The organism is Pseudomonas sp. Q1 (assembly GCF_009935975.1).
Lineage (GTDB): Bacteria > Pseudomonadota > Gammaproteobacteria > Pseudomonadales > Pseudomonadaceae > Aquipseudomonas > Aquipseudomonas palleroniana.
In genome coordinates, this window is record NZ_QODI01000020.1 from 55,745 (window position 1) to 96,909 (window position 41,165).

Annotated in this window: 34 protein-coding genes (1 of these 34 cut by a window edge); 22 read left to right on the forward strand and 12 right to left on the reverse strand. The window is 62.2% G+C overall.

Annotated elements, in window-relative coordinates; all coding sequences use genetic code 11:
* Positions 1-930: the 3' portion of a GlxA family transcriptional regulator gene (locus DK870_RS26050; protein WP_161550119.1), read on the forward strand. 27 nt of this gene lie to the left of the window's left edge; only the last 930 of its 957 coding nucleotides appear in the window; its start codon lies beyond the left edge, outside the window; it ends in the stop codon at positions 928-930.
* A 31-nt stretch (positions 931-961) separates the two neighbouring features.
* On the opposite strand, the gene DK870_RS26055 is transcribed toward DK870_RS26050, so the two are convergent.
* The gene (locus DK870_RS26055; protein WP_060755402.1) at positions 962-1,468 is read right to left on the reverse strand and encodes a GNAT family N-acetyltransferase; all 507 of its coding nucleotides are present in this window, start codon (positions 1,466-1,468) and stop codon (positions 962-964) included.
* A gap of 374 nt (positions 1,469-1,842) precedes the next feature.
* Between DK870_RS26055 and DK870_RS26060 the strand changes: the two genes are divergently transcribed.
* Positions 1,843-2,715, forward strand: coding sequence for an undecaprenyl-diphosphate phosphatase (locus tag DK870_RS26060; protein ID WP_090371838.1), 873 nt, complete (start codon positions 1,843-1,845; stop codon positions 2,713-2,715).
* On the opposite strand, the gene DK870_RS26065 is transcribed toward DK870_RS26060, so the two are convergent.
* From DK870_RS26065 to DK870_RS26090, 6 genes are all read right to left on the reverse strand, one after another.
* Entirely contained in the window at positions 2,693-3,673 is a 981-nt protein-coding gene (locus tag DK870_RS26065; protein WP_060755404.1) for a Dyp-type peroxidase, read from the reverse strand. The genes DK870_RS26060 and DK870_RS26065 overlap by 23 nt on opposite strands.
* A 64-nt stretch (positions 3,674-3,737) precedes the next feature.
* Positions 3,738-4,565: a glutathione-dependent disulfide-bond oxidoreductase gene (yghU, locus tag DK870_RS26070; RefSeq protein WP_060755405.1), complete on the reverse strand. Its 828-nt coding sequence runs from the start codon at positions 4,563-4,565 to the stop codon at positions 3,738-3,740.
* A gap of 44 nt (positions 4,566-4,609) precedes the next feature.
* The gene (locus DK870_RS26075) at positions 4,610-5,710 is read right to left on the reverse strand and encodes an agmatine/peptidylarginine deiminase (RefSeq protein ID WP_161550120.1); all 1,101 of its coding nucleotides are present in this window, start codon (positions 5,708-5,710) and stop codon (positions 4,610-4,612) included.
* Positions 5,711-5,879: 169 nt separating this feature from the next.
* A complete protein-coding gene (locus tag DK870_RS26080) occupies positions 5,880-6,959 on the reverse strand; it encodes an extracellular solute-binding protein (protein WP_060755407.1) in 1,080 nt (359 codons plus the stop codon).
* Positions 6,956-7,837 carry an N-carbamoylputrescine amidase gene (gene aguB / locus DK870_RS26085; RefSeq protein ID WP_161550121.1) on the reverse strand — a complete coding sequence of 294 codons (882 nt, stop codon included), beginning with the start codon at positions 7,835-7,837 and terminating at the stop codon, positions 6,956-6,958. The genes DK870_RS26080 and aguB overlap by 4 nt, the downstream gene beginning before the upstream one ends.
* Positions 7,834-8,883, reverse strand: a complete 1,050-nt coding sequence (locus tag DK870_RS26090; protein WP_161550122.1) for an agmatine/peptidylarginine deiminase — start codon at positions 8,881-8,883, stop codon at positions 7,834-7,836. Before DK870_RS26090 ends, aguB begins: the two co-directional genes overlap by 4 nt.
* Before the next feature lie 134 nt (positions 8,884-9,017).
* On the opposite strand from DK870_RS26090, the gene DK870_RS26095 reads away from it, so the two are divergent.
* From DK870_RS26095 to DK870_RS26105, 3 genes are read left to right on the forward strand one after another with little or no spacing between them, the layout of a single operon-like run.
* Entirely contained in the window at positions 9,018-9,884 is an 867-nt protein-coding gene (locus DK870_RS26095; RefSeq protein ID WP_060755410.1) for a LysR substrate-binding domain-containing protein, read from the forward strand.
* Positions 9,881-10,414, forward strand: a complete 534-nt coding sequence (mug, locus tag DK870_RS26100; RefSeq protein WP_161550123.1) for a G/U mismatch-specific DNA glycosylase — start codon at positions 9,881-9,883, stop codon at positions 10,412-10,414. The genes DK870_RS26095 and mug overlap by 4 nt, the downstream gene beginning before the upstream one ends.
* A gap of 29 nt (positions 10,415-10,443) precedes the next feature.
* Positions 10,444-11,046 (forward strand): glutathione S-transferase family protein, encoded by a 603-nt coding sequence (locus DK870_RS26105; protein ID WP_090371855.1) that lies wholly within the window; start codon positions 10,444-10,446, stop codon positions 11,044-11,046.
* A 2-nt stretch (positions 11,047-11,048) separates the two neighbouring features.
* Here DK870_RS26105 and DK870_RS26110 read toward each other — a convergent pair whose 3' ends face one another.
* Positions 11,049-12,089: a GGDEF domain-containing protein gene (locus DK870_RS26110; protein ID WP_161550124.1), complete on the reverse strand. Its 1,041-nt coding sequence runs from the start codon at positions 12,087-12,089 to the stop codon at positions 11,049-11,051.
* A gap of 3 nt (positions 12,090-12,092) precedes the next feature.
* A complete protein-coding gene (locus tag DK870_RS26115) occupies positions 12,093-12,884 on the reverse strand; it encodes a hypothetical protein (RefSeq protein ID WP_372241720.1) in 792 nt (263 codons plus the stop codon).
* Positions 12,885-13,280: 396 nt separating this feature from the next.
* On the opposite strand from DK870_RS26115, the gene DK870_RS26120 reads away from it, so the two are divergent.
* From DK870_RS26120 to DK870_RS26130, 3 genes are all read left to right on the forward strand, one after another.
* Entirely contained in the window at positions 13,281-14,156 is an 876-nt protein-coding gene (locus DK870_RS26120) for a bestrophin family protein (protein ID WP_090371861.1), read from the forward strand.
* Positions 14,157-14,270: 114 nt separating this feature from the next.
* The gene (locus DK870_RS26125) at positions 14,271-16,679 is read left to right on the forward strand and encodes a glucose/quinate/shikimate family membrane-bound PQQ-dependent dehydrogenase (RefSeq protein ID WP_161550125.1); all 2,409 of its coding nucleotides are present in this window, start codon (positions 14,271-14,273) and stop codon (positions 16,677-16,679) included.
* Between the two features lie 56 nt (positions 16,680-16,735).
* The gene (locus tag DK870_RS26130; RefSeq protein WP_161550126.1) at positions 16,736-18,001 is read left to right on the forward strand and encodes a carbohydrate porin; all 1,266 of its coding nucleotides are present in this window, start codon (positions 16,736-16,738) and stop codon (positions 17,999-18,001) included.
* Here the strand turns inward: DK870_RS26130 and DK870_RS26135 are convergent.
* The gene (locus tag DK870_RS26135; RefSeq protein WP_060755418.1) at positions 17,998-19,173 is read right to left on the reverse strand and encodes a XylR family transcriptional regulator; all 1,176 of its coding nucleotides are present in this window, start codon (positions 19,171-19,173) and stop codon (positions 17,998-18,000) included. The genes DK870_RS26130 and DK870_RS26135 overlap by 4 nt on opposite strands.
* Positions 19,174-19,312: 139 nt before the next feature.
* Here DK870_RS26135 and xylA point away from each other — a divergent pair, with 139 nt between their 5' ends.
* From xylA to DK870_RS26155, 4 genes are all read left to right on the forward strand, one after another.
* Complete coding sequence (xylA, locus tag DK870_RS26140) at positions 19,313-20,629, forward strand: xylose isomerase (protein WP_161550127.1); 1,317 nt, start codon at positions 19,313-19,315, stop codon at positions 20,627-20,629.
* 170 nt (positions 20,630-20,799) lie between these two features.
* Positions 20,800-21,801, forward strand: coding sequence for a D-xylose ABC transporter substrate-binding protein (gene xylF, locus DK870_RS26145; RefSeq protein ID WP_090371868.1), 1,002 nt, complete (start codon positions 20,800-20,802; stop codon positions 21,799-21,801).
* Complete coding sequence (xylG, locus tag DK870_RS26150) at positions 21,798-23,351, forward strand: D-xylose ABC transporter ATP-binding protein (protein WP_161550128.1); 1,554 nt, start codon at positions 21,798-21,800, stop codon at positions 23,349-23,351. The genes xylF and xylG overlap by 4 nt, the downstream gene beginning before the upstream one ends.
* Positions 23,352-24,488, forward strand: a complete 1,137-nt coding sequence (locus DK870_RS26155) for a sugar ABC transporter permease (RefSeq protein WP_161550129.1) — start codon at positions 23,352-23,354, stop codon at positions 24,486-24,488.
* 70 nt (positions 24,489-24,558) lie between these two features.
* Here DK870_RS26155 and DK870_RS26160 read toward each other — a convergent pair whose 3' ends face one another.
* Both DK870_RS26160 and DK870_RS26165 read right to left on the reverse strand, forming a co-directional pair.
* Complete coding sequence (locus DK870_RS26160; protein WP_161550130.1) at positions 24,559-27,108, reverse strand: hypothetical protein; 2,550 nt, start codon at positions 27,106-27,108, stop codon at positions 24,559-24,561.
* 249 nt (positions 27,109-27,357) lie between these two features.
* A complete protein-coding gene (locus DK870_RS26165) occupies positions 27,358-28,857 on the reverse strand; it encodes a CoA-acylating methylmalonate-semialdehyde dehydrogenase (RefSeq protein WP_161550131.1) in 1,500 nt (499 codons plus the stop codon).
* A gap of 109 nt (positions 28,858-28,966) precedes the next feature.
* Between DK870_RS26165 and DK870_RS26170 the strand changes: the two genes are divergently transcribed.
* From DK870_RS26170 to DK870_RS26215, 10 genes are all read left to right on the forward strand, one after another.
* Positions 28,967-29,896, forward strand: coding sequence for a LysR family transcriptional regulator (locus DK870_RS26170; RefSeq protein ID WP_161550132.1), 930 nt, complete (start codon positions 28,967-28,969; stop codon positions 29,894-29,896).
* Between the two features lie 192 nt (positions 29,897-30,088).
* Positions 30,089-30,541, forward strand: coding sequence for a (2Fe-2S)-binding protein (locus DK870_RS26175; RefSeq protein ID WP_060755441.1), 453 nt, complete (start codon positions 30,089-30,091; stop codon positions 30,539-30,541).
* Complete coding sequence (locus tag DK870_RS26180) at positions 30,541-32,778, forward strand: molybdopterin cofactor-binding domain-containing protein (protein ID WP_161550133.1); 2,238 nt, start codon at positions 30,541-30,543, stop codon at positions 32,776-32,778. The genes DK870_RS26175 and DK870_RS26180 overlap by 1 nt, the downstream gene beginning before the upstream one ends.
* Positions 32,779-32,794: 16 nt before the next feature.
* Positions 32,795-34,126, forward strand: coding sequence for a cytochrome c (locus DK870_RS26185; protein WP_161550134.1), 1,332 nt, complete (start codon positions 32,795-32,797; stop codon positions 34,124-34,126).
* 330 nt (positions 34,127-34,456) lie between these two features.
* Positions 34,457-35,473, forward strand: a complete 1,017-nt coding sequence (locus tag DK870_RS26190) for an iron ABC transporter substrate-binding protein (protein ID WP_161550135.1) — start codon at positions 34,457-34,459, stop codon at positions 35,471-35,473.
* Positions 35,474-37,066 (forward strand): ABC transporter permease, encoded by a 1,593-nt coding sequence (locus tag DK870_RS26195; RefSeq protein ID WP_372241721.1) that lies wholly within the window; start codon positions 35,474-35,476, stop codon positions 37,064-37,066.
* A complete protein-coding gene (locus DK870_RS26200) occupies positions 37,063-38,130 on the forward strand; it encodes an ABC transporter ATP-binding protein (RefSeq protein WP_161550136.1) in 1,068 nt (355 codons plus the stop codon). The genes DK870_RS26195 and DK870_RS26200 overlap by 4 nt, the downstream gene beginning before the upstream one ends.
* 169 nt (positions 38,131-38,299) lie before the next feature.
* Positions 38,300-39,247: an ornithine cyclodeaminase family protein gene (locus DK870_RS26205; protein WP_161550137.1), complete on the forward strand. Its 948-nt coding sequence runs from the start codon at positions 38,300-38,302 to the stop codon at positions 39,245-39,247.
* Positions 39,248-39,268: 21 nt separating this feature from the next.
* On the forward strand, positions 39,269-40,402 hold the full coding sequence (locus DK870_RS26210; RefSeq protein ID WP_161550138.1) for an FAD-binding oxidoreductase: 1,134 nt from the start codon (positions 39,269-39,271) through the stop codon (positions 40,400-40,402).
* Complete coding sequence (locus DK870_RS26215) at positions 40,402-41,028, forward strand: transcriptional regulator (RefSeq protein ID WP_060755458.1); 627 nt, start codon at positions 40,402-40,404, stop codon at positions 41,026-41,028. The genes DK870_RS26210 and DK870_RS26215 overlap by 1 nt, the downstream gene beginning before the upstream one ends.
* Positions 41,029-41,165: the final 137 nt, after the last annotated feature.

Genomic DNA, 41,165 nt, shown 5'->3' on the forward strand with positions numbered 1-41,165 from the left:
CCGAACTTCCAATCCCTGAGCCTCAGCCTGGCCTCGGTGTTCGAGTGTGCAAACCTGCTCCAGGGCGAGCCGGTCTATGAGTTCCACCTGGTGTCGGAGCATGGCGGTGCCGTGATGACGTCCCAGGGCTTTTCGGTCAATACAACGCCGATGCGGCCGCAGGGCTATGACACGTTGATCGTCAGCGGTTATCTGGAGTTCCAATTACCCGAGGCCAACTTGCCGGCCCTGGTCAAGACCGCCTCCGCGCAGTCGCGACGGATCGCTTCGCTGTGCATGGGCATCTTCGTGCTGGCCGAAGCCGGGCTGCTCGACGACAAGCGCGCCGCCACTCACTGGATTCACGCCCCGGCCTTCCGTAAGCGCTACCCCCACATCCACCTGGAAGAAGACAAGCTGTTTGTCGTCGATGGTCAAGTGTGGACCGGCGCCGGCATGAGTGCCGGTGTGGACCTGGCGCTGGCCATGGTCGAAAACGACTTGGGCAGCGACCTGGTCCGGCGTATCGCACGCAAATTGGTGATCGCCCAGCGCCGTGGCAGCGAGCAGTCGCAATTGTCGGCACTGCTGGAACTGGACCCCAAGTCCGACCGCGTGCAACTGGCCCTGGCCTATGCCCGCGAGAACCTGACCCATGACTTGTCCGTGGAGGCCCTGGCCGACGTGGCGCGGCTCAGCCCACGCCAGTTCAGCCGGGTGTTTCGTGAAGAAACCGGGCAAACCCCGGCCAAGGCCATCGAGTCCCTGCGGGTGGAGGCGGCCCGGGCCTTGATGGAAACCAGCCGTCACCCGGTCGAAGTGGTGGCCCGCGAAACCGGCTTCGGGGATCGCGAGCGCATGCGCCAGGCGTTCCTGCGCGCGTTCGGGCAACCGCCGCAGGCGATGCAGCAGCTGCTGTTCGCGACACACGCGGGCAGCACCCGCGCCTGATCGCCGGGCATCTCGACGCTCAACCCTGCTGTCAGTGCAGCGCTGCCCGTGTGATCAGGTAACTCACCAACTGCGGTTCATCGTCCAGCTCGAGGGTTTGCACCGGGCGCGGCAGGTTATCCAGCACATTGCGCCAGAACGCCTGCGCCACTTCGTCCTGGTCATAGAAACGCAACAGCCAATTGGCCTCGCCGCTGCACAGCACCTGGGTGGCGATGGCGCGGCCGATGCCTTTGCGGCGATAGCGCTTGAGGATGAACAGGTCGGCCAGTTCCAGGGCATCGATGCCCGGCAACTCGCTGCCTTCGATCAGCAGGAAGCCGGCGATATAGCCATCGACCAGCAACAGGTTGGCGCTCCACTGCGGGTCTTGCCAGTAACGGGCCAGATGTTCGTCGTGGATGTAGAAACGGCCGTCCGCTTCGACATCTTCCTGCTCCCAGTCCGAGGACTCGTAGGCGTAGTACTGGTAGAGATTGCGGATCAGCTCGGCTTCGTCGGGGCCGGTCTGGATCAGTTCGACGGTGGTTTCAGGCATGGGGCTCTCAGTGAAAAAACGCAGGGCGCCATTGTTCACAAAACCCGCAGGCAGGCCAATACATTGTCCAACCTTTCTGTTGGCTGAACCGATTGCGTATTTATCCTGCGCCGGCCAAAATCCTGAAACATTTAGAATAAACTTTGCCAATTACCCTAATGCCTGTCAGTTAAGCGATAGAGCAGACGATGGATAACCTGTGGGAGGGGGCTTGCTCCCGATGGCCTGCGTAGCAGGCCCATTTTTGAGGCCGCTGCGCGGCCTATCGGGAGCAAGTCGAATCGTCGCACCGCCCCTCCCACAATGACCGCGTTAAGCCTTAACTGACTGGCATTAGCCAATTACGCCGCCCTTTTTATTCAAGGACACCTATTTTGACGAACGTTTGTACCGCTGGCCTTGACGTAGGTTTTGCCTCCCTGGACTACCTGCAGATCTTCATCCTGGGCGTGATCCAGGGCATTACCGAACTCTTGCCGGTGTCGTCCACCGCCCACATGCGTGTGGTGCCTGCACTGCTCGGCTGGCAAGACCCCGGCTCGGCGTTTTCCGCTGCGATGCAGTTGGCGGCCCTGGCAGCGGTGGTCAGTTACTTCTGGCGCGATGTACGCCAGGTCACCACCGGCAGCATCAGCGCGGTGCGCCGCGGTGACTACAACGACCGCTGGTTCAAGTTGGCCGTGGCGATTGTGCTGGCAACCATTCCGATCGGCATCGCCGGCCTGGCGCTGTCTTCCACCCTGAACGCCTGCAACTCGCCGTTGCGTGGCTTGATGGTGATCGGCATTTCCTGCGTGGTCATGGCCGTGTTGCTGGCGGTGGCCGAGGTGCGGGCTCGCCATACCCGGGAAGTGAGCGAAATGCGCCTGCGTGACGCCTTGATCGTGGGTATCGCGCAGATCGGCGCATTGATCCCAGGCGTATCGCGTTCGGGCTCGACCCTGACCGCCGCGCTGTTTCTCAACTTCAAGCGTGAAGAAGCCGCACGCTTTTCCTTCCTGCTGGGCCTGCCGGCCATTGCGCTGGCCGGTTTGAAGGAACTGTGGGTGCTGCTGCACGCCGAGATGCCGGCCCATGCCTGGTCGCACTTGCTCTTCGGGCTGGTGGTTGCCAGCGTGTCGGCGTTCTTTGCGATCTGGGGCCTGATGAAGTTCCTGGAGCGGTTCTCCACCTGGCCGTTCGTGATCTACCGCGCGCTGTTGGGGGTTTTCCTGATTGTGGCGGTCAGCACGGGGTTGTTGGGCTAAGACCGGGTTCGCGGTCGGCCAGCTCCTCGAGCAGGTCGGCCGACGGCACAAAAAACAGGCTCCCGGTGACGGCCGTGCTGAAGTCCAGCAAGCGGTCATAGTTGCCGACCGGACGGCCGACGAACATGTTTTCCAGCATCTGCTCCAGCGGCTGCGGCGAACGCGCATAGCCGATGAAGTAGGTGCCGAACTCCCCGGCGCCGGGGCGTCCGAAAGGCATGTTGTCGCGCAGGATTTTCACTTCTTCGCCGTTTTCGTCGGTGATCACCGTCAGCGCGCTGTGGGAGTTGGTCGGCTTGGTCTCGTCATCCAGCTCAATGTCCGCCAACTTGGTGCGCCCGATCACCTTTTCCTGGGCTTCCACCGTCAGGCCGTTCCAGGCCGTCATGTTGTGCAGGTATTTCTGCACCAGCACGTAGCTGCCACCGCTGAAACCCGGGTCTTCGTCGCCGACGAGGGCGAACGCCTCGGCTTTACGCCCCACCGGGTTCTCGGTGCCGTCGACAAACCCGATGATGCTGCGCATATCGAAGTAACGGAAACCCTGGACCTCATCCACGACTTTCACGCTGTCGCCCAAGGCCGCCATCAACTGGGTGGCCAGCTCGAAGCACAGGTCCATCTGATCGGCGCGGATGTGCAGGAGAATATCCCCTGGCGTGGCCACCGCCTTGCGCCCTTCTACACCGAACTCGCGAAACGGATGCAATGCCGCCGGGCGCGGCGCGCCGAACAGTCGGTCCCACGCCTGGGAGCCAAACCCGCACACACAGGTAAGGTTGCCCGACGGTACGCGCTTGCCCACCGAACGCACCAGGCCGGCGATATCGGCGCACCAGGCGCGCACGCTGTCGACGTTACCGGGTGCGAGGGTGGCGACCATGAAAATCGCGCTGCTGGTGATCGGGTGGCAAACAGACTGCGGCTCCAGGGGCGGCCGTACCGGGCAGGTTTTCATGATGAGGTTCCACAGGCTAAAGGAGGTTTGAATTCGCGCAGATTAGCAGTTCATATCCGACAGATCAGTCAAGATCACTCGCCGCATGCCGTTCAAGCACACCCTCATCGGCCGAAGTCCGATTCACCCGCCGCCCGCGCTGCACCGCCGGCCGTGCCTCGATCGCCTCGGCCCAGCGCAGCACATGCTTGTACTCATGCACCGACAAAAACTGCGCCGCGCCATATAGACGCCCTTTCACCAACCCGCCATACCAGGGCCAGATCGCAATATCGGCAATGGTGTACTCATCCCCGGCAATGTATTGGCTCACCGCCAAACGCTGGTCCAATACATCGAGCTGGCGCTTGGTCTCCATGGCAAACCGGTTAATGGGGTATTCCATCTTGCTCGGCGCATACGCATAAAAATGTCCAAAACCACCGCCCAGATAGGGTGCGCTGCCCATCTGCCAGAACAACCACGACAAACACTCGGCATGCGCGGCCGGCTCGGTCGGCAAGAACGCGCCAAACTTCTGCGCCAGGTACTGCAGGATCGCCCCCGACTCAAACACCCGAATCGGCGTATCGCCGCTGTGGTCCATCAAGGCCGGGATCTTGGAGTTCGGGTTGACCGCCACAAAGCCGCTGCCGAACTGATCGCCGTCGCCGATCTTGATCAGCCAGGCGTCGTATTCCGCGCCCTTGTGCCCCAGGGCCAACAGCTCTTCGAGCAGGATGGTGACCTTCTGCCCGTTCGGCGTGGCCAGGGAATATAGCTGCAACGGGTGCTTGCCGACCGGCAGTGCTTTCTCGTGAGTCGCGCCGGCAATCGGTCGGTTGATACTGGCGAAGGTGCCACCACTTTCGCTGTCCCAGGTCCATACTTCAGGCGGTACGTAATCGGTCATGCTGAGTGCTCCAGAGGCGCTTTCGATCAACGAAGCGCTCCAGACTAAACCAAAGGTTGATGGTTGGTCACGCAGTGGATGCCACCCCCGCCCGCCGCGATCGCGTCGATATTGAGCTGCACCACTGTGCGCTTCGGATACAGACGCGACAACAGCTCCAAGGCCCTGCGATCCGCTACCGGGTCGCCAAATTCAGGCGCAATCACCGCGCCATTGATCACGAAATAATTGATGTAGCCGGCGGCGAAGTCGGCGTTGCGTCGGCTGAATTTGCTTCTGCGCGGGTTCAGCGGCGGCGACACGGTGTGTACCTGCAACGGACGGCCATCGGCGTCGGTGGCGCTGTTGAGAATTGCCAGGTGCGCCAGGGTGACCTTGTGATCGTAGGACTCAGGGTCGGTGTCGAGGTTGGCGAGCACCACGCCGGGCGACACGAAGCGTGCATAGAAGTCGACGTGAGCGTCGGTGATGTCTTTGCCCTTGATGCCCGGCAGCCAGATGATCTTGCGCAGACCCAGGCGCTCCTTGAGTTCGGCTTCGACGTCGGCCTTGCTCCAATCGGGGTTACGGTTACGGTTGATCCAGCTGCTCTCGGTCATGATTGCGGTGCCCAGGCCATCCACCTCGATCCCGCCGCCCTCACCCACCAGCTCGCTGCGGATATGGCGGGCAGCGGTGACTTCGGCAACCTGCCCGGCCAGCATGGCGTCTTCGGCATGCTGTTGCTTGTTGCCCCAGCCGTTGAAGTTGAAGTCCACCGCGCCCTGGCCACCCGCACCGTCGACGACGAAATTGGCACCGGTGTCGCGCATCCAGATATCGTCCAACTCGGTTTCTACAAAGGTGATGTTGCGCGTACCACAGTGCTGCTCGGCCAGCCCGCGCTCGTCTTCACGGCAAAACACCGTGACCGGCTCGTACACGGCAATCGCCCGGGCAATACGGCCCAACGCCGCTTGCACGTCGGCGGTGAAGTCTTCCCAGATCGCATCCTGGGCGCCAAAGGCGATAAACGCCTGGCGATGCGTTTCACCCTCGTCGGGCATATAGAACTGGCCCTTTACGGCGGCGCTTACATAAGGGGTGAGCAACGTCATGGCGCAGACCACACTGGCGTGTTTGAGGAAGGTTCGACGGGTTGGCATATCAGTCTCTGAGTACGGCATTGAATTAACGGGGCCTTGTAGTGAGCGGGCTTGCCCCGCGCTGGGGGGCGAAGCCGCCCTAAACCCAGGCACCTCGGTCTTCCTGAAACACCTCGGCGTCCTTGATATGGGGGCGGCTTCGCCACCCAGCGCGGGGCAAGCCCGCTCACTACAAGGGGGTTGTTTTGAATTTAGTCCATATGCGCATGCGGGCGCGCATGTCGGCCTGGGGGATGTCCTTGCCGGCAATCAGCCGTTCAAAGGTGGGCGCATCCGGGTAGAGGTCGGGGTTGTCGCGCATACGCGCCTCCACCGCCGGCCGCGCCTTGGCGTTGGCCGTGGGGTAGCCGGTGAAGTTGCTGATGGCGGCCATGTTCTCGGGGCGCATCACGAAATTGATGAACGCGTAGGCATATTCCGGGTGCTTCGCGTCGACGGGAATGGCCATCGTGTCCATCCACACCGTGGTGCCCTCGCGGGGGATGTGATAACCGAAAGTCACCGGTTTGCCGGCGGCATCGGCGGCACGCTGGGCCTGGGTCATGTCGCCGCTGTAGCCGAGGGACAGGCACAGGTCGCCGTTGACCAGGTCGGTCACCGGCTGCGACTGGAACTTGCGGATGTACGGCCGCAGTTTCAGCAGCAGCGCGCTGGCGGCGGCCAGGTCCTCGCGCTTGGCGCTGCGCGGGTCGCGGCCGAGGTAGTTGAGCACCACGGCCAGCACTTCGTCCGGCGAGTCGATCAGCGAAATGCCGCAGTCGGCGAATTTGGCCGCCAGCTCCGGCTTGAACAGCAGGTCAAGACTGTTGACCGGCGCATTCGCCAAGCGCTGTTCGATCTTCTGCGCGTTATAGGTCAGGCCGATAGTGCCCCAGGTATAGGGCACAGTGGCTTTGTTCGAGGTGACGTAGCGGCTGCGCAGCTGTTGCAGGCCCGGCTCGATATCGTTCAGCGCAGTGAGCCTGGCGGGGTCCAGCGGCTGCAGGCTGCCGGCGCGCATCAGGCGCTCGGCCACCGTGTCGCCCGGGAAGATCAGGTCGTAGCCGCTGCCGCCGGCCATCAACTTGGCTTCCAGGGTCTCGCTGCCGTCCATGACGTCGTAGATCACCTGGATACCGGTTTCAGCGGTGAATCGGGACAAGGTGTCGGCCGCGAAGTAATCGGCCCAGTTGTACAGCTTCAGGGTTTTGTCGTCCGCCGAGGCGCAGGCGGCGCTGAGCATCAGTGTACCTATCAGCAGTCGTTTCATGATGGGCGACCGTCCAGCGTCAGCAGTGCGCCGTACATGTCCGGACGGCGATCACGGAAGATGCCCCATGTCAGGCGCTCTTCGCGCATCGCCGCAAGGTCCAGGCTGTGGACCCAGACACCTGTCGAGTCGCGGTCAGCCTCGGCCAACAATGCGCCTTTATGGTCACAGATAAACGAGGAACCGTAGAAGTCCATTTGCAGCGCGCTATCGGTGGTTGCGACTTCGCGGCCGACACGGTTGGCCGCCACCACCGGCAGCAGGTTCGCCGCCGCGTGGCCGCGCATGGTCATCTGCCAATGGTCGCGGGAGTCGAGCGTCGCGCAGCCGGGTTCCGAGCCAATGGCAGTGGGAAACAGCAGCACTTCGGCGCCCTGCAAAGCCAGGCAGCGTGCAGTTTCAGGGAACCACTGATCCCAGCAGATGCCGATGCCCAGGCGCCCGAATGCGCTGTCCCAGACGCGAAAGCCTGTGTCGCCGGGGCTGAAGTACTCCTTCTCCTGATAGCCGATGGCGTTCGGGATATGGGTCTTGCGGTACACCCCCAGCAGTTGCCCATCAGCGTCGGCCACACTCAGGGAGTTGAAGAAGGCATTGCCGGCTTTTTCAAACCAGCTCAGCGGCAGCACCACCCCCAACTCCCTGGCCAAGGCGGCGAAGCGTTTGAGCACCTGGCTGTGCGCGTACTCCTCGGCCAGCGCCAAGTGCCGGGGGTGCTGCTCGATGCAGAAGTAAGGCGTGGCGAACAGTTCCTGCAACAAAATCACCTGGGCGCCCCGGGCTGCGGCAGCGCGCACCCACTGCTCGGCGCGATCAAGGTTACCGGGCAAATCCCAGGTGCACGGCATTTGCGTCGTCGCGATCGTCAGCAGGCTCATCGCATGGCTCCTGCAGGCTGTTGCTGGGTGATGCAATGCACGCCGCCGCCGCCATGGGCCAGCTGGTTGATCTGCACCGGGACGACTTCCCTACCAGGGAACGCCTGGGCCAGCACCTCGGCGGCAGCCTGGTCGGCGGCAATGCCATAGGCCGGCATGATGATCGCGCCATTGGCGATATAGAAGTTGGTGTAGGAGGCACAGAACACCTCGGCCTCGCTATCGACGGCCTCGCTCGCTTCGTACAACTCAAGCATTTCAAAGCGGCGCCCGTTGGCGTCCGAGGCCAACGCCAGGGCGCGACGATTTTCGCGCACCACCTCGGCGTAGACCGAACCTTGGTCGTGGGTCGCATCCACCAACAGCACACCGGGGCGCGCGAAGGCACACACGCCGTCGACGTGGCCATCGGTCATGTCGCCGGTGACGTAATCCGGGTCACCAGGCAGCCAGACGGTTTTGCGGATGCCCAACAGGCGCGCAAAGATGTCCTCGATATCGGCCTTGGTCATGCCGGGGTTGCGGTTGGGGTTGAGCAGCACCGACTCGGTGGTGATCAAGGTGCCCTCGCCGTCGACATGGATTGCCCCGCCCTCATTGCTCAAAGGCGTGCCGAAGCACTCCAGGCCCAGGTGATTGAGCACCCGTCGCGCCAGGCTTTCGTCCAAGTCATGCGCCGACTTGCCGCCCCAGGCATTGAAGCGCCAACTCACCCCGGCCAAGCCCTGTTGCGGGTGGCAGATGAAGGTCGGGCCGGAGTCGCGACACCAACTGTCGTTGACCGCCTGCGCAATCAGCTCGACCCCTGGCCCGCACAGCGCTCGCGCACGGGCCAGGGCCGACGGGTCCACGATCATCTTCACCGGTTCGAACCGCGCGATGGCATTGGCCACCCTGGCGAAGTCCTCCTGCACCCCGGGCAAGGTGACGCCCCAGGTGGTTTCCCAGAGCGATTGGTTATGGGGCCAGACCATCCAGGTCGCCGCATGTCGGGTCCACTCCGCGGGCATCCACCACCCCCTGCTTGAATGTTCATTGCGCTGCATGACAAATACCTTTGAGTTAAGTCATTGTGTTCAGTGAAAACTGCCCACGGAGTGCTGGCATGCATGCTACGTTGGCGCTATTGACCAAACAAACGATGGATTTTGTAGAAAACTGATTAGAGGAACTTATCAGCATGCTCAATCACTGGCCGCCCCTCGGCACCCTGCGCGGCTTTGAAGCCGCCGCCCGGCTGGGCAGCTTTCACAAGGCCGCCGAGGAACTGCACCTGACCCAATCGGCGATCAGCCAACAGATCCGCAGCCTGGAGGCGTACCTGGAACAGCCGCTGTTCTTTCGCAGCGGTCGCAGCGTGAGCCTGACCGACGCCGGCCACGACTTCCTCAGCACCACCCAGGCGTTGTTGCAGCAACTGGCGGTGGGCGTGCGTCGGCTCGGGCAGTACCGCAAACCGAATCAACTGGTGCTCAACACCACGCCGACCTTTGCCCGGCATTGGCTGCTACCGCGACTTGCGGATTTCCGCCTTCAGCACCCGCAGGTCGACCTGTGGATCTTCAGCACCGACGAAGTCCCCGACATGGCCACCCAGACCATCGACCTGGCGGTGCGCGACGACATCAGTTCCCAGGCCGAATGCAGCTTCAAGGTCCTGCATGCCGACCGACTGTTTCCGGCGTGCCACCCCAAGGTATTGCAACTGCCCATCGACCAGCGCACCACCTTGCATGGCGAACGGGAAATGGACTGGAGCCATTGGGCGGTGGAAGCCGGGATCGACGTGGGGCAGCAAGCTCAGGGGCTGAATTTTTCCGACCCTGGCCTGTTGCTGGACGCGGTGTGCACCGGATTGGGCATTGGCTTGGTCAGCCAGTTGCTCAGTCGCAAGGCGCGGGCGGACGGTTTGCTGTCGCCCCTGGTGGAAGCCACGATCCGCGGCCCCAGTTGGGCGCTGCTGACTCATCGTGACAGCGAGCACGACCCCATGGCGCGTCATTTCACCGCGTGGTTGCTGACCCATCTGCAGGTAGACCCGACATGAACGAGCGGCTTGAAGACATCCTCGCCGAACACCTGAGCGTGGTGTTCTGCGGTATCAACCCCGGCAAGGGCTCCGCCGCCATCGGCCAGCACTTTGCCAATCGCAGCAACCGCTTCTGGCGCACGCTGCACCTGGCGGGTTTTACGCCCCATGAGATTCGCCCCGAGGACGGCCACACGTTGTTGCAATACCACTGCGGCCTGACCACGCTGGTGGAGCGGCCCACCGCCAGCGCGGGGGAATTGGCCCGGCATGAATTCCTGCAGGCGGCGACAGCGTTCGAACAGAAAATCCGCCGCTGTCGGCCGCGCTACCTGGCGTTTCTCGGCAAGGCAGGTTATAGCGCACTGTCAGGCCAGCGCACGCTCGCCTGGGGGTTGCAGCCACAACCCTTCGCCGAGGCCTCGGTGTGGGTACTGCCCAACCCCAGTGGGCGCAACCTGGCATTCAGCCTGGAACAATTGGTGCAGGCCTACCAGCCGCTGCGTGAAGCGATTGCGCGCGCCGAGCCGATGCCCTTACTCTCTTGAGCCCGATACCCGCAAGCAATGGAGGCTTCATGAAACTGATCGGCATGCTGGACTCGCCCTACGTACGCCGCGTGGCCATATCCCTGGACCTGTACGGGGTGGACTTCACCCATGAAGCACTCTCGGTGTTCAGCACTTACACCGAATTCGCCCAGATTAACCCGGTGGTCAAGGCGCCCACCCTGGTGCTGGACGATGGCACGGTACTCATGGATTCGAGCCTGATCCTGGACTATCTGGAAACCCTGGCCCCGGCTGACAAAAAGCTGCTGCCTCCATCGCCCGCCGCACGTGCCCGCGATCTGCAACTGCTCGGGCTGGCCCTGGCCGCCTGTGAGAAAAGCGTGCAGATCGTGTATGAGCACAACCTGCGCCCCGCCGAGAAGCAACACGCCCCCTGGCTCGACCGGGTCAGCGGGCAATTGCTGGCCGCCTTTGGCTTGCTCGACAAACACTTGGGCCAGGCCGCCGGTAACGCGATCTCCCAGGCATCGCTGACGGCGGCAGTGGCCTGGTCTTTCAGCCAATTCACCGTACCCTCGGTGGTGAAAGCCGACGCATTTGCCAACCTGCAACGCCACGCCGAGCAGTTGGAACAGCATCCAGCCTTCAAACGCTACCCGATCGAGTAAATTCACAGCGTCGTCGCACCACACGGTGCGGCGACCAGCTCGCCCTCCAGATAAACGCGATCCTTGCCATTACGCTTGGCGCTGTACAAATTCCTGTCGGCGCTCTTGAGCACCACCGACAGCTCCGCCCCCGCTGAAAACCGCGCCATGCCCGCACTGCAGGTGTAGTTGTGCGGCGCGGCGACACTACGCCGGATCGCTTGCAACAGGTCCAGGGCAAAGTCGCAGGCCAGCGCCGAGTCATCGCCCAGCCACAGCACGCCGAACTCCTCGCCGCCGATCCGGCCGAAACTGTGGCTGCCCTGGGCATTTCTCAGGCAGGTGGCCATGGCACACAGGATCTTGTCGCCGACATCGTGGCCGTAAAGGTCATTCTTGGACTTGAAACTGTCGATATCCAGCATCAGGAAGTAGCCGCTTTGCCCCTCGGCGATCAGGTTGTCGAAGCATTGCATGAACGCGCGGCGGTTGAGGATGGAGGTCAGATAGTCGGTCTCCGCCATCACGCGGAACTCACTTTCCACCAGCAGTACCGAACGCAAGGTCTTCAAATAGGAAAAGCTCAAGACAAAGCCGATCGACACCGACGACAGGCAAAACATCCACAGGTAGGTCTGCGTTTGAGCGTAGTTATCGGTCTGCATCAACGGCCACAGGATCAGCCACACCAATGCCGTGCAGACCAGATAGTCGCGAACACTGATAAACAGGATGGCGCTGCTGATGACCAGTGTGACCGCCAGCGGCAGCACAAAAATACGCAACGCTTCCTGAGCCTCGATGACATAGGCAAAACCTGCCGACAGCACCACCACGTAGACAATGCCCAGCGCCCGCCACAGGTGAAAGTTCTCGACCACATTATGAAGCCGGCACACCACCAGCAGGCAGATACTGATCAACAAGGTGATACCGTCGAACTCAATGCCCGGATGAATCAGCAACTGGCCCACCCAGGCCACAATCCCTATCCCTTCGGCCCAGGTGACCGCCGGCGAGAGCAACCGGCGCATTCTGGGTCTCAACTTCAAGTGAGCAGGCATCTTTTAGGCTCCCATCTCAACGGCATGCACGCTCACCGCAAATGAAAACGCCATAAACCGCCGGACCAGGCTGGCAAATCGCGGCAGCACTTCCAATCGGGTCTTGGAGTGGACTTTGAAGTAGCCCTTTTCGACCCCCTCCTGAACCACTCGGATGACGTGGGTTTTCGATACTGAAAGTTGTTTGGCCAAGGCCAGGTAGGAAGACGAACGAAAGCGCGCCCGTTGATTGTCCGGCGCAAACGCATCGTTGTAGATGGCGAGCATCAACATATGCCCGGCATCTCGCTTGACCAGCCAGTAACACTCGGGCAGCAACACATCGACGGTCAGGTCGGCGGCCAGGATGACACCAAAGCCTTTGAAATAGGTCGCCAGGAACTGCTGGTCATCCAGCGCATGCATGCGCTGCAAGGTGGCGCGATCCGGGCACATCCGGGTCAATGAGTGGGTAATCGACGCCAGCATCAGACGCACTTCGCGACAGGCTTCCTCCGACGGTGAATACACCCGGAAACGGCTGTCTTCCGGGTGTGGCGCGACTTCCATGAAACCCAAGGCACGTAGTAACGAAAAGATCGACTCCAGGCTGTTTCGCGAGCAGTACCCGCGCGCCACACAAAAGGTTTTGACCTCGGACAGTAACGGTGTCGGCTTGCGGAAGTATTCACTCAACAACGCAAACGACACCATCAAACGGCTGTATTTGAGTGCGCTCTTGTAGAAAAACGGCCGTCTTGAATAGGGGCCCAACTGCACCGTGTAGTGGGCCCGGATGGAACGTTCAAAATCCACATGGCGTTCGAGCTCCTGCGCCGTGTGACATATAGCCAACTTCAACGAACTGACGTGCATGAATGAGCCCTGACCAACCAACTGTCTTCCACTGATCTCGGCCACAGAAGTTTCCGTGACCCGGTCCCACAACAAATCACGTCGCAAAACTTCAGGTAATGGCGCTTTGCCTGATGGCGCAATGTACAGCGATTGGCCGACCACACATCATCAATACCAAAGTTGTTCCAAGGCGCTGATTGCGCACAATCCAGAGAACTCTTGTGACACTTCCCCCGTATTTACGCCTTGCACTTATTGAATAACTCCATTCACGCATTGGTCAGCGAACCTTTCCCAGACTGCGCACGTCCGAATCAGAGCACTGTTACCAACCGTTCCCTGCGAGGTCTTGATTTGAAAGCCGCGATCCTCAAGAAATACCGTCTGATCATCAAAACCATGGGTTATGTGGGCTGGTCGCTGTTCTGGCTGCTGTTGTGGGATATCGCCGTCACGGTGGATTTCATGCTGTTTCTCAATGCCAAGATCAACCTGCCGCTGATGCCCCTGACTCTGCTGGGTTCGGCCCTGGTGGTATTGATCAGCTTTCGTAACAGCAGCGCCTATAACCGTTGGTGGGAAGCGCGCACGCTGTGGGGGGCGATGGTCAACAACTCGCGCAGCTACGCCCGCCAGGTGTTGACCTTGCTCGATGATGTCCAGGGCGAGGTGAACCCGATCAAATCAACCCTGTTGCGTCGCCACGTCGCCTACGTGAACTGCCTGGCGGCGCATCTCAGGGGCCGCCCCTGCCCTGATGAGGTGCGCGCGTTTATTCCCGCGGACGAGTTCGCGCGCAACGGCGCCACCAATAATTTTGCCAATGACCTGCTCACCGGTTCGGCGACCTTGCTGGCCCGGGAATACCAGGCCGGGCGCCTGGACAGCATTCGCCTGGCGCGATTGGAGTCGACGCTGGTGGATTTATCCAACAGCCAGGGCGGCATGGAGCGGATTGCAAATACGCCGCTGCCCTACCCCTACGTGTATTTTCCCCGGTTGTTCATTTCGCTGTTTTGCCTGATCGTGCCGGTGGGCCTGGTGGAATCCCTGGGCTGGTTCACACCCTTGGCCTCAACGGTGGTGGGCTTCATGCTGCTGGCGATCGAACGCATCGGCACCGACCTGCAAAGCCCGTTTCGCTCCAGCGAACACCAGATACAGATGGAAAACATCTGCGAGACCATCGAGAAGAACCTGCAGTCCATGCAGCGGGATGCCCTGGCTTGACGCCGGGCATCATCGCCGAGCCGGTAACAGACTATTACCGAGCATAATGTACTAACTGGTTACTTATATTGCTAAAATCGCGCCTTCGCCTCTCACCTTCGAGCATTTATCGATATGAAACGAGCATCGCGCGCCACCGGCGCCTCTAGATTTCTCCTGCTGGGCCTGGGCGTCATCATCGCCCTGCTCGGCGTGGCGCTGGCCGTGGGCGGCGCCAAACTGGTGAGCCTTGGCGGCTCCTGGTACTTCCTGATCGGCGGCCTGGCGATGGCGGTGTCCGGGCTGTTGATTGCCCAGCGCAAACCGGCGGGCGCCTGGTTGTTCGCGACGTTCCTGGTAGGGACCGCCGTGTGGGCGATTGCGGATGTGGGCCTGGTGTTCTGGCCGATGTTCTCGCGACTGTTCATGTTCGCGGTGATCGGCGTGGTCGTGGCGCTGGTGTACCCGCTGCTGGTCAACCGGCCGGCACGGGGCGCCTATGCGATTGCCGCCGTGTTGGCGGTGGGCGTGGCGGTCGCGGCAGGCAATATGTTTGTCGCCCACCCAAGCGTCGCGTCGACCGGTCAAGGCCCTGGCATCACGCCGGTCGCTGCGGCCGACGCGCAAAAAGACTGGGCTCACTACGGCAATACCGAAGGCGGCAGCCGCTTTGCCGCACTGGACCAGATCAACCGCGACACCGTCAATAAGCTCAAGGTGGCCTGGACCTACCACACCGGCGACGTGGCGATCAGCGACGGCAACGGTGCCGAAGACCAACTGACACCGTTGCAGATCGGCAATAAGGTGTTTATCTGCACCCCCCACAACAACCTGATTGCGCTGGATGCCGACACCGGCAAAGAGCTGTGGAAGAACGAGATCAACGCCAAGTCGGCGGTGTGGCAGCGCTGCCGTGGCATGGCGTATTTCGACGCCACCGCGCCGATTGCCCAACCGACGCAGCCCAACAGCTCGCCGATTCTCGCCGCCAGCGTACCGGCCGGTGCGCAATGCCAGCGTCGCCTGCTGACCAACACCATTGATGCGCGCCTGATCGCCGTGGATGCCGACACCGGTAAATTCTGCGAAGACTTCGGCACCCATGGCCAGGTGGACTTGAAAGCCGGCCTGGGCGATGTACCGGACAGCTACTACCAATTGTCCTCGGCGCCCTTGATGGCCGGCACCACCGTGGTGGTCGGCGGACGCGTGGCGGATAACGTGCAGACCGACATGCCCGGCGGCGTGATCCGGGGTTTCGACGTAATCAGCGGCAAAATGCGCTGGGCCTTCGACCCGGGCAACCCCGCCGACAAACAAGCCCCCGCAGCCGGCAGCACGTATGTGCGCAGTACGCCGAACAGTTGGGCACCGATGTCCTATGACCCGTTGATGAACACCGTGTTCTTGCCGATGGGCAGTTCCTCCACCGATATCTATGGCGTGGAACGCACCCAGCTCAACCACAAGTACGGCGCCTCGGTGTTGGCGCTGGATGCTTCCACCGGCAGCGAAAAATGGGTCTACCAGACCGTCCACAACGACCTGTGGGACTTCGACCTGCCGATGCAGCCGAGCCTGATCGACTTCACCCCGCCGGGTAGCGACAAAGCCGTACCCGCCGTGGTGATCGGCACCAAGGCCGGGCAGATCTATGTGCTCGACCGTGCCACCGGCAAGCCGCTGACCGACGTCAAGGAAGTGCCCGTCAAGGCGGCGAACATCCCCAACGAGCCTTACTCGCTGACCCAGCCCAAATCGGTAGGCATGCCGCAGATCGGCGCGCAAACCCTGACCGAGGCGGACATGTGGGGTGCCACGCCGTACGACCAGTTGCTGTGCCGCATCGACTTCAAGGGCATGCGCTACGACGGCCTGTACACCGCGCCGGGCACCGATAAATCGCTGAGCTTCCCAGGTTCCCTGGGCGGCATGAACTGGGGCAGTATTTCCACCGACCCGGTGCACGGCTTTATCTTCGTCAACGACATGCGCCTGGGCCTGTGGATCCAGATGATCCCCTCGCAGAACAAGGCCCAGGCCTCGTCCGGCGGTGAAGCACTCAACACCGGCATGGGCGCCGTACCGCTCAAGGGCACACCGTATGCGGTGAACAAAAACCGCTTCCTGTCGGTGGCCGGTATTCCGTGCCAGGCGCCGCCGTTCGGCACCCTGACCGCGACCGACATGAAAACCCAGAAAGTCGCCTGGCAAGTGCCGGTCGGCACCGTGGAAGACACCGGCCCGCTGGGTATCCGCATGCACCTGCCGATCAAGATCGGCCTGCCGACCCTTGGCGGTACGCTGTCGACCCAGGGTGGCCTGATCTTTATCGCCGGCACCCAGGACTTCTACCTGCGCGCCTTCAACAGCGGCAACGGTGAAGAAATCTGGAAAGCCCGCCTGCCCGTCGGCAGCCAGGGCGGCCCGATGACCTACGTCTCGCCGAAAACCGGCAAGCAGTACGTGGTCATCACCGCAGGTGGCGCACGCCAGTCCACCGACCGTGGCGACTACGTGATCGCCTACGCCCTGCCATAAAAACCCTGTGTTTGCGCGGTGCTTCGGCACCGCGCCGTCTATTTGGAAGAACCTGCATGTTCCCCGTTTCTCCTACGTCCATTGGGCGCCTGTTGCTGGGCCTGGCCTTTGGCGCCGCGCTGCCCGCACAAGCCGACGACACCACCTTGACCGGCGACTGGGGCGGCCTGCGCCGTGAACTCGACGAGCAAGGCATTCGCTTCACCGGCGACTACAGCGGCGAGACCGCCTACAACGCCGACGGCGGCCAACACCGTGCGGCACGCTACTCGCAGAACATCAAGCTCGGCGTGCAGTTCGACCTGGGCAAGCTCTACGGCTTCAACCATGGCGACCGCATCCAGGTCACGATCAATGACCGTCGTGGCAACAGCGCCTCCGAGGATCTGGTGGGTAACCGCCTGCCGATCCAGGAAAACTATGGCGGCCTCTACACCCGCCTCACCGAACTGAGCTACGAACGCACGCTGTTCACCCCAGCGCTTAACGTCAAGCTGGGCTACATGGCCATGGGCAATGACCTCGGCGGCCTGGACAGCGGCATCCTCTGCAACTTCATGAACGCCGGTTTCTGCGGGCATCCGCTGAACATGTCCGGCGGCAGCGGCTGGACCAACTACCCGAATGCGCGCCTGGGTGCCCGCGTGAAATACGATTTTTCACCGTCCTGGCAACTGCGCGTCGCAGCCTTCAACGTCGACCCCGAGAGCAACGGTAACTCCAGCCGCGCCTGGCGCCTGGACCCGAAACACACCACCGGCACCGTGGTGCCGATCGAACTGGTGTACAAACACGCAGGCCCGCTGCCCGGTGAGTACAAGCTGGGTTATTACTACGACAGCTCCAACGTCAAGCGCATCGGCAGCAATAAAGAGGTCAACGGGCGTGGCGGCCATTACCTGCTGATCGACCAGGCGGTGTGGGCCTCCGAGGCCTCCGCCGGGCGCACGCTGCATGCTTTCGGTCAGTACTCGGCAGCCAGTGAAGCAGCGTCGCCGTTCAGCAAGTGGTACGGCGCAGGATTGGTGCTGTACAAGCCCTTCGAAGGTCGGCCACGCGATACCGTCGCCCTGGGTTACGGCCGTGCGGTGCCGAACCCTCGCAGCCGTGACGTACAGGAACTGGCGGCCTTCAAGGCGGGGACCGAGTATCCCGACCTGAACAATGCCGAGCAGTTGATCGAACTCAGCTATGGCTACCAGGCCACGCCCTGGCTGACCCTGCGCCCGGATGTGCAATACATCATCGAGCCGGGCGCGTTTTCGGGTGAGAACATCGATAACGCGCTGGTCGTGGGGTTGCAGGTCAAAGCCGTGTTCTAGGCCGCGCCCTGCTGATATTCGCGTGGCGTGCAGCCGAACTCCCGGCGAAACACCGTGTGCAGGTACTGCGCCGATTTGAAGCCGCAGCGCGCGGCAACCTCGGCAATCGCCACGCGGTGGTTCTCCAGGCCCTTGGCGGCGGCCGCCAGTTTGAAGCGCAGGATCTCGTCGTGCACGCTGCAGCCACGTTCCTTGCGAAAGTGCGACTCCAGGGATGAGCGTGATACGCCCACATAGGCCGCCACCTGGGCGGTCTTGATACCCTGGCATGCGTATTGGCGGATAAACAGCAACGCCTGCATCACGTAGGGGTTGCCCAAGGGTTGGTGCAGGCTGGAGGCTTGCACGTTGATCGCCTCCGGCGGCACCAGGATCTGCGTACCGGCGCAGGGTTTGCCGTGCAGCATCTGGTGCAACAGGGCGGCGGCGGTACGGCCCATGGTCTCGGTGCCCTGGATCACCGAACTCAACGGCACCCGCGTGAGGGTGCGGGTCAACGGGTCGTTGTCGATGCCGATCAACGCCACTTCTTCCGGCACGGCGATCCCGGCCGTCAGGCAGGCTTGCAGCAGTTGCCGGGCACGGGCGTCGGTGACGGCGATGATGCCGATGGGTTTGGGCAGGCTTTCCAGCCAGGCAATCTGCTGCTCCACCGCGCTGTCCCACAGCGGTGCGCTGGTGCCCAGGCCGCGATAGATCTCCACCGGCACACCATCACGCGTCAGCAGGCTGCGAAAGGCCTTTTCGCGCTCCTGCGCCCAGCGGTTGGCCTGGGCCGGCGGCAAGCTGAAACAGGCAAACCGGGTCAACCCCGCCTCGATCAAATGTTCATACGCCAGCTTCATCAGGCCATGATTGTCGGTGGCCACATAGGGAATGCCCTTGGGGTAGGCACGCACATCCTCGTAGGAGCCGCCCACCGCCACCACCGGCAAGCGGCTCCCGGCCAGCGCTTCGCCGATCAGCGGGTCGTCGAAATCCGCAATGATGCCGTCGCCCTGCCAATGCTCGATGCCTTTGAGGCGGCACAGGAAATCTTCCTCCAGAAACAGATCCCACGACGCACGGGTACTGCTCAGGTAGTTGCCGATGCCGGCGATGATGCCGCGATCGTAGATTTTGCTGCCGTTGAACAACAGGGCGATACGGTGAACGGGCGGTAGGGTTTTCATTGTTTTTGTCCTGAGGCCAGTCGCCACAGACTAAACCCCGCCACTCAAAATCGCACCCTCCCTTGGTGATTTTCATAATCGGCGGGCCCAACGCCGTTGCTAGTATCCAGACACCGCCAAGAACAATAAGGAAAACGCCATGCAGTATTTCCCTGGTGTCGAGAAGGTCCGCTTCGAAGGCCCCGACAGCGACGCGCCCCTCGCCTTCCGCCACTATGACGCCAACAAACTGATCCTCGGCAAACCCATGCGCGAGCACTTGCGCATGGCCGTTTGTTATTGGCACACCTTTGTGTGGCCGGGCTCGGACGTGTTCGGCCAGGGCACCTTCAAGCGACCGTGGCAGCGCAGTGGCGAGCCGATGGAGCTGGCGATCGGCAAGGCGCAGGCCGCCTTTGAGTTCTTCTCCAAACTGGGCATCGATTACTACAGCTTTCACGACACGGACGTCGCCCCCGAAGGCAGCTCGCTCAAGGAATATCGCCATAACTTTGCGCAGATGGTCGATCACCTGGAGCGTCATCAGGAACAGTCCGGCATCCAGCTGTTATGGGGCACCGCCAACTGCTTCAGCAACCCGCGTTTTGCCGCCGGCGCCGCCAGCAACCCGGACCCGGAGGTGTTTGCCTATGCGGCCGCCCAGGTGTGCAGTGCGATGAACGCCACCTTGCGGCTCAAGGGCTCCAACTACGTGCTGTGGGGCGGTCGCGAGGGCTATGAAACCCTGCTCAACACCGACCTCAAGCGCGAGCGCGAGCAGCTCGGCCGGTTTATGCGCATGGTGGTGGAGCACAAGTACAAGATCGGCTTCAAGGGCGACCTGCTGATCGAGCCCAAGCCCCAGGAGCCGACCAAGCACCAGTACGATTACGACAGCGCCACGGTGTTCGGCTTCCTGCATGAGTACGGCCTGGAACAGGAAATCAAGGTAAACATCGAGGCCAACCACGCGACCCTGGCCGGGCACAGTTTTCAGCATGAGATCGCCACCGCCGTGTCCCTTGGCATTTTCGGCAGCATCGATGCCAACCGTGGCGACCCGCAGAACGGCTGGGACACCGACCAGTTCCCCAACAGCGTCGAGGAAATGACCCTCGCCACTTATGAAATCCTCAAGGCCGGTGGTTTCAAGAATGGCGGCTACAATTTCGACTCCAAGGTCCGTCGCCAAAGCCTGGACGAAGTCGATCTGTTCCACGGGCACGTGGCCGCCATGGATGTCTTGGCCCTGGCATTGGAACGCGCAGCCGCCATGGTGCAGAACGACCGCTTGCAACAATTCAAGGACCAGCGTTATGCCGGTTGGCGGCAGCCGCTGGGCCAGGCCGTACTGGCCGGCGAGTACAGCCTGGAGTCCCTGGCCGAGCATGCATTTGCCCATGAGCTGAACCCGCAGGCCGTGAGCGGGCGACAGGAAATGCTCGAAGGTGTCGTGAACCGCTTTATCTACAGCTGATTGTAGTGAGCGGGCTTGCCCCGCGCTGGGTGGCGCAGCCGCCCCAAACAGGGACGCTACGCTATGTCAGGAAGACCGCGGTGCCTGGGTTTGGGGCGGCTGCGCCACCCAGCGCGGGGCGAGCCCGCTCACTACAGAGTCTTACTACAACAATAAAAGGACGCACCACTATGAAGTCATTCAAACGCACTCTTCTTGCCTCTGCCCTGGCTTTGCTCGCCCTGCCGGCGATGGCTGATTCCGCTCACCCGAAAATCGGCTTTTCCATCGACGACCTGCGCCTGGAACGCTGGTCCCGCGACCGCGACTACTTTGTGGCGGCAGCCGAAAAGCTGGATGCCAAAGTGTTTGTACAGTCGGCCGACGCCAACGAGCAGAAGCAGATTTCCCAGATCGAAAACCTGATCTCCCGTGGTGTCGATGTGATCGTCATCGTGCCGTTCAACGCGACCGTACTCACCAACGCCGTCGCCGAAGCCAAGAAGGCCGGGATCAAGGTGGTGTCCTATGATCGCCTGATCCTCAATGCCGATATCGACGCGTACATCTCCTTCGATAACGAAAAAGTCGGCGAGATGCAGGCCAGCGGTGTGCTGCAAGCGGCGCCCAAGGGCAATTACTTCCTGCTCGGCGGCGCCCCCACCGACAACAACGCCAAGGTCCTGCGCGAAGGCCAGATGAAGGTGCTGCAACCGGCCATCGACAAGGGTGATATCAAAATTGTCGGCCAACAGTGGGTCAAGGAATGGAACCCTACCGAGGCCCTCAGCATCGTCGAAAACGCCCTGACGCGTAACGACAACAAGATCGACGCCATCGTCGCTTCCAACGACGCCACCGCCGGCGGTGCGATCCAGGCCCTGGCCGCACAGAAGCTGGCCGGCAAGGTGCCGATCTCGGGGCAGGATGCTGACCTGGCCGCCGTGAAGCGCGTGCTCGACGGCACCCAGACCATGACCGTGTACAAGCCGCTCAAGCTGATCGCCACCGAGGCGGCCAAGCTCTCGGTACAACTGGCGCGCAATGAAAAACCTAGCTACAGCTCGCAATACGACAACGGCAGCAAAAAGGTCGACACCATCCTGCTCACGCCCACCCCGCTGACCAAAGCCAATATCGACCTGTTGGAGAAGGACGGGTTCTATACCAAGGCACAGATTGCCGGGCAATGATGGTCATGTCCGACTACCTGTTGCAAATGCGAGGCATCGTTAAGACCTTTGGCGGTGTGCCCGCCCTGAACGGTATCGATATCAACGTGCGGTCGGGGGAATGTGTCGGCCTGTGCGGTGAGAACGGCGCCGGTAAATCCACCTTGATGAAGGTGCTGTCGGCGGTCTATCCGCACGGCACCTGGGAGGGTGAAATCCTCTGGGATGGGCAACCGCTCAAGGCCCAGTCCATCAGCGAAACCGAGGCTGCCGGCATCGTCATCATTCACCAGGAGCTGACCCTGGTGCCTGACCTGTCGGTGGCTGAGAACATCTTCATGGGCCACGAGCTGACTTTGCCCGGCGGGCGCATGAACTACCCGGCCATGCTCCACCGCGCCGAAGCCTTGATGCGCGAGCTCAAGGTGCCGGACATGAACGTGGCGTTGCCGGTGTCGCAATACGGCGGCGGTTACCAGCAACTGGTGGAAATCGCCAAGGCCCTGAACAAACAGGCACGCCTGTTGATCCTCGATGAGCCCTCCTCGGCCCTGACCCGTTCGGAAATCGAGGTACTGCTGGATATCATCCGAGACCTCAAGGCCAAGGGCGTGGCCTGCGTGTACATCTCCCACAAGCTCGATGAAGTGGCGGCGGTGTGCGACACCATTGCCGTGATCCGCGACGGCAAACACATCGCGACCACCGCCATGGCCGACATGGATATCCCGCAGATCATCACCCAGATGGTCGGCCGCGAGATGAACAACCTCTACCCCACCGAACCCCACGCGGTGGGCGAAGTGATTTTCGAAGCACGCAACGTCACCTGTTATGACGTCGACAACCCCAAGCGCAAACGCGTTGACGATATTTCCTTTGTGCTCAGGCGCGGGGAAATCCTCGGCATCGCCGGGCTGGTGGGCGCCGGACGCACAGAACTGGTATCGGCGCTGTTCGGCGCCTACCCCGGCCGCTACAGCGGCGAAGTGTGGCTGGACGGCGCGCCGGTCGACACGCGCACGCCGCTCAAGTCGATCCGCGCAGGGCTGTGCATGGTGCCCGAAGACCGCAAGCGCCAAGGCATCATTCCGGATTTCGGGGTGGGCCAGAACATCACCCTGACCGTGCTGGAAACCTACTCGCGCCTGACGCGCATCGACGCCGAAGCCGAGTTGGGCAGCATCGAGCAACAGATCGCCCGCCTGCACCTCAAGACGGCCAGCCCGTCGCTGTCGATCACCAGCCTGTCCGGTGGCAATCAGCAAAAAGCCGTGCTGGCGAAGATGTTGATGGCCAAGCCCAAGGTGCTGATCCTCGATGAACCCACACGCGGCGTGGACGTGGGCGCCAAGTACGAGATCTACAAACTGATGGGCGCACTGGCGGCCGAAGGCGTGTCGATCATCATGGTTTCCTCGGAACTGGCCGAAGTGCTGGGCGTGTCCAACCGCGTGCTGGTGATTGGCGACGGCCAACTGCGTGGCGACTTTATCAACCAAGGTCTGACCCAGGAACAGGTGCTCGCCGCCGCGCTCAGCCAAAACCATCATGATCGGAAGACCGCGTAGATGAATCAGGTCAAACACCTTTTTACCCGCTACAAAATGCTGGCCCTGGTCATCGCCGTGGCGTTTATCTGGCTGTTTTTCAGCTGGCAGACCGAAGGCGGCTTCGTGACGCCGCGCAACCTGTCGAACCTGCTGCGGCAGATGTCGATCACCGGAATCCTGGCCTGCGGCATGGTGCTGGTGATCATCAGCGGCGAGATCGATTTGTCGGTGGGCTCGTTGCTCGGGCTGCTGGGCGGGCTCGCGGCGATCCTGGACGTGGTGTACCGCATTCCGCTGCTGGCCAACCTGAGCCTGGTGGCGTTGTGCGGGCTGATGATCGGCTTGGCCAACGGCTACATGACGGCTTACCTGCGTATCCCGTCGTTTATCGTAGGTTTGGGCGGGATGCTGGCGTTTCGCGGGATTCTGCTGGGGATCACCGGCGGTACCACCATCGCACCGGTATCGCCGTCACTGGTGTACGTGGGCCAGGGCTATTTACCGCATTCGGTAGGGGTCGGCCTGGGCGTGCTGCTGTTTGCGCTGACCGTGTTCCTCACCTGGAAGCAGCGGCGCAACCGCGCCTTGCATGGCCTGGCGGCGCACTCGCGAGTGCGTGATGGGTTGCGCGTGGGGGTGATCGGCGTGGTGTTGGCCGTGTTCGTCACCACCCTCAACAGCTACGACGGCATCCCGGTGCCGGTGTTGTTATTGCTGGTGCTGCTCGGCGTGTTCAGCTACGTCACCAGCCAGACCGTGTTCGGTCGTCGCGTCTACGCGGTGGGCAGCAACATGGAAGCCACGCGCCTGTCGGGTATCAACGTACAGGCGGTGAAGCTATGGATCTTCGGCATCATGGGCGTGATGTGCGCCCTCGCCGGCCTGGTCAACACCGCCCGCCTCGCGGCCGGCTCGCCGTCGGCGGGTAACATGGGCGAACTCGACGCCATTGCTGCGTGCTTTATCGGTGGCACGTCCATGCGCGGCGGTTCGGGCACGGTGTATGGCGCGTTGCTCGGGGCGTTGGTGATTACCAGCCTGGACAACGGTATGTCGATGCTGGATGTGGACAGTTACTGGCAGATGATTGTGAAGGGCAGCATTCTGGTGCTGGCGGTGTGGGTGGATGTGAGTACGCGGGCTGGGCGGCGCTGAACCCGCCCTGACATTCCCACGGGATGTGGGAATGATCAGGGCTATGCGTCCGTGCCGAAAGCCTATGACGTCAATAAATCTGGGCGCCATTGTAGATATTGTAGAGATGGTCAGGGACCTCGGAAGGCGACGAAAAATAGACGAACAACTTTCCACCGTGTTCCTGGACAGCCAATACTTTGACGGGTTGGCCCGCGCCGATCGCGACATGATCCTTCAAGAAACTGGTTGATACGTTCTTCTTCGGTATGGACTCATCAAAGACATAGACGACCTGCTGAGTCCCCTGCCCCTGACCTTTTGCCACGCCTTTCGCCCAGCCTTCCCACTCCACTGAATTGTGCACGGTCGCCGAGGCGGACTGTACGCCAGGATCCTGGAAGACTTTGCCTACGCCATTTTTAAGCCGATTTGCACCCTCTGGGGTGACGAACGCCGAACGATACGCCTTGCCCTCATAGGGCTTTAATTGATCAAACTCACGCAAAAACGCTTCAAGTTCCGGCGTACGCCGATTCGCACGCAGGGGCTGATTGACGAAGTCTGAGCCTGCGCGAGTATAAGTACCCACATGCTCAAAATCATCAGCATTACTTTCTCCGACAAGTTTAGTCAGGGTCTTGGTGAACTCGTCCTTCTGCTGCTCGGAGAGCGCGCCCCCTGACTGCTTGTGTTTTTCCACAACGCCAGCCAGTTCCTTACGAGCATCTCTATATTTTTGCGAAAAAACCTCTGATATTTTCCCGCCGCCCTCGACGCCTCTTCTCTTCCAGACACCTGCGTCATCAGGCTTGGCAATTTTTCCGCTACTGACTAACTGCGTAGGGTCATCCGGTTTGGCGATGCGTAACACATAGTGGACGCCATCGCCGGCATCAGGTTTTTCGGAAACAAAATACTTCACACCATTCAGCTCAATCGGCCTGATACCCGGTTGACTGCGGGGCAACGGCACGGCGGCAGCCTTGAACTGCTCAATGCCCTGAGAGGCTTTTTTGGAAGCATTGGGTGCCCATTTCAAACCCTGTACGCCGCCTTCCCATTTAACCCCGGCAACCCCAGGCTTTAAGCTGTAACTCGCAAAATTTACCGACGGTTTCAAAAACTTCGGGATGATGGGTTTGATCGATCGGATAACCCCCCTCGTCAAGCCAGCGGCGGCTTGTTCAACAGGCGTAAACAGTGAAAGCAGATCAATCCATATTTGCGCGATGCCTTCGAGTGGGCGGCCGGCAACTATTGCCTCGACACCGTGCCAAAAAGGCACGAAACCTTTAAGGATTTCACGACGCTTCTCCCTGTCGGCCTTGAATGTCTGATAGTTTTCTCTGTCCTCTTTCTCGGCTTCAGTCACGCGCTCCGGATCCTCTTTTGCCCTCTCCAGCAAATCCAGATCCTTCATAAAAAACAGTTTTTCGGACACCGTCGTGCCGATCTGGCCGGTTCGCTCCACGAACTTTGCCTGATAGGTTGGCTTTCCGGCGCTGCCTTGCGCAGAGGCCGGAAAGGTCGCCAGCGGTTCCAACGTATAAAGCTGGGCGGAAAACGGCGTATTGTCCGATCGGGCGCCCACTGGCTGATCAGCTTTCGCCTCATAACGCTGCCCTTGAATGCTGGGTTTTGGCCACGCGGTGAATGCGTTCGCATAACTGCCGTCGGGTAAACGTTGTTTTCCGATGACACTGTGGCCCTGAAATACACCGACGTAATCGTCCCGCTTAACCACGGTCCCCCGTTCAGGGTTGACTTCATAGACCGTCGTCTTTCCTTCGTGAACCGCTTTAATCAAGAACGTAGTGCGCTCGGGCTCGCCGCCCTCTCCGGGTGACTTCATCGCATACACACCGACGTCACCGTGCGCTATGGCGATTTGATCCGCCGGGGGCAGCGTTGAGAGAGCGTATTGGATTATCGTGCCGTAGGCGGCTTTCTTGTTCGCCAGATCGGCTTTGAAGTCTTCGCCGAATTTTTGGTCATCGTAGATAGCCACCGGGTATTTTTTATTATCCGGATCGGCATGGCCTTTGATGGGCGATACCTGTTGCGTCCCAAGGAAATAATCCTTCCTCATTGGCATGGGGCTAGAGAGGCTAGCGATGGCACCCGCCATCTTTTCAAGATGCTGATCCAATGCGGCAAGGGCTTTTTGAATGTCCGCCTGCGAAAATTCGGTTTTATCTTCAAGAATGCCGTTGGCAACGGCCCACTCCAGCGCGGGGCCAATGCGCGTCGACGCAATCAATAGCGCCTGTTCGGGTGTCACCGCCATAGCATTCATTTTGCCGGGCAAGGCGATCAGTTCATCCTGGGTCATCCGCTTCGAAGAGCCCGGCTCGATGGCTTCGGCCAGGTTGACACCGTGCTGATAACTCACCCAACTCACAGAGCTTTTGCTGAGTTCCGATGGCGCATTATTTTTGCCCACATGGACCGATGAGCCGCCAGTGACCTGAGGCGGGCTGGCGGCTGAGGGGCCTGATGCGGATTTGGGCGCCTCACTGTTGCCCGCTGCGTCAGAACCCGAAGATCGTTTGGTACGACTGCCCGTTGTTTCTGCGCCCCCTTCAGGGTTTCTGGCCCAATGGTGATCAGTAGGAAATGCAAGAATATTGGTGGTCATTATTCATCATCATGCGAGTGGAATGTTCTCTCGACCACGGTAGGAAACACGGCGGTAGATTTGTCCACCCTGTGTGGTACTGAGGTAAGAAATTGTTCCATTGCACGATGGGTTGCCTGAATGCGATCAAACTTGTGGGAGGGGGCTTGCTCCCGATAGGCCGCGCAGCGGCCTCAAAAATGGGCCTGCTACGCAGTCCATCGGGGGCAAGCCCCCTCCCACAGTTTCCCGGCGGTGTTCTTCCGGTCGTTACTTGGACACTGGCATGGCGAATTCGGCGCCTTGTTCGATGCTCTCCGACCAGCGCTGCATGATCGACTTCTGCTTGGTGTAGAAGCGCACACCCTCGGTGCCGTAGGCATGCATGTCGCCAAACAGGCTCTTCTTCCAGCCGCCAAACCCGTGCCAGGCCATGGGCACGGGGATCGGTACGTTGATGCCGACCATGCCGACTTCGATACGCCGGGCAAACTCGCGGGCAATGTGGCCGTCGCGGGTAAAGCAGCTGACGCCGTTGCCGAACTCGTGGTCGTTGACCAGTTTGATCGCTTCGGCGAAGTCGTTGACGCGCACGCAGGCCAGTACCGGGCCGAAGATTTCTTCGCGGTAGATGCTCATGTCCCGGGTCACATGGTCGAACAGCGTGGCGCCGAGCCAGAAGCCGTGTTCCAGGCCGGCCTCGGACGGCACGTAACCCCGCCCGTCGAGCAGCAATTGCGCACCGGCTTGCACGCCCTGTTCGATGTAGCCACTGATGCGCTCCAGCGCGGCACGGGACACGATCGGGCCCATTTCGGCTTTCAAGTCCCGGCCATCGGTGATGCGCAGTTGCTTGGCCCGTTCGGTCAAGGCGGCGATGACCTTGTCACCCACATCGCCTACCAGCACGGCGACGGAGATGGCCATGCAGCGCTCGCCGGCACTGCCGTAGGCGGCGCCCATCAGTGCGTCGACGGTTTTCTCGATATCCGCGTCGGGCATCACCACCATGTGGTTTTTCGCGCCGCCCAGCCCTTGCACGCGTTTGCCGTGGCGGGCGCCGCTTTCGTAGATGTACTGGGCGATCGGCGTGGAGCCGACGAAACTCACGGCCTTGACGTCCGGGTGTTCGATCAGCGCATCCACTGCTTCCTTGTCGCCCTGCACCACGTTGAACACGCCTTTGGGCAGGCCGGCTTCGCGCAGCAGTTCGGCCATGAACAGCGAGGCGCTCGGGTCGGTCGGGCTCGGCTTGAGGATGAAGGTGTTGCCCGCCGCAATGGCGATCGGGTACATCCACATCGGCACCATTACCGGGAAATTGAACGGCGTCACGCCCGCCACCACGCCCAGAGGCTGGCGCATCGTCCAGTTGTCCATGCCACGGGACACCTGGTCGGAGTGCTCGCCCTTGAGCAGGTTGGGAATACCGCAAGCGAACTCAAGAATGTCGATACCACGGTCGACTTCACCCTGGGCATCGGTGAAGACCTTGCCATGCTCGGCGACGATGATGTGCGCCAGGTCATCCTTGCGCTCACGCAGCAGGTGCAGGAACTCGAACAACACGCGAGCACGGCGGATCGGCGGTGTGTCGGCCCAACCGGCGAACGCAGCCTGGGCAGCGGCGACGGCTTCGGACACGGTCTGGCGGCTGGCCAGGGCGACGCGGCCGGTCTTTTCGCCAGTGGCCGGGTTAAAGACGTCCTGATAGCGATCATCGCGGCTCACGCGCTGGTCGTTGATGTAGTGCTCAAGGGTGGTGGTCATGGCAGAGGCTCCCGGGTGGATGGCAATGGAAGCCACGATAGGCTTTCGCTTTGTTCCCAACCAGAGCAGAATTCAGAACTTATTGTCCATACAAGCGAACAATAGCACCATGGAAAAAGCCGAGATCGAGGGATTGTGGACCCATATTCACTGGCTGTCGGTGCTGGAGGAGCAAGGCACCTACACCGCCGCCGCGGCGCGCCTGGGCGTGAGTAAGTCCGCCGTCAGCCAGCGCATCTCGGACCTGGAGAAAGCCACCGGTACACGGTTGGTCACCCGCACCACACGCAGCGTGCGGCTGACCGATGCGGGGCAATCCTTGACCCGCGAAGTGCGCAGCGCCTATGCCCAAATCGCGCGCAGTTTCTCTTCGGTACGCGACTCGGCCGGGGAGATTCGCGGCCTGGTGCGCCTCACCGCGCCGGTGGCCTTTGCCCGGCAACAGTTGGTGCCGCATCTGTCGGAGTTCTTGCAGCTCTACCCGCAGGTGCGCATTCAACTGGATGTTTCCGATGCCTTGAGTTCGCTGGCGGCCGAGGGCTACGACCTGGCGGTGCGCCACGGTTTCCAGGTGCCGGAAACCCATGTGGCGTGGAAACTGTGCGACACCGCCTCGGTGCTGGTGGCAACCCGCGAATACTTGCAACGCCACGGCGAGCCGTGCGAACCCGGCGACCTCACTGCGCATAATTGCATGTTCTACCCACGCGGGGCCGACCAACCGGCCTGGACCTTCGAACGCCACGCCGAACGAATCACCGTGCCCATCGCCGGCAGCTTTGCCACCAACAACAGCGAAGCCCTGCGTGACTCGGCGCTCAACCACCTGGGTATCGCCCTGCTTCCGGATTTCAGTGCCCACGCCGCATTGGCCAGCGGCACGCTGGTGCAGGTGCTCAAGGGTTGGACGCTCAAAGGCGTGTTTGCCGACGAGATCTATCTGATCCGTCCTTATTCGCCCCATGTACCTAAATCGGTGAGTACGCTGGTGGGTTATTTGAAGCGTCAATTATCGGCCGGCTTTGGGTTCAGCGGCTAAGCGAGCCTCTGCGCCCCCCCTGGCCAGGCTCACCCAATCCTCTCGAATACTTGCCTGATCCTCTGAACTTGCCGACTAGCGGATAGATCCCCCTTGCGCGCTGGTCTAGAGTTCGACGATGGGCGACGTGTTGTCGCACCACTCCTATAAGAAATCAGCACCACCAACCGATGATCAGCAGGTGACCCAGCCATGGAATTACGTATAAACCAAAAGGCCTATCAGGTTGAGGCCGACGCCGACACGCCCTTATTGTGGGTTATCCGCGATGACCTGGGGCTGACCGGCACTAAATACGGTTGCGGCCTGGCCCAGTGTGGTGCCTGTTCGGTGCTGGTGGACGGCAACGTGGTGCGCTCCTGCGTGACGCCGGTGGCCGGCGTGGTGGGACGGGAGATCACCACCATCGAGGCCGTTGAAAACGATGACGTAGGCAAGCGCGTGGTCGCGGCCTGGGTCGAACATCAGGTGGCGCAGTGTGGTTACTGCCAGTCCGGGCAGGTAATGGCAGCCACGGCGCTGCTCAAGCACACCCCAGCGCCCACGCCGGCGCAGATCGACGCGGCGATGGTCAACCTGTGCCGCTGCGGCACCTATAACGCGATTCATACCGCCATGCAGGACCTGGCGAAGGAGGTCGTCTGATGAATACCTCCGACAAAAACCTCGACCTGCCCCTGGGCGATCCGGTCAACCTGTCCCGCCGTCGCTTCCTTGCCGGCACCGCCGTGGGCGCGCTGGTCATTGGCTTTGGCCTGCCGCTGAGTTCGCCCAGGGCATTGGCAGCCACAGCCAACGCCGCAGAACGGGGTACCCAGGTGCCGGCGTTCCTGGAAATCCGCCCGGACGGCAGCATTCACCTGCGCAGCCCATTCATGGAAGGCGGCCAAGGCACCCACACCGCCATGGCGCAGATTGTCGGCGAAGAGCTGGATGCCGACCCCGCCACCTTTATCGTCGAGGCTGCGCCGCCCGGTGAAGCCTACGTGGTGATGGAAAACGGCATGCGCATCACCGGCGGCAGTATGTCGGTGCGGATGAGCTACCCGACCATGCGCCGCCTCGGCGCCCTGGCCCGCGCCATGCTGCTGCAGGCCGGTGCCGAACAGCTCGGCGTGCCCGTGGCCCAATTGACCACGCAACCCGGCCGCGTCGTGCATACCGCCTCCGGCCGCTCGGTGGGCTATGGCGAACTGGCCGGTCGCGCGCTGGACATGCCGGTGCCCGATCCGGCAACGATCACCCTGCGTGATCCGAGCCAGTTCCGCTGGATCGGCAAGCCGGTCAAACGCCTGGATGCCTACGACAAGTCCACCGGCAAGGCGCAATACAGCATCGACCTCAAGGTCGACAACATGCTCCACGCTGCCGTGCAACATGCGCCGCGCCTGGGCATGACCGTCGGTAGCCTGCGCAACCAGGCGCAGGTCGAAGCCATGAAGGGGGTACACTCGGTCCATCAACTGCCCGGCGCAGTGGCCGTGGTTGCCGAACGCTGGTGGCATGCCAAGCGTGCCGTCGAGGCGATCCAGGTGGACTGGCTGGAAGCGCCCGCCGACTCGCCGCTGCGGGTCATGCCTGCGGATTTTTCCAGCGACAAGCACCGCGACTTCCTCGCCGCCCAGCAGGGGCCGGCCCGTGACGACGAAAAGGAAGGCGATGTAGCCGGCACGCTGGCGAATGCCAAAACCAAGGTCGAAGCCACCTACCACAACCAATACCTGAACCACGCCCAACTGGAGCCACCGTCGGCCCTGGCACGCTTCAACCCCGACGGCACGCTGGAGGTCTGGCTGCCCAACCAGGCGCCGGACATGTTCCGCGCCGATATCGCCAAGCGCACCGGGCTCGACTCCGCGAAGATCACCCTGCACTCGCCGTTGCTCGGTGGTTTTTTCGGCCGGCATTTCCTGTATGACTCGGCCAACCCGTATCCGCAGGCCATTGCCTTGGCCAAGGCAGTCGGTCGCCCGGTCAAGTTGATCTGGAGCCGTGAAGAAGAGTTCCTGCGTGACGTGCTGCGCCCGGTCGCCGTGGTCAAGTTCCGCGCTGCGCTGGACGACAAGGGCCTGCCGGTCGCCCTCGAGGCGGTCAGCGCCACCGAAGGCCCGACCGAAGCCCTTGCCGGCAAACAGGGCGATAAAATCGACCCCACGGCCCTTGAAGGGCTGTCGGGCAAGGCTTACGCGATCCCGAACAAACGCATCGCGCAGATCTACGTCAAAGGCGCGCCCATGCTCGGCTACTGGCGTTCGGTGGGCAATTCGCTCAACGACTTCTTCTACGAGGCGTTCCTTGACGAACTGGCCGACAAAGGCGGCCACGACCCCTACGAGTTGCGCCTGCACCTGTTGCGCGACAACAAGCGGCTGACCACCCTGCTGCAAGCGGCGGCGGAACTGTCCGGCGGCTGGAAGCGCGGGCCGTACACCGCAGAAGATGGCAGCCGACGCGCCCGGGGCATCGCCATGGCCTCGCCGTTCGGCTCCCAGGCGGCGGTAGTCGCCGAAGTGTCGATTGAAAATGGCCAGGTCAAGGTGCATCACATCTGGGAAGCGATCGACCCGGGCAGCATCGTCAACCCGGCGATTGTCGAGGCGCAGGTGCATGGCGCCGTGGCGTTGGGCTTGTCGCAGACCTTGGTGGAAGAGTCGGTGTGGGTAGACGGCAAACCCCGGGCGCGCAATTACGACCTGTACCCGATCCTGCCGCCTTCGCGCATGGCGCAGGTGCACGTGAAGATCGTCGAGAGTGGCGAAAAAATGGGTGGTATCGGTGAACCGCCGCTGCCTGCAGTGGCGCCCGCCGTGGCCAATGCGGTGGCGCATCTGACCGGCCAGCGCATCCGCAGCCTGCCATTGAGCCGATATACGTTCGCCTAACCGACAGGAACCGCCCATGAACAACCCACGATTCGCAAGAACCGCAGGCTGGCTGGTGCTGGCCGGCCTGGTCGCGGCCGGCGCGCTGGCCTGGTATGTCACACGCCAGCCCGCCACGCCTTTCGAGCAGGAACAGACCTTTGACCCGGGCCTGGTCAGCCGCGGCGAGTATGTCGCCCGCGTCAGTGACTGCGTGGCCTGCCACAGCCTGCCGGGCAAGGCACCGTTCGCCGGTGGCCTGGAGATGGCCACGCCGTTGGGGGCGATTCATGCCACCAACATCACGCCCGACAAGGGCGCCGGTATCGGCGCCTACACCCTGGCCGACTTTGACCGTGCGGTGCGCCACGGCGTGGCACCCGGCGGGCGACGGCTTTACCCGGCCATGCCCTACCCGTCCTACGTCAAGCTCAGCGATGACGACATGCGTGCGCTGTACGCGTTTTTCATGAAGGGCGTGCAGCCTTCCAACCAACCCAATATCCCCAGTGATATTCCCTGGCCGTTGAATATGCGCTGGCCCATTGCACTCTGGAACGGCCTGTTTGCCCCCCGCGCTCCCTACGCGGCCAAACCCGGCCAGGATGCGCAATGGAATCGCGGCGCCTATATCGTCCAGGGGCCCGGCCACTGCGGCAGTTGCCACACACCACGCGGCCTGGCCTTCAATGAAAAAGCCCTGGATGAGTCCGGCACCCCGTTCCTCGCCGGCGCCCTGCTTGACGGCTGGTATGCACCCAGCCTGCGCCAGGACCCCAACACCGGGTTGGGCCGCTGGAGCGAGCCTGAGATCGTGCAGTTCCTCAAGACCGGTCGCAACCGGCATGCCGTGGTCTATGGCTCGATGACCGAGGCGTTCAATAACTCCACCCAGTTCATGAACGACGAGGACCTGACAGCCATCGCCCATTACCTCAAGTCACTGCCCGGCGACCCGCAGCGTGACGGCACGCCCTGGCAATACCAGAACGCCGCCGTCGACACCCGCCCCGGCGCCCACACCTACGCCACCCGCTGCGCGTCCTGCCACGGCGCGGACGGCAAGGGCCAGCCCGAGTGGATGCCGCCCCTGGCCGGTGCTACCTCGGCGTTGGCGACGGAAAGTGCCTCAGCGATCAACATCACCCTCAACGGCTCACAACGGGTCGTGACCGCCGGCATGCCGGACGCGTACCGCATGCCGGCGTTTCGTAAGCAGTTGTCGGACGCAGAAATCGCCGAAGTGCTGAGTTACGTGCGCAGTACCTGGGGCAACCATGGCGGCGCGGTTGAGGCATCAGCGGTGAACAAGCTGCGCGGGCATACCGACCCGGCCAGCAGCAGCCCGATCATCCTGCATATGCGCTGACTGCCTTGTAGTGAGCGGGCTTGCCCCGCGCTGGGTGGCGCAGCCGTCCCAAACCCAGGCACTGCGGTTTTTCTGAAACACTGCGGCGTCCTTATTGGGATTGGGGCGGCTTTGCCACCCAGCGCGGGGCAAGCCCGCTCACTACAAAGTTTGCCGGCGCAATTAGAGACGCTTTCCCATAGTTCTCGATTTATCCTGTTTTTGACGTTTTTTTCTCATTCCCGGCTCTACATTGCCGCGCCTCAATATGAAAATGATTCCTATTGGTTTAGTCTCGACCAATTTCTCGCGTATCTCTCGCGCAGCCATCAGACCCGGAGTGTTCACCGCATGACCAGTCGCCTTCCTTCGTTCGTCAAAAAAGCCCTGCTCGCCACTGCCCTGGTCAGTGCCGGGCATGTGTATGCCGCCAGCGAGTCAGTCGGCCTGGTGGTGTACAACGCCCAGCACGAAAGCCTCACCAAGGCCTGGGTCGAAGGCTTCACCCAGGAAACCGGGATTCCGGTGACGATCCGCAATGGCGATGATACGGAGATGGGCAACCAGATCGTGCAGGAAGGCACCGCGTCCCCGGCGGATGTGTTCCTCACCGAAAACTCCCCGGCCATGGTCCTGGTGGACAACGCCGGCCTGTTCGCGCCACTCGAACCTGCCACCCTGGAACAGGTTGATCCTGCCTACCGTCCGGCTCACGGCAAATGGCTGGGGATTGCTGCACGCTCCACGGTGTTTGTGTACAACCCGAGCAAACTGAAAGACGCCGACCTGCCCAAATCGCTGATGGACCTGGCCTCGCCAAGCTGGAAAGGCCGTTGGGCCGCCTCGCCGGCCGGTGCCGACTTCCAGGCCATCGTCGCCGCCGTGCTGGAACTCAAGGGCGAAGCCGCCACCCTCGACTGGCTCAAGGCAATGAAGGCCAACGCGAGCATCTACCGTGGCAACAGCGCCGTGCTCAAAGCCGTCAACGCAGGCCAGGTCGACAGCGGCGTGATCTATCACTATTACAGCTTCGTCGATCAGTCCAAGACCGGCGAAAACAGCAAGAACACCCAGCTGCACTACTTCAAGCATCAGGATCCGGGCGCGTTCGTGAGCATCTCCGGTGGCGGCGTATTGGCCTCCAGCAAACATAAAGAACAGGCCCAAGCCTTCCTGAAGTGGATCACCGGCAAAGACGGCCAGGCGATTCTCAAGGACGGCAACTCGTTCGAATACGCGGTGGGCCTGAACGCCCAGTCCAACCCCAAGCTGACCCCGCTGGTGCAATTGGAAGCACCGAAGGTCGACGCGTCCAAGCTCAACAGCAAAAAAGCGGTCGAGCTGATGACCCAGGCCGGACTGCTCTGATTGTTGCCTGAACCTTCCCTGACCGGCATCGCCCACGCGTCGCCGCGCAAACGCTTCCACGGCCTGTTCAAAAGCCGGGGCGGCACGTGGGTCACCAGTTTGTCGGTACTGGTTTCGCTGCTGGCCCTGCTGCCGATCGCCTTTGTGATCGGCGTGTCGTGGCAAATTGGCTGGGCGCAGATCGAAGCGCTGGTGTGGCGCCCGCGTGTGGGCGAACTGTTGCTCAACACCGTGTTGCTGGTGCTGTTCACCTTGCCGTTGTGCATGGCGCTGGGGATTGCGCTGGCATGGCTGACCGAGCGCAGCAACCTGCCGGGGCGGCGTGCCTGGTCGTTGTTGGCCGTGGCGCCGCTGGCGGTGCCGGCGTTTGTGCACAGTTACGCCTGGGTCAGCCTGGTGCCGTCGATCCACGGCTTGCCGGCGGGCGTGCTGGTGTCGGTGATTGCCTACTTCCCGTTTTTGTACTTGCCGGTGGCGGCGACGTTGCGCCGGCTTGATCCGGCCATCGAAGACGTGGCCGAGTCCATGGGTCTCAAGCCCTGGGCGGTGTTCTGGCGGGTGGTGCTGCCACAACTGCGCCTGGCGATCTGCGGCGGCGCGCTGCTGGTGGGCCTGCACCTGCTGGCCGAATATGGCCTGTACGCGATGATCCGCTTCGACACCTTCACCACGGCCATTTTCGATCAGTTCAAATCCACCTTTAACGGCCCGGCGGCGAACATGCTGGCTGCGGTGTTGGCGTTGTGCTGCCTGGCGATGCTGACCGTCGAATCCGCCGCACGCGGGCATGCGCGCTATGCGCGGGTCGGTTCCGGCAGCGCCCGCGAACAGCGCACCGTCACACTGGGCGCGACCACCACCCTGCTCGCCCTGGCCTTGCAGGTCGCCACCTGCGCACTGGCCCTGGGCGTTCCGCTGGTCACCCTGGGCAAATGGCTGATCGCCGGTGGCAGCGAGGTCTGGCAGCTCGGCGAACTGTTGCCGGCACTGGAACAGACCCTGCTGCTGGGGATTGCCGGGGCGCTGTTGACCACGTGCGCGGCGGTACCGATCGCGTGGCTGTCGATCCGTGCGCCGGGGCGCTTGCAGCGCATGCTGGAGGGCTGCAATTACATCACCAGCTCGCTGCCGGGTATCGTCGTCGCGCTGGCCCTGGTCACGGTGACCATCCACTTCGCCCGGCCGATCTACCAGACCACGATCACCGTACTGCTCGCCTACTTGCTGATGTTCCTGCCACGGGCGCTGGTGAGCCTGCGCGCCGGTATCGCCCAGGCGCCGGTAGAGCTGGAAAACATGGCACGCAGCCTCGGCCGTTCGCCGGGCCGCGCGTTGTGGCTGATCACCATGCGCCTGGCCGCTCCCGCCGCCGCTGCGGGGGCTGCGTTGGTGTTCCTGGCGATCACCAATGAACTGACGGCGACGCTGTTGTTGGCCCCCAACGGCACGCGCACCCTGGCCACCGGGTTCTGGGCAATGACCAGCGAAATCGATTACGCCGCCGCGGCGCCCTATGCGCTGATCATGATCCTGCTCTCACTGCCGTTGACCGGCCTTCTCTACCACCAATCCAAACGCACGGCAGGCCGATGAACGCCCTCGAACTCCACGCCCTCTGCAAGACCTTCGGCACCCAGCGTGCCCTGGCGGACGTCAGCCTGTTGGTGCCCACGGGCAGCCGCACAGTGATCGTCGGGCCGTCCGGCTCCGGCAAGACCACCTTGCTGCGCATGATCGCAGGCTTTGAATTCCCCGACACCGGCCGCCTGACCCTCAACGGCCAGACCCTGGTGGACGCCACCCACGCCGTACCGGCGCACCAGCGCCAGATCGGCTACGTGCCCCAAGACGGCGCGCTGTTCCCGCACATGACCGTGGCCGACAACATCGGCTTCGGCCTGGCGACCAAAGGTGAGGCCCGCGACACCCGCATCGCCGAGCTGATGGACAGCGTGGCCCTGGACGCCAACATGGCCCGGCGCTGGCCCCACGAGTTGTCCGGCGGCCAGCAGCAGCGTGTCGCCCTGGCCCGTGCATTGGCGCAACAGCCACGGCTGATGCTGCTGGACGAGCCGTTTTCGGCACTGGACACCGGCTTGCGCTCGGCCATGCGCAAGATGGTTGCACGCCTTCTGAGCGACGCGGGCATCACCACAATCCTGGTGACCCACGACCAAAGTGAAGCGCTGTCATTTGCCGACCAACTGGCGGTGATGCGCCAGGGCCGCCTGGTGCAATCGGGCCACCCGATGGACCTGTACCAATACCCGGTCGATGAGCAAACCGCGTTGTTCCTCGGTGAAGCGGTGGTGCTGCCCGCCAGGGTAGAAGGCGGCTGGGCGCATTGCGGCCTGGGGCGCGTGCCGGTCGACAACCCGTCCCTGCACGACACCACACGGATCATGCTGCGCCCGGAGCAGCTGCAGTTGAGCACCAGCGGTGATGCCGGTTGCCGTGGCGTGGTGACCGAGCGCGAATTCGGCGGCAATACCTGCACCCTGACCGTGGTATTGCACCCCGATGAGGACGAACCGGGCCAGGCGATCCTGGTGCGCAGTTCGGGCTTGCAGGCGCCGCCGACCGGCACTGAGGTGCACCTCACCACGATCGGCATGGCACATATCCTGAAAAAAGACGCGGCGCTCAGTCTCAGCTGAGTTTCGGGGCTTATCTTCGAGGCCCGATATCACCTAGGAAGAACAAGCGCGGGCTGTGTATCACGGTGTGGCTGGCGACGTAACGTTCGCCCAACGCTTTTTTCGTGCGGATGTTGCCAGGCATAACTAAAAGTCCATAATGGACAAAATAGTTTATGCGGAGATATCCATGTCCAGCACGCCTCTCGTGATCAACCAGGGCCAGGCCCGTGAACTGCTCGCACAAGTCGATGTGCCGCGCATCCTGCACCAGCTGTTTCGCGACCTGGCCGCTGGGCAAGCGGTGCAGCCCGCGCAACAGTGGGTAGAGTTCCCGCACGGCGCGGGTGACTTCATCAATTACCTGGGCGTGCTGGCCGCCGACGCGGTGTACGGCGTCAAGACTTCGCCGTATATCGTGCGCGAGCAAGGGCCATTGGTGACGGCTTGGACATTGCTGATGTCGATGCACACCGGGCAGCCGCTGCTGCTGTGCGACGCGGCAGAACTGACCACCGCCCGCACCGCCGCCACGACAGCACTGGCCGTGGATGCCCTGGCGCCCGTGGCAGCCCGACGCCTGGCGATTATCGGCAGCGGCAAGGTCGCCCAGGCGCACCTGCACTACGTGCAGCACCTGCGCGGCTGGCAAAGCATCCGTCTGTATTCGCCAAGCCTTGGCAGTGCCGGCGTTGAAACCCTCACGCAGCTCAAGGCGCTGGACCCGCGCCTGAGTCTGGCCCGATCCTGCGACGAGGCCGTGCAAGACGCCGACGTTATCCTGCTGTGCACCTCGTCGGCCGGTCCGGTGATCGATCCGTCGCACCTGAGTAAACCGGCGCTGATCACCTCCATCAGCACCAACGCCCCCCGTGCCCATGAAGTACCGCCCCAGTGCCTGAACGCCATGCACGTATTCTGCGACTATCGCCAGACCACCCCAGACGCGGCCGGTGAAATGCTGATTGCTGCCGAGCAGCACGGCTGGGATAAACGCGCCGTGGTCGGCGACCTGCCCGAGTTGCTCAGCGATAGGGCACAGCGTCCGGACTACGACCGCCACGTTTTTTTCCGCTCCATCGGGCTGGGCCTGGAAGACGTGGCACTGGCCAATGCCCTCTACCAGATCCAGCGCTGAATCCCATTCAAGGAGATGTTCATGAGCCATGCAGACTTCATCATCATCGGCGGCGGCATTGCGGGTGCGTCAACCGGTTTCTGGCTGTCGCCGCACGGCAAGGTGTTGGTGCTGGAGCGTGAAAACCACCCGGCCTATCACTCCACCGGGCGCTCGGCGGCGCTCTACACCGCCGCTTATGGTACGTCGCAAGTGCGTGCCCTGACCCTGGCCAGCCGGGCGTTTTTCGATAACCCGCCCGCAGGTTTCTGTGAGCACCCGTTGCTCACGCCACGGGGTGAGTTGACCGTCGACTTCAACAATGACCCCGCCGAATTGAACGCCCAATACCTGAGCGCCAAGGCCACGGTGCCGCAGGTCGAACAGTTGAGTGCCGACGAGGCTTGCGCACGCTTGCCGATCCTGCGCCGCGAAAAAGTCCACGGTGCGATCTATGACCCTACGGCCAGCGACATCGACACCGACGCCCTGCACCAAGGCTATTTGCGCGGCATCCGCCGCAATCAGGGCGAAGTGCACACCGACAGCCACGTGCTGGGCCTGAGCCGCGATGCCGACGGCCTGTGGCAGGTGCGTACCCAGCACGCGACCTTCACCGCCCCGGTTATCATCAATGCCGCCGGGGCCTGGGCCGATTCCATCGGCGCGCTGGCGGGCGCCGCGTCCATCGGCCTGCAACCCAAGCGCCGCTCGGCGTTTATCTTCGCCGGGCCTGAGGGCGTCGACAGCCATGCCTGGCCGATGCTGGTGGCCCTCGACGAAGCTTTCTACATCAAGCCCGATGCCGGCATGTTCCTCGGTTCACCGGCCAATGCCGACCCGGTGGAACCCCAGGATGTGCAGCCCGAAGAACTGGACATCGCCATGGGCATCTACCAGATCGAAGAAGCCACCACCCTGACCATCCGCCGCCCCACCCGCACCTGGGCCGGCCTGCGCAGCTTTGTGCCGGATGGTGATTTGCTGTCGGGCTTCGATACCCGCGTGCCCGGGCTGTTCTGGGTCGCGGCGCAAGGCGGCTATGGCATCCAGACCTCGCCCGCCATGGGCCAGGCCAGCGCCGCCCTGGCACGCGGCGCCCCATTGCCCGAGCACCTGACGCGGTTCGGCCTGGACGCTGGTATGCTCTCCCCCGTCCGCCTGGAGCCCCATTGATGAACACCGCTGAACACGACAAGGTCATGCAGAACTTCCGTGCGATCGCCGATGCGATCGCCACGTTGTTCTTTCCCCATGCGGAAGTGGTGCTGCATGACTTGCGCACGCAAACCGTCGACTACATCGCCAATAACCTGTCGAAACGGGCCATTGGCGATGACTCCTCGCTGGAGGACATGCTCAGCGATGACGTCAGCGAAGTGAATATCGGCCCTTACGAAAAGCTCAATTGGGACGGTCAGAAAATTCGTAGCCTGAGTACCGTGTTGCACGACCACCAGGGCCATCGCCTCGCGGTACTGTGCATCAACCTGAATATTTCACTGTTCGAAAACGCCAAGGCGGCGCTGGACCTGTTCCTGTCGCCCAGCAAGCTGATCCCCCAGCCGGACTCGCTGTTTCGCGATGACTGGCAGGAACGCATCAACACGTTCCTGCACGCCTGGATGCGTGAACGCCAACTGAGCCTGAACCTGCTGACCCGTGACCACAAACGCGAACTGGTACTGGCGCTGCATGCCGAGGGCGCATTCAAGGGCAAGAGTGCCTCCAACTATGTGGCCAATGTGCTGGGCATGGGCCGGGCGACCGTCTACAAACACCTGAAAGAACTGAAGTTGTAGTGAGCGGGCTTGCCCTGATGCCAGTCAGTTAAGGCTTAACGCTGTCACGGTGGGAGGGGGCTTGCTCCCGATAGCGGTGTGTCAGGTTCAGAAACCGTGACTGACACACCGCTATCGGGAGCAAGCCCCCTCCCACA

Excerpts from the sequence above, each read along its gene's own strand:
- DK870_RS26055 (WP_060755402.1), bottom strand. The coding sequence starts at position 1,468 with ATGCCTGAAACCACCGTCGAACTGATCCAGACCGGCCCCGACGAAGCC.
- DK870_RS26065 (WP_060755404.1), bottom strand. The coding sequence starts at position 3,673 with ATGAAAACCTGCCCGGTACGGCCGCCCCTGGAGCCGCAGTCTGTTTGC.
- yghU (WP_060755405.1), bottom strand. The coding sequence starts at position 4,565 with ATGACCGATTACGTACCGCCTGAAGTATGGACCTGGGACAGCGAAAGT.
- DK870_RS26075 (WP_161550120.1), bottom strand. The coding sequence starts at position 5,710 with ATGCCAACCCGTCGAACCTTCCTCAAACACGCCAGTGTGGTCTGCGCC.
- DK870_RS26080 (WP_060755407.1), bottom strand. The coding sequence starts at position 6,959 with ATGAAACGACTGCTGATAGGTACACTGATGCTCAGCGCCGCCTGCGCC.
- aguB (WP_161550121.1), bottom strand. The coding sequence starts at position 7,837 with ATGAGCCTGCTGACGATCGCGACGACGCAAATGCCGTGCACCTGGGAT.
- DK870_RS26090 (WP_161550122.1), bottom strand. The coding sequence starts at position 8,883 with ATGCAGCGCAATGAACATTCAAGCAGGGGGTGGTGGATGCCCGCGGAG.
- DK870_RS26095 (WP_060755410.1), top strand. The coding sequence starts at position 9,018 with ATGCTCAATCACTGGCCGCCCCTCGGCACCCTGCGCGGCTTTGAAGCC.
- mug (WP_161550123.1), top strand. The coding sequence starts at position 9,881 with ATGAACGAGCGGCTTGAAGACATCCTCGCCGAACACCTGAGCGTGGTG.
- DK870_RS26105 (WP_090371855.1), top strand. The coding sequence starts at position 10,444 with ATGAAACTGATCGGCATGCTGGACTCGCCCTACGTACGCCGCGTGGCC.
- DK870_RS26110 (WP_161550124.1), bottom strand. The coding sequence starts at position 12,089 with ATGCCTGCTCACTTGAAGTTGAGACCCAGAATGCGCCGGTTGCTCTCG.
- DK870_RS26125 (WP_161550125.1), top strand. The coding sequence starts at position 14,271 with ATGAAACGAGCATCGCGCGCCACCGGCGCCTCTAGATTTCTCCTGCTG.
- DK870_RS26130 (WP_161550126.1), top strand. The coding sequence starts at position 16,736 with ATGTTCCCCGTTTCTCCTACGTCCATTGGGCGCCTGTTGCTGGGCCTG.
- DK870_RS26135 (WP_060755418.1), bottom strand. The coding sequence starts at position 19,173 with ATGAAAACCCTACCGCCCGTTCACCGTATCGCCCTGTTGTTCAACGGC.
- xylA (WP_161550127.1), top strand. The coding sequence starts at position 19,313 with ATGCAGTATTTCCCTGGTGTCGAGAAGGTCCGCTTCGAAGGCCCCGAC.
- xylF (WP_090371868.1), top strand. The coding sequence starts at position 20,800 with ATGAAGTCATTCAAACGCACTCTTCTTGCCTCTGCCCTGGCTTTGCTC.
- xylG (WP_161550128.1), top strand. The coding sequence starts at position 21,798 with ATGATGGTCATGTCCGACTACCTGTTGCAAATGCGAGGCATCGTTAAG.
- DK870_RS26155 (WP_161550129.1), top strand. The coding sequence starts at position 23,352 with ATGAATCAGGTCAAACACCTTTTTACCCGCTACAAAATGCTGGCCCTG.
- DK870_RS26160 (WP_161550130.1), bottom strand. The coding sequence starts at position 27,108 with ATGACCACCAATATTCTTGCATTTCCTACTGATCACCATTGGGCCAGA.
- DK870_RS26165 (WP_161550131.1), bottom strand. The coding sequence starts at position 28,857 with ATGACCACCACCCTTGAGCACTACATCAACGACCAGCGCGTGAGCCGC.
- DK870_RS26170 (WP_161550132.1), top strand. The coding sequence starts at position 28,967 with ATGGAAAAAGCCGAGATCGAGGGATTGTGGACCCATATTCACTGGCTG.
- DK870_RS26175 (WP_060755441.1), top strand. The coding sequence starts at position 30,089 with ATGGAATTACGTATAAACCAAAAGGCCTATCAGGTTGAGGCCGACGCC.
- DK870_RS26180 (WP_161550133.1), top strand. The coding sequence starts at position 30,541 with ATGAATACCTCCGACAAAAACCTCGACCTGCCCCTGGGCGATCCGGTC.
- DK870_RS26185 (WP_161550134.1), top strand. The coding sequence starts at position 32,795 with ATGAACAACCCACGATTCGCAAGAACCGCAGGCTGGCTGGTGCTGGCC.
- DK870_RS26190 (WP_161550135.1), top strand. The coding sequence starts at position 34,457 with ATGACCAGTCGCCTTCCTTCGTTCGTCAAAAAAGCCCTGCTCGCCACT.
- DK870_RS26200 (WP_161550136.1), top strand. The coding sequence starts at position 37,063 with ATGAACGCCCTCGAACTCCACGCCCTCTGCAAGACCTTCGGCACCCAG.
- DK870_RS26205 (WP_161550137.1), top strand. The coding sequence starts at position 38,300 with ATGTCCAGCACGCCTCTCGTGATCAACCAGGGCCAGGCCCGTGAACTG.
- DK870_RS26210 (WP_161550138.1), top strand. The coding sequence starts at position 39,269 with ATGAGCCATGCAGACTTCATCATCATCGGCGGCGGCATTGCGGGTGCG.
- DK870_RS26215 (WP_060755458.1), top strand. The coding sequence starts at position 40,402 with ATGAACACCGCTGAACACGACAAGGTCATGCAGAACTTCCGTGCGATC.